We start from the raw sequence: 57,671 nt of genomic DNA on the forward strand, positions 1-57,671 counted from the left end.
GGAGACGTCGAGCAAAGACGGTGGTATTCCGAAAACAACAAACCCCGGCTAAATAACCGGGGTTTGTCAGCAGTCTGAGGCGCTGTCCTCACGGGCAGCGCCTTTTTTATTGGCGTGCAAGCGGCAGCGAGCGGACTCCCTGCCAACAAGCGCGCTTACTTCACGTCGTAGCGGTCCGCGGTCATCACCTTGGTCCAGGCGGCGACGAAGTCCTCGACGAACTTCTCCTTGCTGTCGTTCTCTGCATAGAACTCAGAGACGGCGCGCAGCTCGGAGTTGGAGCCAAAGATCAGGTCTACCGGCGTGGCGCTCCACTTGGCCTTGCCTGAGTCGCGGTCCTTGCCGACATAGACGCCGTCGATGGTCTCCGACTTGCTCCACACCGTCGACATGTCGATCAGGTTGACGAAGAAGTCGTTGCTCAGGGTCCCGGGTTTGTCGGTGAAGACGCCGTGCTCACTGCCGTCGGCATTGGCACCGAGTACCCGCAGGCCACCCACCAGGGCAGTCATTTCAGGCACCGTCAGGTCCAGCAGGGCGGCGCGCTCGACCAGGGCTTCAGCCGGCGGGCGGGGGAAGTCCGCTGCCACGTAGTTGCGGAAACCGTCTGCCTTGGGCTCCAGTACCGCGAAGGAGCGTGCGTCCGTCATCTCCTGGGTGGCGTCAGTCCGACCCGGTACGAAGGGTACTTCGACCTTGTGGCCGCCTTGCTTCGCGGCTTCCTCGATGGCAGCTGCACCGCCCAGAACAATCACGTCAGCCAGGGAGACTTGGGTCTTGCCGGCTTTCTTGTTGAAGTCCTGCTGGACTTTCTCCAGCTTGGCCAGGGCAGACGCCAGTTCCGCCGGGTTGTTTACAGCCCAGTCCTTCTGCGGTGCCAGGCGAATGCGGGCACCGTTGGCACCACCGCGCATGTCAGTGGCGCGGAAGGAAGCTGCAGATGCCCAGGCGGTTTTCACCAGATCAGAGGTGCTGAGGCCACTGTCCAGAATCGCCTTCTTCAGCTTCTTGATGTCACGGTCACTGACCTGCTTGTAGTCCGCCTCGGGTACCGGGTCCTGCCAGCTCCAGGTGACTTCCGGCACGGAGTCGCCCAGGTAGCGGGAGGTCGGGCCCATGTCGCGGTGGATGAGCTTGAACCAGGCGCGGGCGTAGGCGTCCTCGAACTCTTCCGGATTGTTCAGCCAGCGCTCGGTAATCTTGCGGTAGGCCGGGTCTTCCTTCAGGGCGAGGTCAGTGGTGAACATCATCGGCGCGTGGCGCTTGTTCGGGTCGTGGGCGTCCGGCACCATGCCCTCACCCTTGCCGTCTTTCGGTTTCCACTGCTTGGCGCCACCGGGGCTCCTGGTCAGTTCATACTCAAAGCCGTACAGGTTCTGCAGGTAGTTGTGAGTCCACTGGGCCGGGCTCACCGTCCAGGCGCCTTCCAGGCCGCTGGTCACTGTGTCCGCACCCTTACCGGTGCCGCACTTGTTCTTCCAGCCCAGGCCCTGTTCTTCCAGGGGAGCCGCTTCCGGCTCGGGGCCGACGCAGTCCGAGGCCTTGTGGGCACCGTGGGCCTTGCCGAAGGTGTGGCCACCGGCGATCAGGGCGGCGGTTTCTTCGTCATTCATGGCCATACGGCCGAAGGCGTCACGGATGGCGGCGGCGGCCAGCAGCGGATCCGGGTTCTGGTGAGGGCCTTCCGGGTTGACGTAGATCAGGCCCATTTCGGTGGCGCCGAAGGGACCCTCGATGCGGCCTTCATCGTTTCGGCGCTGGTCGGTGAGCCACTGGCCTTCCGGGCCCCAGTTCACGTCTTCCGGCTCCCACTCATCGGCGCGGCCATAGGCGAAGCCCGCGGTCTTGAAGCCCATGTCTTCCATGGCCAGGTTGCCGGCCAGCACGATCAGGTCGGCCCAGGACACGGCGCTGCCGTATTTTTCCTTGATTGGCCAGAGCAGGCGGCGGGCCTTGTCGAGGCTGGCGTTGTCCGGCCAGCTGTTCAGGGGAGCAAAGCGCTGCATGCCGCCGTCGGAGCCACCGCGGCCGTCGATGGTGCGGTAGGTGCCCGCGGCGTGCCAGGACATGCGGATAAAGAAGGGACCGTAGTGACCGAAGTCAGCGGGCCACCAATCCTGGGAGGTGGTCATCAGCTTGCGCAGGTCTTTTTCCAGGGCTTTCTGGTCGAGTTCCTTGAAGGCTTCCGTGTAATTGAAGCCAGACCCCATGGGGTCAGAGGAGGCGGAGGAGTCGCGCAGCGGCTCCAGGCTCAGGCGGTTGGGCCACCAGTAGTCATTGTCGGGCATGTCCGCCGCGCTGGCGCCGATCGATGTGGCACCGATCGCACACAATGTGGCAACTGATAGTGCTTTTCTTAGGAATCTGGGTTTGCTCATCCTGGGTCTCTCTCACGGGTTGCGAAATGGGTAAAGCAGTCGCTAGCGGGCGTAAGGTACTTATTCCTCGCGCGGAGGGGTATCGGGCCTTACTGACCGGTAACCCTTTGAGTATAGGCAAGGGTTGGAGATTCTCTCCAATTTGAAAAGGTGAAGGTGGTGTTCGGTTTTTTGGATACATGGCTGTCGTGTAAACAGGCCATCGAAGCAATGATCGCACAACCTATCGGTGTGAGCCGTGTCGGGAGTAGTGGACGTAGAGCTTGACGTTTGCGTTGATTCCGCACTACTTTCGATGAGTGCTTTAGCTCTCTCCGGTGGAGACCCAGCTCGGTATGCTTGCAAATACGCTTCAGGACTTCGACGAGACGACGTTTGAAAAACGTCTGAAAGAGGCTTTGCTGGCTGAGAACGCCGTGAAAGAGTCGGACTTCGCCCGCATACACCGGATGCGTGCCGACCAGGCAGGGGATGAATCTCTGGTATCCCTGTTACAACGGTTGGGGATGGTTCAGGAACGGGATCTCGCAGAGGCGTTGTCCCGTCTGCTATCGCTTCGCCTGATTGCCGAAAATGATTTTCCTGTTGTTCCTGTGGATTGTGACCGCCTGTCGGAGCGATTCTTGGTAGACCAGGCCATAGTGCCCCTGGAATTGGATGAGGAACGCTTGCTGCTGGCGATGTCAGATCCGACAGCCAAGTTCGCCATCGAGTCGATGGAAAAGGTATTTGAGCGGAATGTCGAACCCTGCGTGGCGATGAAATCGGATATCCACGGGGCCCTGCAACAGCTTTATACCAATCCGGCGGGCGCAGGGCAACCTTCCGGATCCGGTGTCGATTCCACCGATCCCGATGTTGAACAGTTGCGGGATATGGCCAGTGAGGCACCCGTCATTCGGCTTGTAAACGAGTTGATCCAGAGAGCCGTAGAATATCGCGCCTCGGATATCCACATCGAACCGTTTGAGAACCAGTTGAAGGTCCGCAGTCGGATCGACGGGGTTCTGTGCGACCTGTCCGCGCCTGCCAAGGCGATGGCGCCGGCGATTATCTCGCGGATCAAGATTATGTCCGGCCTGGATATCGCGGAGCGGCGTTTGCCACAGGACGGCCGGATCAATCTCCATGTCCGTGGTGAAAACCTGGATATTCGAGTTTCCACCATGCCTACGATGTATGGTGAAAGCGTCGTCATGCGGTTGTTGCGTCGGGAGGCGGTGTCACTGGATTTCGATACCCTGGGATTCAGTGAGGAACAGAAATTCCTGATATCCCGGGCCTTGGACATGCCACATGGGATGGTGATTGTGACAGGGCCTACCGGCAGCGGGAAGACAACGACGCTGTACACCGCGCTGCACGCGCTCAATACCGAGGAGCGAAAAGTCATCACAGTGGAGGATCCGGTTGAATACAATCTGGAAGGAATTAACCAGATTCAGGTGAATCCGGCGGTTGGTCTCACCTTTTCAGGGGCGCTGCGCTCAATCGTCCGACAGGACCCTGACGTCATAATGGTGGGTGAGATGCGGGATCTGGAAACTGCGAGGATATGCATCCAGTCGGCGTTAACCGGCCACCTGGTACTGTCTACGCTCCACACCAACGATGCATCAAGTAGTATTACGCGGCTCGTCGAAATGGGTGTGGATGAGTACCTGATAAATTCGACCGTGAACCTGGCGGTAGCCCAGCGGCTCGTACGTTTACTCTGCCACGAGTGTCGCGAACCTTATACGCCGAGCGAGGCGCTTGTCGAGGAGTTTGCCCTCGAACGTTTTGCCGGGCGCACATCATTACAGCTGTACAGGCCCCGTGGTTGCGAGGCCTGTGGCGGTACGGGTTACCGCGGTCGTATTGCAATCCTCGAGATGCTCCGGTTAAGCGAAGGAATTCGCGATCTTGTACTGCAGAAAGCAAGCGCGGGGCAACTTGCCCGTGCTGCAATGGCTGAAGGGATGAATACCATGCTTGAGGACGGCTGTCGCAAGGCTGTGCAGGGGCTGACCACCATCGAGGAGGTTGTTCGGGTTACGCAGGAGGCCTGACATGGCCGTGTTCACCTATCAGGCCATTACTACTGGAGGAGAAACGCGGCGCGGCGACGTGTACGCCGCATCTGAGCAGGAGGCGGTCGATAAGATTCAGATGATGGGTCTTATCGTGCTTGATATTGGCAGTGACGATCGCCCGCGGCAGGTAACTGCCGGCCCCTTGCGCCTGATGACACGGCAAGGCCTTGGACACAGGGACATAGTCGATTTTACTCGCCAGGTTTCGACGTTGGTAGCGGCTGGTCTGCCGCTTGATCGGGCACTGGACATCATTCGCAGCGTGGCTTCATTACCCCCGCTGGTATCCCTGGTGGAGAAACTGCAGGAAAAAATTCGCAGTGGTGATTCTTTCTCTACCGCTCTTCGCGGTTTCCCACAGTATTTCTCCGATTTTTACGTCAGTCTGGTGCGCTCGGCGGAGCTGTCGGGAAACCTGGGCGAGTGCATGTCGGATCTTTCCCGCTATCTCGACAGGGCCAAGGCCCTGCGTGACCAACTGACATCCGCGCTGATTTACCCGTTAATTCTGGTTGTTGTCACCGTGATTTCTCTGGCTGTCATCTTTACCTATGTGCTTCCCGAGTTTGCCCAGATGTTCGAAGACATGAATGCCGAGCTCCCTGCATCGGCAGCATTCGTACTTGGAACGGCTGATTTTTTTAACCAGTACGGATGGGTGCTACTTCTCGTCCTGATTGTTGGCTACTTTTACCTGCGACAACTGCATCGCGATGAGCAAAGGCGCCTTGCCTGGGATTCCCGCCTGCTAACACTTCCCCTTGTTGGAGGTCTGGTTGGCAAGATCGAAATGGCGCGGTTCAGTCGCAGTCTGGGCACCTTGTTGAAGGGTGGCGTGCCCTTGATGGCCGCGCTGGAAATTGCCAGTGAGAGTTTGCGGAACCGATTGATGACACGCAGGCTCCTTGAGGCAGCGGCGGATATCGGCGAGGGCACCGGCCTGGCGGCCTCTCTTATGGATAGTGGTGTGTTCCCGGAGTTTGCGCTGCAAATGATTCAGGTGGGCGAGGAAACAGGCGAGCTGGACTCGATGCTGCTCCAGGTGGCGGAGATCTATGATGAGGAGGTGGGCACCGCTACCACTCGAATGCTGTCGATTGTAGAGCCGGTGATGATTGTCGGCCTGGCGGTGGTGATTGGCGGGATCGTGATTTCCATCCTGTCGGCGATCCTGAGTATCAATGAAATACCGGTGTGAGTGGCGGACGAGTGCCCCTCCGGTGTGCTCGAGAGGATTTACACTACTGGAACTCGTACTTGTCATGGCAATCCTGGTTATGGTGATGAGTATCGTCTCGGTACGACTTGTCAGTTCAGAAGCGGGAGACCTGCGCACAGAAAGCCAGAAGCTGGCGAGCCAGTTGCGCTATTTGCGCGCCAGGGCTCTGGCCGATGGCAGGATATATGACCTGTCCATCGCGGCCGATGGCAGAGCGTACCGGCTCGACCCCAATCAACCGTTAGTGGAGCTGCCCGACGCAGTGCAGATGACCCTGAATCCGTCGCGGCATGGACAAGTAAACACACCTGGTACGGTCTCATTCTATCCTGACGGTTCCTCAAGTGGGGCGCGGATTTCCCTTGCCGGAGCAACAGCAGAAGTTCATCTGGATGTAAGCTGGATTACTGGCGAGGTCTCCATTGAAAAGGGCGATTAAGTCGCCAGGGGGTTTTACCCTATTGGAGGTGGTCGTGGCACTCGCTGTGGTGAGTGTGTCTTTGACGATGATTTATCGGGCAATTTCGTCTTCAGCGCGGAATACCGGCACTACAGATGATTATTATCGCGCCCTGCAAATTGCAGAGTCGCGAATGAGTCTGTTATCAGCCCAGTCGCGAACAGCGCCGTTCGACAGCGGGCTTGTCGGTGATCGATTTCGCTGGGAGACCCGGATTCAGGAGTATCTGAGTCCCCTGGACAGCTCACTGGCTTCGGGCAATCGAAACCTGCTCGAGACGAGTGGCGTTCGCCCTTACCTGTTGAGCGTATCAGTGAGTTGGGGAGATTTTGGCAGACGGAAAGTCAGCTTGGCCACAGTCCGACTCCTGGAGGATCGATGATCGGGCATTGCAGCTGTTATCTGCTTCCGAAGGCTCACAGAGGGTGTGGGTTTACCCTTGTCGAGTTGCTCGTGGCTCTGGTCCTGATGTCGTTTATCACTGTGCTTATGGCCAGTGGACTGCGGGCGACCGGCCAGGGATGGGAGAAAATTACCGATCGGCAGAACGAGAACGAACACCGCTTCCAGGTCGACCAGTTCTTGCGGCGACATATCAACAGTGCACGGTTTCCACGGATTCGCGACGAGGAAGGTGTCGGTATGGTGGGCTTCTTCGGTACTGCATCTTCGCTGCACTTCCTGGCGCCCATGCCGGTCTACGAGAATAACGGCGTCCTCTACTGGTGGAATCTGAAAATTATCACCGACGACAAGACGCGGGAGCAGGTCCTGGAACTTCAGTATCTCCCCTATCGAGACGGTGAGCCTGTGCGCTATGACCAGGTGGCCGGACTGTCGATGGAAGGTGTATCGCTGCGGCAGATTGAAGTGGCGAGACAGGTTCGTATCAGCAGTATTCGATACTACGGAGCGACTGGCCGCGGAGGAGGCGGAGAGAGCTGGCTGACCGAATGGCCCGCGGGCAGCGACCTGGCGCCACGGGTAATCCGCCTGCAGATCGAAGAACTGAATCGGCAGGGGGAGTACGAAGCCTGGCAGGAAATCGCGGTGGCGCCGCGTTTCAGGGACCAGGAGATTGGAGGTGGCCACGGTGATTGAGGCCCGGAGAAGGGGTTCAGGGGGGGCGATATTGTTATCGGCGCTCTGGTTGTTAGTACTCATGTCGCTCATGGTGACTGCCCTGACCTGGTCGACACGCTATTCCATACGGGCGGTGTCAGTCATTCGGGACACAATAGAGGCACGCTACCTTGCCGAGGGTGCCTTCCAGGTGGTGTACGGCAACCTGATGCAGCGCCGGCCCGATGATCGCCTGCTGGGGGACGGTGAAGTGCTGGATATTCCCATCGGTGAGGGGCATGCGCTGGTGCGGGTCAACGATGAACACGGCAAGGTTGATATAAACTACGCCGGTCAGGCCTTGTTGGCGCGCTTGTTTTATAGCCTCGACGTGGAGATGAGCCGGGCGGACTCGCTGGCCGCGGCTATCCTTGATTATCGCGATGAGGATCACCTGAATTTGCTCAACGGAGCCGAGGACGACGATTACCAGAAGCGTGGGCTTGCTTGGGAGGCCAAGGACGCCCCTTTTACCAGTATAGAGGAGTTGCGCCAGGTGCTCGGTATGGAGCCGGAAATATTCGAGGCGCTCAGGCCCCTGGTAACGGTTCACACCCTGAGCCGCGGGGTCAATCCGGAAGTGGCGTCGTTACCTGTTTTGATGGCGATTTCCAACGACAGTGAGGCGACCCTGGTGAACTACGTTGCCCAGCGTCGATCCAGCCGCAGCGCGGGCTTGCCCGCTCCTCGTCCCCCATCGGTCGACCGGCGATTTCTCACGCGAGTACGGGGCGTCATCTATACTTTATCGGCTGTCGGTATAACCGGGCAGGGTGAGCGCTCGGGCTTGTCAACGACAATCCGCCTTCGTCGGTCGAGCCATGATGCGACTATCACCACACTGGAATGGCGGCCGTATTTGCACAGCGATGTGGAGCTGGAACAAGTGTCTGTCAACGAATATTCGAGGATGTCACCATCCCCTTCATTATCGGGGGAACAGGATGCAGGTTGAGGGCCTGGCGCGTCTCGGAGAGTTCTGGGATTGGTGGCTTGGGGAGTTGAAGCCGCTGGTACCGGACTGGGTACGGCGAGCCTTTGCTGTCGACTCTGCCCGCTTGCTGGTCAGAATCCAGGGTGGCGATGTGATCGTCACACTGGAGGAAGAAAGCGGCCTCCGGGAGCTGGGCAGTACCAATGTCCTGGAGTTGGATGAGGCAGGTGTCCACCGGTTCCATGAGGAGTTGGAATCCGGAGTTCCTGACAACGTCCATGTCGTGGTTGTTCTTTCGCTGCACGATCTACTGTCACGGGATGTTTTTCTGCCTCTGGCTGCCGAGCAAAACCTTGCAACGGCCATACGGTTTGAACTGGACCGGCTCATGCCCTACAGGAAGGGGATCACGGTGTTTGGCTACAGCGAGCCGCAGCGTCTTGAGGCTCGTGAACAGTTGAAGGTAAACCTGTTTTGCATGGAGCGGGCGCGGCTGGCTCGTTTGCTGGAGAAATTGCGTGCACTGGGCCTGGCTCCCGGCGCAGTAGTACCGGAGACTGATGATTGGGAGGGCGTTCCTACACTGAATATGTTGGAAGCCAGCGACAGGCAACCCGAACGGACGCTATGGGATGCGCCGCTTCGGAAGGCAGGCCTGATCTGTCTGTCGCTTGTGCTGGCCGCACTTATTTTCCCTGCTTGGCAATTTCACCGTCAGTCGGCAAACTTGACGGCCGCGATCGCGGAGAATCGTGATCGGGCGGAGTTGATTGCCGCCAAGCGGAATGCACTGCGAAGTCGACAGACAGCCCAGGAGGTCATTCTCTCGAGGTTGCGCACAGACCCTGGAAAACTTGAATTACTGTCCGAGATTACCCGGCTGCTCCCGGACGATACCTGGGTCGCTCGCTTCGATATAGACGAGGCACGGGTATTCCTACAGGGTGAATCAAGCAAAGCATCCGATCTGGTGGAAATTCTGGAGGAATCCCCCTACCTGGAGAACGTACAGTTCCGTTCGCCGGTTATCCGTAACCAGCGAACCGGAATGGAGCAGTACGAGTTGGATATGACTTTGTCGAGCGAGGGCGTGTGAAGAATCTGTCGCCGGGGGTACAGAGGCTGGTAGCCATCGCGCTTCTCGCTGTGTTGTTGCTGGTTTTCGTCCAGTACGTAGCAATGCCACTTTGGACATACTATGCGTCTCGCGCTGCAGATTTCGTGTTCCAGCGACGCCAGGCTCACCGGTTTGAGTACCTCCTGGCTCATGAGGAAGCGATTGATGTCGCGTCGCAGCGCCTGGCGCTGGAAAATGACGGCGGAGAGCTCTTTCTTCCTGGCAGCAAACCAGCGATTGCTTCGGCGAACTTGCGCGAGTTTGTGACCGATGCGGTTGAGCGCAGCGGTGCGCAACTGGTTAGCACCCAGGAATATGAGGCCGGGGCAGTCCCGTCGGTGACCGCGATTGGTTTGCAGGTGAATGTAAACGGAGAGATTCGGCACTTGGTGGACCTTTTACACGATATTGAAAATTCCCGGCCTGTGGTCCTTATCGACCAACTGAACATCGTTAGCTCCAGCCCTATCAAGGGGGCGGTACAGACGCGCTCGCCTGGTACCGTGGGCCAGGAACATTTCAGCCTGGGTATTCGAATCAATCTTGTGGCGTACCTGCTGGGAGAATCGTCAGATGAAACCTAGTGGGAATCCTCTGGTAAAGATGTTTTGGGGGATAAACACCGCTCTAATCGCATTGCTTGTGTACGAAGCAGTTTATTTTATGTTTTTGGGGTCTGTAGAGGCGGAGGTTTCGAGTGACTATCCGGGTGACTCGGCAGCCCTCGCCCGAATTGGTAGCCAGGCTGGCCCACTGGAGGACTATCAGGAAGCTGTGGACAGATCACTGTTTAACTGGCAGCGCGAGCCACTGGGCGCTACGGACGAGATGGTAGACGCAACATTTAGCGACGGCGTCTGGGAATTGATAGGGCTTGTAGACACAGGTGTTTCAACCTACGCTCTGTTTAATGACTCTCGCGGCGAGCGCCAGTTCAAACTGGAGCAGGGGACGGAAGTGGATGGTTGGGAAATTTCCAGGATTACTCCGGAGGAAGTTACTTTGGTTAACGGTGTTGAGGAGAAGGTGTTTCGCCTGAGCCTCGAGAATATACCTCCAAAGCACAACAATCGACAGAGTTCGGCCCATCGCGACTAGGCCGAATTCATTAACCAGGGAGCCGTATGCACGGGCCACGGGGTGATCACTGATGATATCTTTGGCTAAAGCGCTGCTTCCGGGCTTTATAATGTTGCCTCTACTGACATCATGTGTCGCTACGAGTCATAATCCAGCTGGCTCGGAAAACCTGGCAGCAGTTCCCGAGCCAGTTGTCTCTCCTGAAACATCGCAAGATACATTTGCTACGAATGAAGTGGCAGTTGAGGAAACTGCCTCCCCTCCCTTGCAGGAAATTCACAGCGGCAGCGGCCGGTTTATCGCGCCCCTTCCGACAGGTGTGCACGATGCCCCGGATGCCGAGGGTGATGTGATTCTGAACTTCCAGAACTCTCCTATCGCGGAGGTGGTGAAGTCAGTCCTTGGTGACACCCTGAAAGTGAACTATACCGTGGACCCAGGTGTTACCGGTACAGTCTCCATGCGCACCACCCAGCCTATACATCGCGAATCGCTGGTTGGTGTGCTGGACAGCCTTTTGCGTATGAATGGGGCGGCGATACTTAAGACCCGTGATCTCTATGAAGTCCTGCCTATCACCGACGGTGTGCCGCCAGCCCTGTCCGCCAGCACTCGCATCAGTGCCGATCAGGGTTACCAGGTGCTTATCGTGCCCCTCCAATATATCTCGGCAAAGGAAATGGCCAAGCTACTGGAGCCTGTTAAATCCGAGAAGGCGGTGGTAGAGGCGGACGAGTACCGAAACCTGCTTATTCTGGCGGGAACCCAGGGAGAACTGTTCAATTTACGCGAGAGCATCTCGATTTTTGATGTCGATCAGTTGCAGGGGATGTCGGTTGGCATATTTCGTTTACAGAACGTAGATGCCAATGTCGTACTGTCCGAACTGGAACAGATATTTGGCGACCAGGCTGAGGGACCACTGGCTGGCCTGGTTCGGTTTACAGTGATCGAACGCATCAATGCCCTGATGGTTATCACGCCGCAGGATAAATACCTGAAGGATGTTTCGACCTGGGTGGCCAGGCTGGATCAGGCGCAGGGTTCCAACGGCGTCAATATGTACGTCTACTACGTGCAGAATGGCAAGGCAGAAAAGCTGGCTGAATTGCTGCGAGAAATGTTCGAGGAGAAGCGGCGCAATGCCGCTGCCGCCAGGGAGAGCAACGCCACCGCGACGCCAGTTGCGGATGAGGGCGGCAGTGCCAGGCAGAATCAGCGCGTGTCCAGTATTGAAACTGGCGATATCTCCATTATGTCCTATCCGGAAACCAACGCACTCCTGATCTCAGCCTCACCCACCGATTATCAGGAAGTGGAAAAGGCCATCGAAAAACTCGACGTACTGCCCATGCAGGTTCTGATAGAGGCATCGATTGTCGAGGTGACGCTGGGCGACAATCTGCAGTACGGCATGCAATGGTTTTTTACCAACTCAGTGGGCAGTGACTACAGTGGCCGGGGTGGTCTCAATATACCGGCTAGCGGAAATGTTAGTGGAGAGAATGCGCTTGCAGGAGCGCTGAAGGACCCAGTGAACTTCACCTATGCGTTATTTGATGCCACGGAAACCAAGGCTGTTCTCAATATGATAGCCGGTGATTCCAGACTTAATGTGCTGTCTGCGCCTTCGCTAATGGTGCTGGACAATCATACGGCCGTCATCAAGGTTGGCGACCAGGTCCCCATACGAACAACAGAGACCACCAATACGAGCAGTTCTGTCGCGAATCCCAACGGAGTAGTGGGAAGCAATATCACTTCCGAAATCGAGTATCGCGATACTGGCGTTACCCTGGAGGTTACTCCACGGGTCAATTCGGGTGGTATGGTGATGCTCGATATCACTCAGCGAGTCGACGATGTAACAGAAACAACGTCCTCCAATATTGACTCGCCCACAATTTTGCAGCGCGAAATTACCACCAGCGTCGCGGTACAAAGTCGGGAAACCTTGGTTCTTGGCGGCCTTATAAGGGATAGCAAGGAAGAAGAGGACAGCGGAATTCCCCTGCTGAAGGACATTCCCTATCTTGGTGCGCTCTTTGGCACGACCCGCGTTACAGAGTCCAAAACTGAACTGGTAGTACTTATTACACCAAGTGCAGTAGCAAACTCTTCGGACGCACGGCGAGTAACGGATGAATACAAAGCAAAACTCAAGGGAGTCGATTTGTCCGGATTGCGTTGAAGCCGTCCAGATGTGTCGACATTGTTACCGTATTGTTACAAGTGGCGGCTGTACGGCCACTGGCTTTCAGCAAGCGATCTAGAATTTATTACTATAGCTGCCGCTAGCATTATATCTACATCACATAAAAACTGTGACATTCCTGCTGATTTTCTCGAGCAGAGGCGCATTCTATTGCTTTGATAAGTGTGAAGAATCAACCGCTTAGAAGGTCCTTCTTATCTAACGTTTCATACTTCTCCATTGTGCTGCCAATAACTAGCTTCTCAATCCAAAGTTTTGAACTGGTTCACTTGTGGCATTCTGCATATGAACTATACCTGTACATGTCTTTGATGACCGACTGCTTCGAAAGGGCACGGATTGTCCGCCTTGATCTTCTGGAATTTTCCGCGGCTGACGATTCACGCAAAGCCACAGGCCTGTGACTCCACAGGTGGCTGGACTACCGAAAAGCATCGCGCAACGTGATCGATTACGGGTAGTCCGGCTTACTCCAACACGGAGGTGTTCCCGTTCTTATTGCGTTGCAGGCTTCGCTTGAGGAGTTTGCGTGTGAAGAAGTTCGGCTGCGTCACCGCCAAACAGCATAGATTTCGCGCTCAGGTTCGGTACCCGAAAGGGTGCCGGGTAGATAGTCGTTTGTCCGGCCTGCAGTTACCGGAAGGATCGTCGTTATGAAACGTGTAAAGGGATTTGTACATCGTCATTTGGTCGCAATGCTCGTGACATTGGGCGTGCTACTCAGTTCGGGATTGGCCTACGCTATTTTTAACAATGGCGTCTTTGAAATTGTGGAGGGTGATCTCTGCAATCCCTTGGCCGGCGACGTGCCTGGCGATGAATGTGACTCGTCTAACCCGTGGGATGAGGATTTTACAATCCTGGGTCTGCCGCAGTATGACGGAGAAGATTGGGAGACCATTTGGAATGTCGTAAAAAATGGCGCACCGTCTACCGATACCGCAGCCGAAGCCTACCTCTGGATGACAGACAGTGATACAGAGGCGTTGCCGCAATGTCCCCCCGAGGGCTTCTACTCTACATCCGAGGACTTCGCCAATATCTTTTTCGGCGGCCAGACCAACAAGGATTTCGACGATATACCCGGTTGGACATGGAACACCAAGACCCCGAATGATAAAAACGACCTCACTAATGTGATGGCCGCGCTCTATCGCGCAGAGGTAGACGCCGCTCATGACGGCCCTGAGAATGTATTGTATTTTGCCGCTGACAGGCTTGCCACTGAAGGGTCTGCATATACCGGTTTCTGGATTCTCAAGGAGAAAATTGGCCTTCGCTGCGGTGACCGGTTTGGAGAGTTCCTGGGTATCCACAGACCCGGCGATCTGCTGTTACTTACCAACTACAGCCAAGGTGGTGCCGTGGGTACCATCAATATTTTCAAGTGGCGTAATGCCTGTGATCCCGAGGTGACTCCAGCGTGTGACACCGGTGCTCCAGACGACACTCTGGGCAATTCCGATCAGCATCCCAATCTTGATTTGATTGCCATTCAGCAAGATTGTGATTTCCCCAACTTAAGCACTAATTTCGTTGGATGTGGCAGCTCTAACACGCTCGATAAGGCAGACGGCGCTACAGAAACCGCACCGTGGCCTTATCAGGCAAAGCAGACAGGTAATCCAAAATATGGCCCCGGTGAATATCCGCCATTGGCCTTTATCGAAGGTGGAATCAACCTTGACGCTCAACTAGTGCAGCTAAGCGGCTGTTTTCAGGGCTTTTTGGCAGAATCGCGCAATTCACCATCACTCAGTGCTTCCCGCGAAGATTTGGCTTTAGGTGATTTTGAGACCTGCGGCTTTACCATTGAAAAGACCGGTGACACGCTTGCCAAAGTTGGAGACGAGGTTACTTACACTTTTACGATTACCAATACCGGTATTGAAGATCTTTACATCCAAAGCGTCGAGGACGACGTGATTGGCAATATCACCGGTGACGCTACCACAGCCTGCGGTGCCTTCGTGGCAGCCGATGATGGCGCCGACAATGACAACAATGTTTGCACCTTCGATGTCACGTACACAATTCAAGACGGTGACGTGGTCAATGACGAGGTCGTCAACACCGTAACGGTAACACTGAACGAGAATTCAGGCCTTGACGGCCTTGAGTTCGTCAACATGGACGATCACACCCTCGACATATTCACACTCGACATCGAGTTCACCAAATCCGGCCCGACCCTGGCCAAAACCGGTGACGATATCACCTACACCTACACCCTGACCGATAACAGCTCCGACAATGCTCCGGCACTGACCTGTACGGTGAGTGATCCCGATCTCGGGCTGGACGGTGAACCGATATCCTTCTCGGATACCCTAGTGGCTCTTGGCAGCCAAGAGGCGCCGGATGCTGCCGATGTCACCAACACCGCAACGGTCACCTGTATGGCGGACGGCTATGACAACGAGGTTGAAGACAGCGACAGCCACACCGTCGATCTGTTCCAGCCGAGTATCGATTTCACCAAGTCCGGGCCGACCTTGGCTAAGACGGGTGACACGATCAACTACACCTACACCCTGACCAATACCAGCTCTGATAATACGCCAGCGCTGAGTTGTACGGTCAGTGATCCAGACCTCGGTCTGGATGGCCCGATAGCATTCTCTGATACCGGGGTGGCGCTGGGTAGTCAGACAGCTCCGGACGAAACGAGTGTGACTAATACGGCGACGGTGACCTGTTCCATCGACGGCTTTCCCAACGAGGTGGATGACACTGACAGCCACACAGTCAACCTGTTCGAGGTATCCGTCGAATTCACGAAGTCAGGGCCGGATTTAGTCAAAACCGGTGACGATATCGACTACACCTACACCCTGACCAATACCAGCTCAGACAATGCGCCTGCGCTGAGTTGTACAGTCAGTGATCCAGACCTCGGTCTGGACGGCGATTCGATCGTCTTCTCGGATACCCCGACGGCGCTGGGTAAGCAGACGGCGCCTGGCGGAGATGAGGTAACCAACACGGCGATAGTGACCTGTTCCGTCGATGGATACGCAAACGTGGTGACGGATTCCGCCAGTTATACTGTCGATCTGTTCCAGCCGAGCGTTGACTTCACCAAGTCTGGGCCGGGCCTGACCAAGTCGGGTGACACGATCAACTACACCTACACCCTGATCAATACCAGCTCTGATAATACGCCTGCGCTGAGTTGTACGGTCAGTGACCCGGACCTTGGTGTGGGTGGAGCGATTGCCTTCTCGGATACCCCGGCGGCGCTGGGTAACCGGACGGCGCCGGTCAGTGACGAGGTGACCAACACAGCGACGGTGAGCTGTACAATTGCTGGCTTCCAGAATGTGGTGGGGGACAGTGACAGTCACACGGTGCCGCTGTTCCAGCCGAGCGTTGACTTCACCAAGTCTGGGCCGGGCCTGACCAAGTCGGGTGACACGATCAACTACACCTACACCCTGATCAATACCAGCTCTGATAATACGCCTGCGCTGAGTTGTACGGTCAGTGACCCGGACCTCGGTCTGGGCGGTGCGATCGCCTTCTCGGATACCCCGGCGGCGCTGGGTAACCGGACGGCGCCGGTCAGTGACGAGGTGACCAACACAGCGACGGTGAGCTGTACAATTGCTGGCTTCCAGAATGTGGTGGGGGACAGTGACAGTCACACGGTGCCGCTGTTCCAGCCGGCCATTGATGTAGTGAAATCCGGCGATGACTACACCAAGGTGGGTGATACCATCAACTACAGCGCCACGCTGACCAACAACAGCTCCACCAATACTCCGGCGCTGGTCATTGACAGCATCAGCGACTCGCTGGCAGGTGACTTGGTGGCTGGCCCCAATGTGGTGAGTTCCGACTGCGGTGCTTCGCTGGGTAACGGAGCGAGCTGTACGGTGGAATTCTCCTACATCACGCAGGAGGCCGATGACGACGGTACGCTCAACAACACCGTCACTGTCCAGACTTCGGTGACTGATTTCCCCAATGACATCGACGATACGGACGATCACGAGGCCACCATCCTGCACCCGGACTACCTGCTCGACAAGAGCTGTCAGGCCGAGCCGGCTGACCTGGGTGCTGCGATCAGCTTCTTCGTGACCCTGGAGAACCACGGTGACGTCGAAGTGGATGTCCTGCTGACCGATCCCGACCTGGCCGGCAGCCCGCTGAACATCACCCTGGGTGTCTCCGACGGCTCCTGTGACGAGACCGAGCTGGACAATGGTGACCCGAGTGACGGCTGTCACCGCATCGAGGGCTCCATCACCGCTGACACGGTGGGTACCCAGCAGCTGAGGACTGCGACCGGCCTCGGAACGATCAGCGCTGTACCCGGCTTGCCCAACCAGATCGAGCGGATGGATGACACCACCTGCGAGGTCACTGATATCGGTGCTACCCGCACCCTGGGCTTCTGGAAGTCACATATCAGTGACGGAGACCTGTTCGGCGAACCGGAATGGAGCGGCAGTGTGCAGTACGGCTATACCTGCCACGTATTCACCGAGCATATGGGCAGCTCCATGGACCTCGGCTGGAAGCAGGTGAGCACCTGTGAAGAGCTGTTCGGCATCTTCTGGTCACACCCGTCCAGAGAATCCGATGGCGGCAAACGCAGCAAGTCCTGTGCCGCACAGATCGGGTCTTCGGACATCCTGGCTGCGGCGCTGCTGAACATGGCGCTGGATAATGGGGCCTCTATCGATCCGCAGTTGATCGCTGATCTGCAGAATGCCTTGGCGTCAGGCAACTTTAAGGCCATCAAGGCTGCTGCGGGACCGGTGAATGCCTACAACGAGTCCGGTGATGATCAGGCCATCATAGACAATGACGGCACCTTCATCCCCCATGCTGATCCGAAGGGAGGCAAGTCCATCGCCAACTACAGCTTCGGCGACTGCAACTAGCAGCGGCTACTGAGGACGACACCCCGGCCGGTTCAACCGGCCGGGGTTGTTTTTTTTCCGGGCGATGTGGCGGGGCGCGTGACAATGTCCGCCGTTATTAATCGCACTCCAGCGTTATATTGACTGTGCTGAGCAGTTCGCTCGCGGTACACAGGGACGAGTTTTCCTTTGCCTGCAGGGTAATGCCGCCGGTGCCGGAGGCGTCGAGGGTGATGGCCGTAGTGATTGACGGCAGATCGCCGTTCAGGGTGAGGGTGGTTTTTTCAGCAAAAATTTTGTCGTCAAAGGTGATGACCGGGAAGCGAAAGTCATTGTTTGCCAGCAGCATGGCGCCTCGCAGAGAGCAGTCGTTCTTGAATACCACGCACCAGCGATAATCCACATCTTCAGCAGTGTCAACGATCACCTTGTTCTGGGCCTGGGTTTCAAAAGCGCCAATATCCACTACGCCCGCAGCGTCCCGGGGGTCCCCGTTTCCGCGCTGGTCCCAGCGGAGTGGCTGGCCGTATTCGTTGACAGAGGCATCCCGGGCACCGTAGTTGGTGGCCGGGCTGCGCATGCCCAGATTAATGGTGCGCGTAGGACCATTGAAGTAGTCCGGATTCCCCAGCACCGGGTCCTCGCGGGAGTAGGGTTCGCCGCAGCCTGAGTCGGATTCAATGATGTTGTGTAGAGAGGCCTCAAGAGGCCTGCTGGAAAAACAATCGCTACCCACCAGGCTGTTGGCCAGAATGGAATTTCCCATGCCCAGGCTCGCCTCGTTCAGGACCGCCGCGCCGCGCGGGGCGCTGTTATTGGTAAAGGTCGCATGGGTAACGCGGGCCTGACCGCTGGTCAGCGCAAGCGCGCCGCCGCCCTGATCGGCGGAGTTGTCGTAGAACGTGCTGTTGATGACGAAGGTCAGCAGGCCAGAAGCGTATATCGCACCGCCTTGGTCCGTCGCACGGTTGTTATCAAAGGTACTGCTTTCGACAACCAGGTCTCCTTCGCTGAAAATGGCCCCGCCCCTGTCTGCGTTGCCATGACTCAGGGTGAGATAGCGCAGTTTTACCAAGGTGTTTGCGGAAACCTGCAATATCGCGTGCTGTCCTGATGCATCGATAGTCACGCCACTGGCTTTCCACAGCATGTCCTCGATATAGCCGTCGATGACCAGGTCGTCGGTGACGGTGGGAAGAGGGGACTCGAGGCTGATCGTCTGTGGCGACGAGTACAGGCCGTCGTCGCTCTCGAATACTATCTGGTCCGGACCAGGGGATGCATTGGCGGCCAGGATCGCCGCCCGCAGGGAGCCTTCACCACTGTCGGTCAGCGCCGTTACGCGAAAGGTTGCTTGAATCTCCCCCGGGCGATCTTCCGGCAGCGTCAACGGCGGTTTGGTGATGGGTAGCGCAACCGGTGGCAGTGGCGGCTGCCCCGGTGACTTGTTGACGGCCAGCAGTCCGGCTGTGGCGCAGGCAATCGCCGCACCGGCGGCGACAATGACGCCCCTGTTCTTGTCCATAACCATACGCCCTGGATCGGAAGTGATTGGCGGTGGACACCGCAGCTACAGTGTGCGGCGAACCCGCGGCGCGGGCAAGCCATCTACCATTAGCCGCCCAAACCCACCAACAGCCCCTAGAACACCACCACCGCCTCATTGGAGCAAATCGGCGCAGGGGCGGAAGACTGACAGACCTGATAGCGGTAGCTGCCCCCGCCCCGCTGGTCGATGGCGTCGGTGTAGGTGGTGCCCGATACGGGGTCCAAATTGATCGGCACGTCATCGCGATAAATCTCGACTTCTCCAGCCGGACTCCATTCCAGGTCCACACGCTGTAGGCCTTTCACCTTGTACCCGTTGGCGTTGAGCGAGATATCCGGCGGTGGGTTGCCGGGCAGTGTCGTCGCTGACTCGCTCACCCAGGCGGTGACCTCCGTGTCGCGGTAGGCCTGAATCCGGTAGGAGTAGGTCGTTACGGCCTCCAGCCCGCTGTCCTGATGGCTGGTGATATAGGGCGCGAAGGGCGATCCGGGCACGGGGCTCCAGGTACTCGTCGGGGAAGAGCGCTCAATGTGGAAGCCGTCCGCGCCGGAGGAGCCGGTCCAGTTGAGGGTTACAGAATCGCTAGCGGGATCCAGTGACATCCAGACGGGCGGCGTCAGCGGCAGTGGGTCGGGGCCGCCACCGTCCGATTCGGTGCGCACGTAAATCTGGTCGATGTAGGCCGTGTCCAGCGCGTTGTTGCCGGGGCTCTGGTCGCTGTCGGTCAGCTGGATGCGGTACTGGCCGCTGACCCCGGCCGGCAGGGCCAGGCTGTACTGTGATGGTGAGGTACCGAGCGTTATCGTGTCGGTGCTCGGGTTCGAGGACCCCGGGGTCAGGTAGCGGATCTCCATCGCGTCGTTGTCACTGCTGCTGTCCTGGTAGCCGTGGATCACCAGGGTCACGGTATCCCCGGCGTTGACGTCCACCGTCCAGTAGTGTTCGAGATAGCTGTAGCGGTCGCGCTTTTTACCGCCGGATTCGCGCTCGCGGATCGACTGGTATTCGGTGTCGAGGAAGCGGGTATCCGCGTAGGAGCCGCTCACGGTGCCAGCAGCGGGTTGGTCCCCGGTGGCGAACTGGTCGTATACCGCGGGCAGGGTAACCGTTACCGTTGTCACGTCCGGTGAGCTGCTGGCGCCGAGGTTATCGGTGACCGTGAGGGATGCATTGAACACGCCCTGACTCTGGTATTCGTGCGTCGGCGCCGCCTCACTGGACTGCGCGCCGTCGCCAAACTGCCAGAGGTAGCTGCTGATGCTGCCGTCGGGGTCGTTGGACAGGGAGGCATCGAACTGGACGGTATGCGGGGTCTCGCCCTCCAGCACGTCCGCGCTGATGCTGGCCACCGGTGCCTGATTGATGATGTCGACCTGCAGCGTGTCGGTATCGCTCAAATTATCACTGTCGGTCACGGTCAGGGTGACGGTATGGGTGCCTGATAGCGTGTATTGATGGCTGGTCGTTGCACCGCTGCCGGTATTGCCATCGCCGAAATCCCAGTCCCAGGCCAGGTCGCCCACGTTGCCATCGGGGTCGCTGGACTGCTCACCGCTAAAGCCCACAGTGACGGGTGCAGTGGTGATGCTGTAGGGCGGGCTGAAGGCGGCGACCGCGACTGGCGGAGCGAGGCCTGACGCGTCGGGCACAGTGCCGCTAACGCTGTAGCGGCCCAGGCTGCCGTAGTCGCTGTAGTCCGTATCCGGGCTCCCTTTGCCGGTGCCGTCTACGTGGAGGTAATACTCCCCCGCGGCCAGTGCGCCGGCGAGGCTGGCTTCCAGAAAATCCGCCGGGTTGGAGGACGCGACCAGTGAGCCTGAGCTGTCGTAAAGGGCGGCCAGGATATCCAGGTTCGGCGCAAAGGCAGCGGGGTCGACGGCAATGCTGTAGTTGCCGCTGCCACTCACAAAGCGGAACACATCGACATCCTCGCGCCGGTGGATGAGGCCGCTGGCGGACAGGGTCGCCACGCTGCCGTCGGTGCTGATGTCCATGGCACTGGCCGCTGCGTTACTGTCGCCATGGTCGTCGGCGACCATGGGCGCGCCGTTGTTCTGGATGATCTGCAGGTCGTCCTGCTGGTTGTTGGCACCGCTGTATTCACCCTGGCTCCACTGCACCAGGGGCTGGTAGTAACCGACGCCCATGATGGGCGCCCAGCCGGTGGCGCCACTGCCGTGCCCCTCGTAATAACCCACGCCGCCACTGGCGCCGTCGTGAGACAGGCCCAGGTTATGGCCGGCCTCGTGGCTGATGGCTTCCCCGGCGCCCACCAGGCTGGTGTTGAAGACGAAGGCGGGTTTGTTATAACTGCCAATGTTGTCAAAAACGCCGACGTAGGCGAAGCCGCCGCAGCCGCAGTTGTCAAAATTGTCCTCGGTGATTACCACGCGCGTACCGAAATCGGCATCGCCGGAACTGCTGCGTATGATGGCGGCACTGCCGGGGTCCTCGGTGGTCACGTCCACGTCGAAGGGGGCGTAGTCCTCCGCCACCTGGCGCCACATATCCTGGATGTATTCCAGTTCGAGGGTGGAGAACGCGGGGTCACTGTCCCGGCTGTAGGGGGGTGAAATAATGGGGTCTACCCCCGAGGAGAGGTTCCAGGCCGTGCCGCTGGTCTGGTGGCCGTCGAAGTCCAGGTAGAGCACCCGGGCAGCTCCCGGCTTGCTGTGCAGGGTGAAGGTGTCCTCCAGCGGGAAGGGGGCAGCGGCGGGTGCGAGGGGCTGCTCGCCTCCTTCAACACGCTCATCAATGAACAGCAGTCGGCCCCGCAGGTCGATCCAGGCGGTGTCGTCTTCCCGCAGCATGCGGGTAAATTCAGCGGGATGCAGGCCGTACCAGGCCGCCACCTCGGGCAGGTTTGCTCCCAGCCGGCCGATGGCCCGCTGACCGCGGGAGCGGTCGGGGAACGACAAGACCGGGAACGCTGGCTTGGCCGCGGGCCCAACCTGCGCGACGGCGGGTGCTAAAGGCAGGATGATGGCAGTGAAGAATCCGGCGGCGGCAAGCCAGTGCCGGCGACGCGTTTGGCAGCGTACCTGGTGGCGTGAAACGGGCATGGTAAGCCCTCCCCCTGCGGTGGTTTTTTAACCAGTTTGCGCAGGGGACATGGCCCACGGCCAGCGGAAAAGGGAGAAAACCCCAGTTAAACGCCGAAAAAAGTGAAGTAGGTCACGTTGTAGCGAATACGTGACCGGCCAGCGGCAAACTCAGCTTTTCGCTTCGAGGCTCCGGTTGATGCGCAGCGCCAGCAACGTCACCACCACCGCCGACAGCAGGTACCCACTCACGGCCACCAGCCCGAACTCCACCGACAGCCCCAGGGCCACCAGCGGGGCGAAGGCCGCGCCGAACAGCCAGGCGAAGTCGGAGGTCAGGGCGGCGCCGGTGTAGCGGTAGCGGCGCTGGAAGTTGGCGGTCACGGTGCCGTTGGCCTGGCCGTAGGACAGGCCCAGCAGGGCGAAACCGATCAGGATGAAGGCGTTCTGCTGGGCGGGGCTGCCGTCCATCAGCATGGGGGCGAACAGGGCGAATACACCGATAGCTGCGGCCATCAGGCCCAGGGTGGTGCGCTTGCCGATGCGGTCGGCGATCATGCCAGAGGCCATGGTGCCGAGGATGCCGGCGCAGGCGCCCCACACCTGGATGCTCAGCACCTTGTCGATCACCTGGGACTTGTTCAGGGCGATCCACGACAGGGGGAAGATGGTCACGATGTGGAACAGGGCGTAGCTTGCCAGGGCGGCAAAGGCGCCGAGGAAGATATTGCGGCCCTGCTCGCGCAGCATTTCACGGGTGCTGATGGGCTCCAGTTCGCTCTCTTCCAGGGCGAAGGTGTATTCCTCGGTGAGCACCAGTCGCAGGCGGGCAAACAGGGCCACCACGTTGATGGCGAAGGCCACGAAGAAGGGGTAGCGCCAGGCCCAGCTGAGGAAGTCCTCGGTGCTGACGGCGACGATCAGGTATAAAAAGAGGGCATTGGCCAGCAGGAAGCCCAGCGGGGCGCCGAGTTGGCCCAGCATGGCGTACCAGTTGCGCCGGTTGGAGGGCGCGTTCAGCACCAGCAGGGAGGGCAGGCCGTCCCAGGCGCCGCCGGTGGCGAAGCCCTGCAGGGCGCGGAAAAAGGCCAGAAACACCACGGCTGCTGTGCCGAGGGTTTCGTAGGTCGGCAGGAAGGCGATGCCCGCCGTGGCGGTGCCCAGCAGGAATAGCGACGCGGTGAGCTTCACACTGCGCCCCCAGCGGCGCTGGATGGTCATGAACAGGGCGGTGCCGAAGGGGCGCGCCACAAAGGCCAGGGCGAAGATCCAGAAGGAGTAGATAACCCCCTCGATCTGGCTGGCGCCGGGGAAGAACACCGAGGGGAAGACCAGCACACAGGCGATACCGAACACGAAGAAGTCAAAGTATTCGGAAGCGCGCCCGATGATCACGCCTACCGCGATTTCGCCGGGGGCTACTGGCGAATGGCCGGCAGGGGTGGCGTTGTCGGCAGTGAAAGCGGGGGAGGGGGTTCCAGTCGCGTTGGCCATGGTGCTTTTTTCCGGGGTACAGGCTGGTGATATAGGGCACAGGCTACTCGCTTTGTTCGCCTCTCACCATAGGACAAATTGTCCAATTCAATCGCCGCGGCAATTGCCGTAGAGTGCGCGCCATCCTCCCTGTAACCCGGATTTGCGAGCGGCAATGGCAAACCCTACTAGATTTCCTTCGGCCAGGACGGTCGGCAAGACACTCCTGGCAACCGCGCTGGCCCTTTCCCTGGCCGGCTGTAACTGGGTGGTCATGGCCCCCTCCGGCGATATCGCTGCCCAGCAGGCGGACCTGATCCTGTGGTCAACCTACCTGATGCTGATCATCATCGTGCCGGTGATCGTGCTGACCCTGATGTTCGCCTGGCGCTACCGCTCGTCCAACAAGAATGCCACCTACAAGCCCGACTGGGACCACTCCACCAACCTGGAACTGGTGATCTGGGCCGCGCCGCTGGCCATTATCATCGCCCTGGGTGCCCTGACCTGGGTGAGCACCCACAAGCTGGACCCCTATCGCCCGCTGGACCGTATCGACGCTGGCAAGCCGGTTCCGGAGGACATGGAACCGCTGGTCGTGGAAGTCGTTGCGATGGACTGGAAGTGGCTGTTTTTCTACCCCGAGCAGGGCATCGCCACGGTCAATGAACTGGCGGCCCCGGTGGACCGGCCGATCAAGTTCAAGATCACCGCCACCACCATGATGAACTCCTTCTACGTGCCGGCCCTGGCGGGCATGATCTACGCCATGGGCGGTATGGAAACCCAGCTCCACGCGGTGATCAACGAGGAAGGCAGCTACGAAGGCTTCTCGGCCAACTACTCCGGCGCCGGCTTCAACAAGATGCGCTTTGAGTTCCTCGGCCAGTCCGAGGCGGACTTCGCCCAGTGGGTCGCCGATGTGAAGGCCCAGGGCTCACCGTTGAGCCGCCCGGCCTACAAGACACTGGAGAAGCCCAGCATCGATGACCCGGTGCGCTACTACAGCGAGGTCATGCCGGGACTGTACGACGCCATTCTCAACCGCTGCGTCGACCCGGGCCAGGTCTGCATGAAAGACCTGATGAAGAGCCACCACGCACATCACGGTGAAGGCGCGGCCGAGTAAGCCAGGCGGGCACGCCACCTTCACAAAACCTGTTTCGGCCGCCCCGGCGGCCCAGTTGTAAAACCCAAGGGCGCCACAACTATGTCGTCAGCAGTACAGACCTACTCCGACACCACGTCCGCCGTCTTCGGCCGGTTGACCTGGGACTCGTTCCCCTTCCACGACCCGATCATCCTCGGCACCTTCGCCGTGGTCGCGCTTGGCGGCCTGGCCCTGGTGGCGGCCCTGACCAGGTACAAGGTCTGGGGCTACCTGTGGACGGAGTGGTTCACCAGCATCGATCACAAGCGCATCGGCGTGATGTACATGATCCTCGGCATCATCATGCTGCTGCGCGGCTTCGCCGACGCCATCATGATGCGCCTGCACCAGGCCATGGCCTTCGGCGACGCCACCGGCTACCTGCCACCCCATCACTACGACCAGATCTTCACCGCCCACGGCGTGATCATGATCTTCTTTGTAGCGATGCCCTTTGTGGTGGGCCTGATGAACTACATCGTGCCGCTGCAGATCGGCGCCCGCGACGTGGCCTTCCCCTTCCTCAATAACTTCAGCTTCTGGATGACCGCCTCCGGCGCCATCCTGATCATGCTGTCGCTGTTTGTGGGGGAATTCGCCAAATCTGGCTGGCTCGCCTATCCACCGCTAACGGGGATATTACAAAGCCCCGGGGTCGGGGTGGATTACTACATCTGGTCGCTGCAGATCGCCGGCGTGGGTACGCTGCTGTCCGGGGTCAACTTCGTGGTGACCATCGTCAAGATGCGCGCCCCCGGCATGACCATGATGAAAATGCCGGTCTTCACCTGGACCGCCCTGTGCACCAACATCCTGATCGTGGCGGCCTTCCCGATCCTGACCGCGGTCCTGGCCCTGCTGTCCCTCGATCGCTACATGGACTTCAACTTCTTCACCAACGACCTTGGCGGCAACGCCATGATGTACGTGAACCTGATCTGGATCTGGGGCCACCCGGAAGTGTACATCCTGATCCTGCCGATCTTCGGGGTGTTCTCCGAGATCGTGTCCACCTACAGCGGCAAGCGCCTGTTCGGTTACTCCTCCATGGTCTACGCCACCGTGGTAATCACCGTGCTGTCGTACCTGGTGTGGTTGCACCACTTCTTTACCATGGGCTCCGGCGCCACGGTGAACAGTTTCTTCGGTATCACCACGATGATCATCTCGATCCCCACGGGCGCGAAGATCTTCAACTGGCTGTTTACCATGTACCGCGGCCGCATCCAGTTTGAGGTGCCGATGCTGTGGACCGTGGGCTTCATGGTCACCTTCGTCATCGGCGGTATGACCGGCGTACTGCTGGCCGTACCCCCGGCTGACTTCGTGCTGCACAACAGCCTGTTCCTGATCGCCCACTTCCACAACGTGATCATTGGTGGCGTGGTGTTCGGTGTGTTCGCCGCCATCACCTACTGGTACCCGAAGGTCACCGGCTACAAGCTGGATCCGTTCTGGGGCAAGTGCTCCTTCTGGTTCTGGCTGATCGGTTTCTACGCCGCCTTCATGCCGCTGTATGTGCTGGGCCTGATGGGCGTGACCCGCCGCATGAGCCACTTCGAGGACATGTCCCTGCAGATCTGGTTCCAGGTTGCCGCCGTGGGCGCCTTCCTGATCGGCCTCGGCATCCTCTGCTTCCTGATCCAGCTCTACGTGAGCTTCAAGAAGCGCGAGTCCCTGCGCGACGAGTCCGGTGACCCCTGGAATGGCCGTACCCTGGAGTGGTCCACCACTTCGCCGCCGCCCCAGTACAACTTTGCCTTCACCCCGCAGGTGCACGAGAACGATGCCTGGTGGCAGATGAAGCAGCAGGGCTTCCAGCCGCCGAAGGAGGGCTTCCTGCCCATCCACATGCCCAAGAACACCGCGGCGGGCATGGTGCTGGCGGGCCTGGCCACCGTGTTCGGTTTTGCCATGATCTGGTACGTCTGGTGGCTGGCGGCAGCGAGCTTTGGCGCGCTGATCCTGGGCGCCATCATCCATACCTTCAACTACAAGCGTGACTACTACATTCCCGCCGAGGACGTAGCCACGGTGGAGAATCAGCGCGGGGAGGTGCTGGCCTGATGAGCAATGCAGTAGCAACACCCGCCGCAGAGGGCGGCAAGCTGGAGTTCCTGGTCAAGGGTGATCACCACCCTGCCCAGGGCACCCTGCTGGGGTTCTGGATCTACCTGATGAGCGACTGTCTCATCTTCGCATCCCTGTTCGCCACCTACGGCGTCCTCAGCATGAACTTTGCCGGCGGGCCTTCCGGCGCAGACCTGTTCGACCTGGAACTGGTGGCCCTGAACACCGCCTTCCTGCTGATCTCTTCGATCACTTACGGCTTTGCCGTACTGAAGATGCAGCAGAACAGCGTGCGCGGCACCATGGGCTGGCTGGCGGTCACCGGCGTATTCGGCCTGTGCTTCCTGGGCGTGGAACTCTATGAGTTCTACCACATGATCCACATCGGCGCCGGGCCCCAGCGCAGCGGCTTCCTGTCCGCCTTCTTCACCCTGGTGGGCACCCACGGCCTGCACGTAACCTTCGGCTGTATCTGGCTGGTGACCCTGCTGCTGCAACTGCGCAAGCACGGCCTGATCCAGGAGAACAAGCGCCGGGTCTACTGTCTGTCCATGTTCTGGCACTTCCTGGACGTTATCTGGATTGGTGTCTTTACCTACGTCTACCTGATGGGATCCATGGTATGAGCGATCATCACGAGCATCACGGCCATCACGAACATGCCGAAGAGGCGCCGCACAGTTCCTTCAAAGGCTACATGATCGGCTTCGTCGCCTCGGTCATCCTCACTGCCATTCCCTTCTGGATGGTCATGTCTGATGTGCTGGATTCACGCAATGCCACCATCCTGATCATCCTCGGCTTTGCCGTGGTGCAGATCGTGGTGCACATGATTTACTTCCTGCACATGGACTTCCAGTCCCAGGGCGGCTGGACCATGCTATCGCTGATCTTTACCGTGGTGCTGTTGTTCATCACCCTGTTCGGTTCCCTGTGGGTGATGTATCACATGAACGTCAACATGATGCCCTCCATGATGGGGGGCGCTGACGGGATGCCGTGAGCGCCCCTTCGCGTTCACGACAAATGGCCAACGCCGCGCTCGCCCTGTGCGCGGTGCTGGCCTTCTCCGGTTTTGTCGCCCTCGGCAACTGGCAGGTGGAGCGCCGGGCCTGGAAGCTCGACCTGATCGAGCGGGTCAACGGGCGGGTGCACGCGCCCGCCGTGGCCGCCCCCGCGCGTAACGCGTGGCCGGCGGTATCCCGGGACAGCGACGAATATCGCCATGTCTCGGTCCGCGGTACCTTCCTCTCCGATCTCGATACCCGGGTGGCGGCCGCTACCGAACTGGGTACCGGTTACTGGATTCTCAGCCCGCTACAGCGATTCGATGGCAGTGTCGTAATGATCAACCGGGGCTTCGTAGCCCAGGGCGACCCCGTTGCTTCTGTGCCCGCGGGCGAGGTTATCGTGACCGGCCTCATACGCCTGAGCGAACCTGGGGGTGGAGTCCTGCGCGACAACCTCCCCGCGGAAGATCGCTGGTACTCACGGGATATCGAGGCAATCGCCGCCGCCCGGAACCTGGCGGCGGTGGCGCCGTACTTCGTCGACGCCGCCGCCGATGCCCCCGGCAGCCCCGGCGGTGCGGGGCCTGTGGGCGGGCTTACGGTCATCCGCTTTCACAACAGTCATCTCATCTATGCCATCACCTGGTACGGGCTGGCGCTGATGGTGGTGGGCGCTGCGGTGCTTGTTTGTCGTGAGGGGCGGCGAGAAGGGCGGAGCGAGGGGCGGCGCGAGGCGAAAAGGCGCTGAATCGGGATGCCCTTGCGCTCAGTGGTCGGTGCCTCGCGCGGCAGCGTATACTCCCCGCCCGAGGAGAAGCGACCCATGACTGATTCAGCGGCGGCGAGCAAGCCGCGCCTTCTGACCCAAAACGCAGCAGATACCGACGACACGGCCAGCAAGAACATGCGGCAGCTTATCCAGTTGCGCTGGATGGCTGTGCTCGGCCAGCTGTTAACTATTCTGGTGACCCACTACGGCTTTGGCGTGGAACTGCCGCTCAGGCAGATGCTCTCTGTGCTGGCGGGCCTGCTGGTCTTCAATGCCCTCAGCCTGCTGAGCCTCGCCTTCCGTCGGCCTGTGTATCGGGGGGAGTTGTTCGTGGCCCTGCTGGTCGACATGGGAACCCTGACCTACCAGCTCTACCTCAGCGGTGGCGCGACCAACCCCTTTGTCTTTCTCTATTTGCTGCAGGTGGGGCTGGCAGCGGTGTTGCTGGCGGGGCGCTGGGCCTGGACCCTGCTCGTGGTCGCCACCGGGTGTTTTCTCTGGCTGGCGGTGGCGGGGCATCCCCTGGCCCTGCCGCAGGACCTTCACCTCGGGCTCGGCAGTGTCTATGTCCAGGGGATGCTGATCTGCTTCATTCTCAACGCGGTACTCCTGCTGGTTTTCCTCAACCGTATCACCCGGACGCGCCGGGAGCGCGACGCCCACCTGGCGGAGTTGCGCCAGCGCGCCGCGGAAGAAGAGCATATTGTGCGTATGGGCCTGCTGGCGTCCGGGGCGGCCCATGAACTGGGCACGCCGCTTTCCACCATCGCGGTCATTCTCGGCGACTGGCGTTACATGCCGGCCTTTACCTCGGACCCCGACCTCTATCAGGAAATCCAGGAGATGCAGGCCCAGGTACAGCGCTGTAAATCGATTGTCAGTGACATCCTGCTGAGTGCCGGTGAAACCCGTGGGGAGTCTTCCGGTGAGACCACGGTGTGTGAGTTTCTCGACGAACTGGTGGCCGAGTGGCAGGCCGGTCGGCCGGTCAAACACCTGAACTACGACAATCATTTTGGCGAAGACCTGGATATCGCCTCGGACTCGGTGTTGAAGCAGACCCTCTATAACCTCCTGGATAATGCCCTGGAGGCTTCACCTGACTGGGTGGGGCTTGAGGCCGGGCGTGAGGGCGATACACTCAGGATCACCGTGCGCGACCGCGGTCCGGGCTTCTCCCAGGAAATTTTCGATCGTCTCGGGCGCCCCTACCAGTCCACCAAGGGGCGTGCCGGTGGCGGCCTGGGCCTGTTCCTGGTGATGAACGTGGCGCGTACACTGGGTGGTGACGTACAGGCGAGCAACAACCCCGGCGGGGGCGCCGAGGTTACCCTGAGTTTGCCGCTGGACGCGTTGGCACTGAAAGAAGACTGAAGACGCTCAAACAATAACAAGGAGAGCTGCGTGGCTGATGTTTCGCCCGACCATAATGACCGCACCCTGATTCTCGTCGAGGACGACGCTGCCTTTGCCCGCACCCTGGGCCGGTCCTTCGAGCGCAGGGGCTACACGGTGCTCACCGCGAGCAGCCTGGAAGCCGCATTGCCACAGGTAGAGGAGCACCACCCCGGCTACGCGGTGGTCGACCTCAAACTCGATGGTGAGGCTTCGGGCCTGGCCTGCGTACAGGCTTTGCACCGGCACGACCCGGAAATGCTGATCGTCGTACTCACCGGCTATGCCAGCATTGCCACGGCGGTGGAGGCGGTCAAGCTCGGTGCCTGCCACTACCTCGCCAAACCCTCGAATACCGACGACATTGAAGCGGCCTTCAACAGCGCGGAGGGCAATACCGAGGTGGCGATTACCGGCCGTTCGACTTCGATCAAGACTTTGGAGTGGGAGCGTATCCACCAGACTCTGGCGGAAACCGACTTCAATATATCGGAGACTGCCCGGCGCCTGGGGATGCACCGACGTACTTTGGCGCGCAAGTTGGCCAAGCAGCAGGTGAAATAGAAGAACCTCGGGGCTCAGGTGATAATAGCCAATAAAAAGAATCATTCTCATTTACATCTGCATTACGTTTCATTACAGTTGTCCGCCTCTGTTCAACAACAACAGGCATATCGGACATGCAAAAGAAAACTTTTCTGAACCCGCAGGGGGTCCCGGGGGAGGGGCTGAAAACCACCGCATTGGGCGCCAGCGCCCTGATGCTCGCCTTCGCCGCCAGCGCGGCCACGGCTCAGGACGCCGCCGAGTGTGACGCCAGGGACGCCAGCGAGCAGTGCAAGGTGGCCAGCGAGGGCGACACCGAAGCCGCCCGCGCCAAGGCCGGCTCGATCGAAATTGTCGAGGTGTACGGCATGTCCGGCACCGCCTACCGCGCCAGCCGTTCCGGCGACCTGCGCCAGCTCTCCGACCTGGCCACTACTCCGCAGACCATGAACATCCTCACCCAGACCCAGATCCTCGATTCGGGCAAGACCGACCTGAAGGAAATCCTCAGCTCCCAGGCCGGTGTGACCCTGGGCACCGGTGAGAACGGCAACGCCTTTGGCGACCGCTACGTAATTCGTGGCCACGAAGCCCGCAGCGATGTGTTTGTCGACGGTATCCGCGACCCGGGCATGACCACCCGTGAAAGCTTTGCCGCCGAGCAGATTGAAATCACCAAGGGCCCCAGCTCTACCTTTGCCGGCCGTGGTTCCTCCGGTGGTGCGGTGAACACGATTACCAAGGCCGCCACGCCGACGGAAGACTTCAGCATTGTCGATGCGTCCGTGGGAACCGACGACTATTACCGCGTCACCTTCGACAGCAACGTGAAGGTCGGCGAGGACATGGCCCTGCGCTTCAATGGCCTGACCGCTTCCGAAGACATTCCCAATCGCGATGGCCTGGAGCGCGAGCGCAACGGCTTCCTGCTGTCGGGCTACACCAATCTGGGCGATCGCTGGAATGCCATCGCTGACGTCTACTACCTTGAGGCAGACGATATCCCTGATCTTGGTTCCTATTTTGACCGGGACAAGCGCAAGCCGGTGAAGGATATTCCGGTGTACGCGCAGGATGAGGATTTCCTGGAAACCGAAGCCCTGGCCACCACCCTGCGCCTGAACGGTGAGCTGAACCAGCAGTGGCGCGCGTCCGCCTCCCTGCGCTACGGCACCACCGACAATGGTTACATTACCACCGGCATCCGCGGCAGTACGCGCGACGCCAGCGACCCCGAGGCTCCAGGCGCCGAGACCATGTCCCTCAGCACCCACCAGGGCTGGCAGGAAATCGAGTATGGCGTGGCCCAGGGTAACCTGTTCTGGGATACCGCTTTCGCGGGCCATGACAGCCGCTTTGTCTTTGGCCTGGAGTACACCACCGAAGCGGTGGACAACGGCGTGTATGACTACGAAGCCACCGGCGAGAGCAACTGCATCGTGGGCGGGCGTCGTGGCGCCAGTCCCTCCTATTGCATCATCGGCGCCGATGGCAGCGTAGTCGACGATCCGCGCGGCCTGATGCAGCGGACCTACACCCGGGGCGACATCGATGCCCAGTACAACATCGATACCGTGTCCGCCTATATCATGAATACCACCCAGCTGGGCGAAAACTGGGAAGTATTCCTGGGCTTGCGCCAGGATTGGTACGACTACAGCAACGACGTGGTTGGTCGCGAGGGTGAGCTGGACTACGCCTTCTCCGACAGCCTCACCAACGGCCACATTGGCCTGGTGCGTAAGCTGGGTGAGGAAGGTAATGTCTACCTGACCTACAGCACCGCGGCGAATATCAACGGCGGCGAATCCGATGTCGGCGGCAACTGTGGATACGGTGGTCTTTGTGGTGACCCGGACCAGGCGGCCCAGGCTGATCCTGAGCATGTGGAAAATATCGAGCTCGGCACCAAGTGGGAGCTGTTCGACGATCGTCTGCTGGCCACTGCCGCCGTATTCCAGATTACCAAAAGCGATGTGATGGAAAGCGTGGGTGACAGCTATAGCCAGCTGGGTACCCTGAACACCGGCAAGAACCGCGTAGAAGGTGTCGAAATCTCCCTGACCGGTTCCATCACCGATACCCTCAGCATCCAGCTCAGTGCAGCGATCATGGACTCTGAGGTTCTGGAGTCTTTCAACTCCGATACCGAGGGCCTGGCCCTGAGTAATTTCGCCGATGACAGTCTGTACGCCCTGTTGCGCTGGGAGCCGAACGACGCCTGGGCCTTCGGTGGCGCCTACACCTACCAGAGCGAAATGTACGGCGGCCAGCCGGACACCGCGGCGGGCTACGACGACGAGATTGGCGACTACTCCATTGTGGTTCCGAGCTACGGTGTGTTCGACCTGTTCGTGAACTACAACTACTCGGAGAAACTGAACTTCCGCTTCAACCTGAACAACGTGACCGACAGAGAGTACTGGACGGCGGCCTACCGTTCGGGCAGCTTTATGTACCTCGGCGATGTGCGCAATGCGCGCCTGTCAGTGGTCTACGAGTTCTGACACAGGTGGAAAGCGGATGGTGAATGCATGGTAGTTATCGAAGAGATGCTGAGTGCCGGGGAGGTGCGGGAGTTCCGCGCCGCCCTCGACTCGGCGCCCTGGCTGGACGGCGGCAACACGGCCGCCGGCATGGCCGCCGACGTCAAGCGCAACGGCCAGGCCGATGCAGCTGATGATACCGTGCGCTCCCTTGCCAATTCACTGCTGGCCCGCCTGGGCCAGCATCCCCAGTTTACCGCGGCGGCCCTGCCGCACCGGATCTTTCCCCCCTGTTTCAATCGCTACGGGGTGAGTGAGACCTACGGATTCCACGTGGACGCCGCTGTCATGCGCATACCCGGCACGCCGGATGTGCTGCGCAGTGACGTTTCCGCCACCCTGTTCCTCAGTGATCCCTCGGAATACGACGGGGGTGAACTGGTCATCCAGACCGACTACGGCGAACAGGCCCACAAGTTGCCCGCGGGCAGCATGGTGGTGTACCCCTCCAGCAGCCTGCACCGGGTGACACCGGTGACCCGGGGAGTGCGTGTGGCCGCCATTACCTGGTTACAGAGCCTGGTGCCCTGCAATCACACCCGCGCCACGTTGTACGAGCTGGACCGGGCGATACAGTCCCTCATGAGTTCGGGGGGGGCTGGCAGAGAGCAGCTCGATGCCCTGCACAATGTCTACCACAACCTGGTGCGGCAGCACGCCCAGGTGTGACCAGCCGCGTTGGCACTGGCCCGACGCGCTGCCAATTCTTCCGCTTAACTGACCGCTTTCAGCTGGGCCTCGCGCCGGCGTGACCAGATCATGCACAGCAGGCTGACAGCCGCGCAGGCGGCAATGCAGGCGACCACACTCGTCAGCCCTTCCGGCAGCAGGTTGCTCAGGGCTGACGCGCCGCCCCCGAGGCCGAACTGTGCGGTACCGATAACCGCCGCGGCTGAGGCGGCACTGCGGGGGAAAGATTCCAGGTAGCAGGCCTGGATGTTCGGGCTGATGGCGCCGAGGCTACCCGCATACAGCATCATCGCCGGCAGGAAACCCCAGACGGACCAGTCGAGCAGGGCCGCCAGCAGCAGGAATACCGCTGCGACACCCTGGACGCAGGTGGCGGCAAACATGATAGGGCGAGGATGCAGGCGGTTCAGCAGGATGCGGTTCAGCAGCACCGCCGCGAACATGGCGAAAATATTGCACGCGAATAACAGGGTGAACATGCCGCGAGACTGTTCGAAGTGGTCCTGGTAGATGTACGAAGCGTAGGTTACGAACATGATCAGGCCGCCGAAGGAGGCGGTCTGCCAGAGTATATAGGGTGGTGCGCTGGGTGTTTTGATCACGCTGATGTAGCGCGCAACAAAGCCGATTCCATCGTGGGTGGGGCGCGGTTTTCGCGGCCCTCTGAATACCGTGACCATCAGGGCCGGGAGCAGTGCAAGGGCATAGGCGCCGAGGCAGACGAAAATCAGGCCCCAGCTGCCCACTTCCAATAGTGCGGCCCCGATGGCGGGCGCGATGGCGGGAGCGACGATGGAGACCATGCCGATCATGGAAAACAGTTTCGCGGCCTGAACGCCGTGCACCTGGTCACGCACGATGGCCGGTATGGACACCCCGATCCAGCCGCCGCCGATGGATTGCACAAAGCGCCCGGCCAGTAACTCGCTCATGGTATCTACCTGGGCCAGGTAAAATGCTGCAAACGCAAACGTCCAAAGGCCCGCTACGAGTACCCTGCGCCTGCCGTAGCGGTCAGAGAATGCGCCGCCGGTCAGTTGGCCCACGGCAAAGCCCAGCATGTAAATGGATATGCTCAGGGAAACCTGGTGGATAGTGACGCCCAGCGTGTCGGCAATCAGCGGAAAGGCCGGCAGGTAGGTGTCGATGGCGAAGGGGCCCAGCATCATGGTGAAACCCAGCACGAAGACAACGGACAGAGGGAATGTAGAGTTGTCTTGCATGTCGTGCGGAGTCCTGTAGCGAGTGACGTCAGAGCAGCCCATTGTACCGGCTGTCGCCCGCTGAGCTGAGCAGACTTCGGTTGTATAAATCACATGTTGGAAATTCGAGGCGGGAGGCGGTGGCTCCGCACCTCCGCTCCCGGTTGGAGTCTGTGACGTTGGACAGACAACGCTACAGAGGGGGCCCCTGCAGCGTCGCCTGTTCGGCAGTGAGGCTTTAACCCGTCAGGTCGAAGCGGTCTGCATTCATCACCTTGGTCCAGGCGGCGACGAAGTCCTCGACAAATTTCTGCTGGCTGTCGTCCTGGGCATAGACCTCGGCATAGGCCCGGAGGATCGCGTTGGAGCCAAATACCAGGTCGAGGCGTGTAGCAGTCCACTTCACCTCGCCAGTAGCACGGTCGCAGATCTCGTAGAGGCCTTCAGTGGACGGCTTCCAGCTATTCGCCATGTCGGTCAGGTTGACGAAGAAGTCATTGCTCAGCACACCTTCGCGGTCGGTCAGCACACCGTGGCGGGTGCCGCCGTGGTTGGTGCCGAGTACCCGCATGCCGCCCACCAGTACCGTCATTTCAGGGGCGGTGAGGCCCATCAGCTGGGTTCGGTCCAGCATCAGTTCTTCGGGTTTCACGGCGTAGTCCTGCTTCAGCCAGTTGCGATAGCCGTCGTGGATAGGCTCCAGCACGTCGAAGGAGTCCGCGTCGGTCATGGCGTCTGTGGCGTCGCCGCGGCCAGGCGCAAACGGTACAGTGACCTCGCAACCTGCGGCTTTTGCCGCCTGCTCGATCCCGACGTTGCCTGCCAGCACGATCACGTCAGCCACCGAGGCGCCGGTGTCAGCAGCAATGCCTTCCAGCACGCCCAGCACTTTGGCCAGACGTTCGGGCTCATTACCCTCCCAGTCCTTCTGTGGTGCCAGGCGAATGCGGGCGCCGTTGGCGCCGCCGCGCATGTCGGAACCCCGGTAGGTGCGGGCGCTGTCCCAGGCGGTGCAGACCATCTCGGCAAGGGAGAGGCCGCTGGCGGCGACCTTCGCCTTGACCGCGTCGACATCGTAGCCGGTGCTACCTGCGGGGACCGGGTCCTGCCAGATCAGGTCTTCCTGAGGTACTTCCGGGCCGACGTAACGGACCTTCGGCCCCATGTCGCGGTGGGTCAGTTTGAACCAGGCCCGGGCGAAGGTTTCCGAGAAGTAGTCCTGGTCGGCGGCAAAGCGCTCGGAAATTTTGCGGTAGGCTGGGTCTTCCTTCATCGCCATGTCGGCGTCGGTCATGATCGGCATGCAGCGGATTGAAGGGTCCTCCACGTCGACCGGCATGTCCTCCTCCCGGATGTCGATGGGCTGCCACTGCCAGGCGCCAGCCGGGCTCTTCTTCAGCTCCCAGTCGTAGCCCAGCAGGAGTTTGAAGTAACCGTTGTCCCATTGGGTGGGGTGGGTGGTCCAGGCGCCCTCGATGCCACTGGTGATGGCATCGCGGCCTACCCCCTTGCCGGTGGGGTTACGCCATCCCATGCCCTGTTCCGTGACGTCGGCCGCCTCCGGTGAGGCGCCCAGCAGCTCGGCGTCGCCATTGCCGTGGGCCTTGCCGATGGTGTGGCCGCCGGCGGTGAGCGCTACGGTTTCCTCGTCGTCCATCGCCATGCGGGCGAAGGTGTCGCGCACGTCGTGGGCGGTCTTGAGCGGATCGGGGTTGCCGTCCACACCTTCGGGATTCACGTAGATCAGCCCCATCATGACCGCGGCCAGGGGGTTCTCCAGCTCCCGGTCACCGGAATAGCGGCTGTTGGGGTTGTTCGTGGGGGCGAGCCAGTCCTTCTCGGCACCCCAGTAGGTGTCCTTCTCCGGGTGCCAGATGTCTTCGCGGCCGAAACCGAAACCAAAGGTCTTCAGGCCTACAGATTCATAGGCGATATTGCCGGCGAGGATGATCAGGTCTGCCCAGCTGATTTTGTTGCCGTACTTTTTCTTGATCGGCCACAGCAGGCGGCGGGCCTTGTCGAGGCTGACGTTGTCGGGCCAGGAGTTGAGCGGGGCAAAGCGCTGGTTGCCGGTGCCACCGCCACCACGGCCGTCGGCGAGGCGATAACTGCCCGCCGCGTGCCAGGCCATGCGTACCATGAGGCCGGCGTAGGTGCCCCAGTCAGCTGGCCACCAGTCCTGGCTGGTGTGCATCAGCGTGTGCAGGTCTGTTTTCAGTGCTTGCACATCGAGGGACTTCAGCGCTTCGCGGTAGTCGAAGTCCTGGCCGAGGGGGTCGGTTTTGCTGTCGTGCTGGTGCAGGATGTCGAGATTCAGGGTTTCGGGCCACCAGTCGGTGTTGGACTGGGCGGTGGAGGTCATCGAGCCGTGCATTACCGGGCATTTGCCGGTGGATCCGGTGTTCGTGTTTTCCATAGTCATCTCCTGTTTGCATTGCGACCAGGGGCTTGGGAAGCAAGCTGCGTCCGGGCGTGTACCTACTATAGGCACGGAACGATGACAGGGAAAATGGATAATTGTGAAGTTCGCAATCGATTTGCCCGATCCGGTTTGCCGTTGCCTCAGGGGCCCTCTTGCGGGGTGGCAAACAGTTTTTTGTGCAGTTGCGGAGCAAATACCACTGAGTGCTCGAGATACGGCAACGCTGCCTCCTCTTCTGCCAGCCAGTAGACGATATCGGCGATGGCTTCTGGCGCTGTGGGGTTGAAGCGGGCGGCGATCCTGTCATCAAACCCGTTCGCCTTCATCACCTCGGTGAGCACAAACCCGGGCTCCACCGAAAAGAAGCGCACCCCGCTGTCTTTATGTTCCACCCTCAGAGCCGGCATCATGCGAATGAGGGCGGCCTTGGAGGAGGGATAGACAAAGCCCCAGCCGCCCTCGTCCGCCGGAGCGGGCGGGTCATTGAGGGCGGAACCGGACACCATGTTGATCACGGCGCCGCTCCCGCGTTCGAGCATCCCGGGCAACAGTTTCTGCACCAGCGCCAGCGGCGTCAGGACATTTCCGCGGTAGACCCTTTCGGCCTGTTCGAGCTCCACCTCCAGCACCCGCTGCATATTGCCCGGCCCCTGGTAGCAGGCGTTATTGAGCAGCACATCGACCGCACCGAAATGGGCCAGGGCCCGCTCGGCAGCAGCGAGCACGGATGAGGTGTCGAGAATGTCAGAGCGCACCAGAAGGACCTCTGCGCCGTGCTGGCGGGCGAGTTCGGCGGTGGACTCCAGGGAGCCGGGCAGGGGGCGGCTGTAGGGCTCCCAGCTGCCGTGCTCATGCTGCTCGCCTTCCTGCAGGGTGCGTGCGGTGAGCGCGAGGTCGTAACCCCGGCGGGCAAATTCGAGCGCGGTGGCGGCACCGATGCCCCGGCTGGCGCCGGTGATGAATGCAACTTTTCTGCTCATGACTCCAATCCCTTTTTCTTATAGTGCTGACGCGCCGCTGCAGTGGTTATCAGGACGGCTGCCTCGATGCTGGTGTGCGATCAGAACGCTGTCAATCGAGTGGTCCATCTCGGTATCGGCCGGATCAGAATAGCAGTATCTTCAGCCCGATCAGGATGAGCACAATGCCGCCCAGCAACTCTGCCTTGCTTTCCAGCCACACGCCACTCCGTGCACCCACAAACACGCCGGCGAAGCTGAACAGGAACGTAGTGACGCCGATGATCACGCAGGACAGGAAGGGATTCACTTCCAGCACCGTCAGGGTAAAGCCGGCGGCCATGGCGTCGATGCTGGTGGCGATGGCCAGCAACAGCATGACCCGCTGGGTGATCCTGGCGATATCTTCCTCGATACCCTCTGACAGTGATTCGTAGATCATTTTTCCGCCAATCAGGGCCAGCAGGCCAAAGGCAATCCCGTTCGCGTAGCCCTCGATCCAGCCGAGTACGCCACGGCCGCCCAGATAGCCGATCAGGGGCATCAGTCCCTGGAACAGGCCGAAATACACCGCGCACATCAATGCCAGTGATCGGGTCCGGGTGGCGTGTTTGGAGCCGAGGCCAATGGAAACCGCGAAAGCGTCCATGCTCAGGGCCAGGGCCAGAATGACAACTTCAATCAATCGCTGATCTCACTTTCAGGTACAGGTTTGTCGCGGGTATGTGCGGGGCCGAGGCCCGCTGCATGTGTTGCGCGCGCTAGTTTATACTGCCTCGATCCGTTTCCGTAGTGACCCGCTTTATGCGTATCCTGACCCTTTGCCTGCTACTGATACTGCCCTTGGGGGCCGTTGCCGCAGACTTCGCCACCGAAATGACCGTCGCCAGCGATGGGTCGGGGGATTTCACCCGCCTGCAGGACGCGATTGATGCAAGCAAATCGTTTCCGCTGCTGCCGATTACCATCCATGTGAAAAACGGGGTCTACCAGGAGAAGGTCGATGTACACGCCTGGAATACGCAGCTGTCGCTGATTGGCGAGAGCCGGGAGGGCACCATCATTCGCTTTGGTGACCACTTCGAGCGGGTCGACCGCGGCCGCAACAGTACCTTCATGACCTACACCCTGCGTGTTGCCGGCAACGACTTTCACGCGCAGAACCTCACCATCGAGAACACCGCGGGGCCGGTGGGGCAGGCGGTTGCCCTGCACGTCGAGGCCGACAGGGCCGCCTTTGTAAACGTCAGTATCAAGGGCTACCAGGACACGGTGTACCTGGCGGGAGAGGGCTTTCGTTCCTGGTTCAGTGACTGTTACATCGAAGGAACCATTGATTTCATTTTCGGCCAGGGCACCGCCCTGTTTGAAAACTGTGAACTGCGATCACTGGCCGACGGCTACGTAACCGCAGCTTCGACACCGGCGCAGGAGGCCCATGGGCTGGTTTTCAGTGAGTGCCGCCTTACGGCCGCACCCGGTGTGGACGCGGTTTATCTGGGCAGGCCCTGGCGTCCCTTCGCCAATGCGGTGTTCATGGATTCAGAAATCGGCTCACACATTCTGCCGGCAGGCTGGCACAACTGGGACGATGAGGTGAACGAGGAGACAGCCCGGTTTGCCGAGTATCGCAATCGGGGCCCCGGCGCGGAGCGTTCCAGGCGGGTTCCCTGGGCGCGGCAACTGAAAGAGCCGGAGGCTGCCGCCTATCGCGCAGAACGACTATTCAGAGGCTGGCAGCCCCCCGGTCGCTGAACACGGCTCTCGGTTGCGCCAGGTTCGCATCCCCTATGGCCTGGCTGCGCGCGTCCTCCACCAGGGTGGCGATATTGCTCCCCGTCAGGCTTTCCAGAAAGGCTACCAGCGCTGCTTTTTCTGCCTCCTCCAGGTCCAGTGGTCGAATGCGTGGATCCTGGCCCTGATGGGGAACACCGCCGGCGTCGTAGTAATCAATCACCGCACGAAGATTCGGTAGCGAGCCGTCGTGCATGTACGGCGGCGTGATGGCGACATTGCGCAACGTGGGTACCCGGAACTGCCAGCGCTCGCTGCTCCTGCCAGTGGCTTCGTAACGGCCGAGGTCATTTCCCGGTGGGCGCTCGAACTTCACCGTCGGGGTGATTTCGACACCCGGTGCAATGCGCACGGTAGTTGGCTGCAGCCCAATACCCATGCTGCGGGCATAGCCAATACCGGTGTCGTAGAAGGCGTCATTGGTAAAATGAGCGTGATGCTGCTCAACGCTGTGGCAGTCGCTGCAGCCCAGGCTGCGGAACAGTTCCCAGCCCTGCCGGGCTTGCTCGCTCAGGGCATTTTCATTGCCGCCAAAGTACCAGCGATCGAAGGGTGAATCGGCTGCAATCAGGCCGCGCTGATAACTCGCCAGCGCCATGCCCACGGTTTCCATGGTCAGTCCCTGGTCGAAAGCCGCTTCGAACAGGCCTTGGTAGTCCGGCGCGTTGCGCAGGGTGGCCAGCACGAAACCGATACTCGGGTTGGCCATTTCGTTGGCTTTCAGCAGCGGTTGCCACACCTGGTTTTCCAGTGTGGATTCGCGGCCGTCGTGGAACAGCGCAGCACGGTAGCCGACGTTGAGCAGCGTTGGAGCATTGCGTCCAATGAAGCGCCCCTCGGCCCCGACCGGAGTTTTCACTTCGTACTGGGTGAAACCCTGTTCAGGAACATGGCACATGGCGCAGGACAGGGTGCGGTTAAACGACAGGCGGCGGTCGAAGAACAGTTTCCGGCCCAGGTCGATTCGCGCTGGCGTGGCCGGGTTGCGCTCGGGTATGGGCAGGGCGGGAAGGCCTTTGGGTGGTTCCGCGATATTCGCGAACAATGGCGCTCGGTTTCCGTCGGTAGCCTCAATCGCGCGGGAATTTTCGTAGTTCTGGGCGCTAACCGTGACGGCTGGGGTTAGCACGCACCAGGCGCAAAGCCGGCTTGCGAACAGGCTGATCTTGGCTAAGCTTCGTCCTGCATAATAAAACTTATTATAGGAGGTTCTCATGAACATCCTGCGCTCGCTTGTTGTTCTCGCTGTTACCGGTTTGCTGTCAGTAGCAAGTTACGCCGACGAAACCTGCATGTCACCCTATATGGCCAAGATCCAGGGCCAGGAGGACTTCGTCTATGTCTGGACCCTTGGGGTGCCAGGGGTGGGCGACGAACAGGACAAACTGGTTACGGTAGACGTCAATCCAGAGTCCGCCAATTACGGCAAGGTGATCGCCAGCCTGTCGGTGGGGGGGCGCAACGAAGCCCATCACACCGGGCTAACTGATGACCGCCGCTACCTCTGGGCCTCGGGTCTCGACACCAGCAAGATCTTTATCTTCGACGTGCATACGGATCCCGCAAAACCCAGCCTGCACAAAACCATTACCGACTTCGTCGCCAAAAGTGGCGGTGTTGTCGGCCCCCATACCAACTATGCCCTGCCCGGGCGCATGATGCTGACGGGGCTCTCCAACAATCGCGACCACGGCGGTCGCACTGCGCTGGTGGAGTACACCAATGCGGGTGAGTACGTGGCAACACACTGGATGCCGACAGGCGACAACCTGCAAGGTGCAGAGAAGTCCGGCCAGTATGCCGATGGCTACGGCTACGATGTCCGGGTATTGCCCCGCAAGAACCTCATGTTGACCTCGTCCTTTACCGGGTGGAACAACTACATGATGAATATGGGCGCCATGATGGCGGACCCGGAAGCCATGAAGGCCTTTGGCAACACCATGGTGGTGTGGGACATGCACGCTCGCCAGCCGCGCAAGATACTGGATGTGCCGGGCTCGCCGCTGGAGATTCGCTGCGCCTGGAGCCCCGAGCACGATTACTGCTTCACCTCCACCGCCCTGACCTCGAAGGTGTGGCTGGTCTACCTGGACGAGGAGGGGCAGTGGCAGGCCAAGGCTGTGGGAGATATTGGCGATGCGGCCAAAATCCCGCTGCCGGTGGATATTTCCATCGCCAACGACGATACGCGGCTGTGGGTCAACACCTGGAACGACGGCATGACCCGGTTGTTCGATATCAGTGATCCCCATAACGCCCGGCAGATTTACGAGAAGAAAATCGGCACGCAAGTGAACATGGTCAGCCAGAGTTGGGACGGCAAGCGGGTGTACTACACCTCCTCGCTGTTGGCCAACTGGGACAAGACCGAGCCGGCCGGCCCTGATCTCCAGTACATCAAGGTGTACGACTGGGATGGCAAGGCGCTGCAGCCCGCGTTTGCCATCGACTTCCTCGCCGAGAAGCTGGGCGCGCCACACCAGATGCGCTTTGGCGCCCACTCCCTGTACGGCAGCAAGGCAGACATCGCCAGCCGATGACAAACGTTGGCGCTGCGCTTCTGGGGATGCTGCTGTTGGTTGCTGGAGCGCATGCCAGCACAGGCGCAACCGTACTGGCGCCGGGCTACGGCCAACTCGCCTTCACTCCTCCCGCCGCGGGCAGTTATTCGCTGCCCGCCCTGGGCGATGCGGTGGATGGACGGGTGCTCGATCGCGACGCCCGTCAGTGGCACCTGCACGATGTCCTGGACGGCAAACTGGTGCTGATGGGCTTCATTTACACGCATTGCCCCGACGTCAACGGCTGCCCCCTCGCCAGTTACGTGATGAAGCAGGTGCAGGAGCGCCTGGTGAACGATGCGCAACTGCGGGATCAGGTCCGTTTGATCAGCCTGAGTTTTGACCCCGACCTGGACACGCCGGAAGCGATGAAGGCCTACTCACGGCACTTCAGGCGCGAGGATTTTGACTGGCGCTTCCTGACCACGAATTCTGAAACCGATTTGCTGCCAATCCTGCAGGGATATGGCCAGTTCCGACAAAAGGTCTATGACGAGGACGGTAGCTACGCGGGCAGCATGTCCCACCTGCTGCGTGTCTACCTGATCGACCGGGACAAGCAAATTCGCAATATTTACAGTGCCGGCTTCCTGCATGCGGATACGGTTGTCAACGACCTGAGAACACTGCTGCTAACCCAGGATTGACTGACCCTCGGTGGCGGTAACGTCCCCGATTTATCCCTGCGCTACTGAGGCGTCAGGAAGATAACTCTACCGGGCGCTGGTTGAACCGTATTTTTGGCTCCTTGTGCGTCAGCAGCCATTTACGGAAATTGGAAATGGCATACTCGTCGCGCCGGTCCGAGTTGTACACCAGGTAGTAAGCCCCGTCGATCTGGTGTTCCAGTTCGCAGGCCAGGGCGAGATTCCCTTCGACAATATCCTTTTCCACCAGGTACTTCGGTAGTACAGACACCCCCAGACCGTGTTTGACAGCCTCCAGCAGCAGGGAAAAGTGCTCGAACTGCCCGCCCTCAATCTGTGAGATCTGCTTGTCGGTCTTGCCCGCCGCCTTGAGCCAGGAACCGGTGGAGGAAATCGGGTGGTTGTGATGCAGGAAGGGCAGGCCGATGATGCCATCGAGGTCCTTGGCCGCGGGCCTTCTGCCCAGCACCTTTCGTGTCGCCACTGCGACCAGGTTGTCGTAGCGGAGAAATTCGGCTTCGCAGCCGGGCCAGTTGCCGTGCCCGAACAGGATGGCCGCGTCGCACTTGCGCACGTTGCGCTCGACCGACAGAAAGTCGGTGTGCAGGTGTACCTTCACGTCCGGGTAGCTGGCGCCGAACTCCCTGAGGCGGGGGACCAGCCAGTGCATCGCAATGGTGGGTTCGGTCACGACCTTCAGGTCAAAACTGCCACTGACGTGGCCATCCACGGAAACCATGTCGGTGATGTCGGCCAGGCGGCTCAGCAGCACCTTCACCTCGCTGGCGTATTGCTCCCCGACAGGGGTCAGGCTCAATCGCCCATCCTGCCGGTAGAACAGATTGCGCCCCAGCTGCTGCTCCAGCGCTTTGATCTGCTTGCTGATGGCGCTCTGCGTCATGTGCAGGCTCTGGGCTGCATAGGTCATGCTCAGGTGCTGCGCCACAGCATCAAAGCATTGCAAGGTGGTGATTTTGGGGAGATTCCTGCGCATGGCACCGATCTGGGGGGTATTCCATTTCGGAATAGTGCCCTGCATTTCCTGAAGTGTCTACCGGCCTGGCATGGGGATAGTATCCCTCAAGACACCACAGACTTCTGGCAGCAACACAGCAGGCAAGGTACCCATGTTCAAACCCAAGGCACTTCACACCGCTATCTGTTCGACATTGATGACGATCCCTTCCGTGGCGCTGTCGCAATCGCTGATGGAGGAAATCACCGTTACGGCGACCCGCCGGGCGACCAGTGTCCAGGATGTTCCCTACAACATCTCAGCGCTGGATGGTTCCAAACTTGCCGACGAGGGGATCACTGATTTTTCCAAGATTGCCCGCAGCATCCCCGGCCTCACGCTGTCCGACAGCGGGCGCAGCAAGAATGGCATCAATAACGGCATAGTGATGCGTGGCCTCAACGTGTCCGGCTCAGGCAACGAGGACTTTCCCAGCCTGACGGACCCGGTCGTGTCCATCTACCTGAACGAGACACCGCTGTTTGCCAACCTGGAGCTGCGCGATATGGAGCGCGTCGAAGTGCTGCGGGGCCCCCAGGCGACACTGTACGGTTCGGGTTCCCTGGCGGGTACCATGAAATATATTCCCGCCGAGCCGGACATGCAGGCGTTTTCCGGATCGGTCAAGGGCAGGGCTTCTGCCACCGACGAGTCTGATGACTTCAATACCGACCTGGAAGCGACCGTCAATATCCCGCTTTCCGACAAGCTGGCCTTCCGTGGAACCATCGCCAACCTGGACAATGCCGGGTATATCGATTCCGACTACATTGAGGAGCTCGACAGCAACGGCCAGCCTACCGGCCGGGCGATTTCCAAAGAGGATATCAACGATGAGTCCGTGCAGATGGTGCGGGGCACCCTGCTGTTTACGCCGTCGGACGCAACCGATATCACCCTCATGTACAACTACCAGAAGGACGACATCGGTGGCTCTTCAGCGACCGCCGCGGGGCTCAAGGGTTACAACTCGGGCACCAAGGTCCTGGAGGAGTTCGAACGGGAGGTTTCCCTTGGCTCCCTCGTCATCAAGCACGACATGGGCTTCGCGGAACTGACATCGGCCACGTCGTTCACCAGGAACGACGCCGACAGCATCCACGACCAGAGCTACAACTACGGCTACTCCGGTTTCTGGAGCTACTATGCCGGCGTGCCGCGCGAAGTGGTCACGGGCGAGAAGCACTACCAGGGTACCTCCAAAACGCAGGAACTGCGGCTCGCCTCCAACTCGGAAGGCAGTGTCGACTGGCTGCTTGGCCTGTACTACAACGATGTCGAGCACGACGCGCAGAGCTATGACTTTATCGCGGGAGTAGATGAGCTCTACGCCATGGTCAATCCCCAGGCGCCGGACCTGGGCTACAGCAACCTGCTGTCCACCGAGTTCAAGGACCGGGCCGTCTTTGGCGAAGTCACCTACCACCTGTCGGATATCTGGCAGGTCACCGTAGGTGCACGTTACTTCGACCAGTCCTTCTCCGCGGCGCAAAGCATCACCCTGCCACCCTGCGGCATCTATTGTGGCGAGGGACCGACAGGCCTGAGTGAGGCCTCCGGCAAGGAGGATTTCACCGACACCCTGTTCAAGTTCAACACGTCCTACGACATCAACGACGGCAACAAGGTGTACTTCACCGTGGCTGAGGGTTTCCGCCACGGTGGGGCGAACGGTGTCCCGGTGGATAACCTGTCTACCCCGATTGTCGAAGGTGGCGTATTTGCGGAACACCCGGATTACCTGTTCTTCGATCCCGACAAATCCCTCAACTATGAGGTGGGCTTCAAGGGCTATCCAAACGATGTCCTGCGTTACTCCGCCGCGCTGTTCTACGTCGACTGGAGCGATCCGATCCTGATTGTACAGACGCCAAACGGTGGCTTCCCCGTGATGTTCAACGGTGACGAGGCGGAGAGTAAGGGTGTCGAGCTCGAGCTGGGCCTGCGCCTGTCCGAGGCCCTGGAGCTCAACATCGGCTACACCTATACCGATGCACAGTTGACCAAGGACTTCTTCATTCCCAATGTCAGCGGCGGTGCCGAATCCTCTACCCTGGGTGGCCGGAAGGGCGACAAGCTGCCGGGTATTCCCAAGCACACGGCCAACGCGTCGCTGACCTACAGCCAGTCGCTGGATATGGGGGCCGACCTGGTCGCCTATCTGGGCGTCTCCTACAAGGATGACTTTGTCACAGGGTTCCCTGACCCCTCGTCCCTGGCCCTGAACAGCTACGACGAAATCGACAGCTCACTGCTGGCTGATGCCTACATCGCCCTGGATTTCTCCAGCTGGCGTGTGTCGCTGTTCGCGGACAACCTGACCAACGCTGACGACATCACCACCAGTGACGGCAACGGTAAGTACATCGGCAGCAAGCCGGGCTTGCAGTACGACGTCAACCTGGGTGACCAGGAGTATCGAGTGCGCCCTCGTACCGTCGGTATCAGCGCCAGCTATAGTTTCTGATAACCTGCTCACAACCCGCCCGGAACAAGGGAACGGCCTGGCCGCCACCTTGCCGGGCACTATCCTTTCACACTGCTTGCACGCCGCGTCCGTTATGACCCAAGACAGCGATACCGAGAACGCGACCAGTTTCGCCCGGCAGGCCGAGCAGGCGCAGCATCTCCTGGATGCCGGGCAGTTTGACGAGGCGGCGGTGGCCTGCGTCACGCTCGCCAGAGGCTACCCCGGAGAGGGCATCAGCTGGCATCTGCTGTCGACCGTCAGCCTGGCGTTGCAGCGGTTGCCGATGGCGGTGGACGCGGCTCTGAAAAGCGTCCAGCTGGATGCGGGCAATGCGCGTTATTTCATGCAACTGGCGCGCTGTTACCTTGTCGCCCAGGAATGGCTGCAGGCGCGAAAGGCGCTGGGCTATGCCGAGGGCGGCAATATCGGTAATGACGCAGATGCACTGAGTCAGCTCGGTACCCTGTGGTTCGAGGCGAACTGCCTGGATCAGGCGCTGGCCTGTTACAACCGGGCGCTGGCCCTGGACAGTGCCCACACTGCCGGCCGCTTCAATCGTGCCGCCACGTTGCGTTTCCAGGGTGATGCGCGCCGCGCCGAGGAGGATTATCGCTACCTGCTACAGCAGCATCCTGCAGACTTTGAAGCCTGTCATAACCTGCTGCAGCTACGGCGCTTCTCGTGTGATGAGAATGTGCTCCCGCTGATCGACCATTGTAGCGATCTCAACAAAGGCCAGTGGCGTGCGCAGGTGCAGCTCGGCTACGCCAGGGGCAAGTACCTGGAGGATGTGGAGGCATTTGAGCAGGCTTTCGACGCTTACACCCGGGCAGCAGACCTGAAGCGGCAGCATACACCCTACTCGGTGGAGAAGGATCTGGCCTTGATGTCCGGCCTGCCGCGGTTGTTCGAGACCGGCCCGCTCGCGGACCTGGTGGCGTCCGGTGGCGACGAAAGCGCGCCACAGCCGATTTTCGTCGTGGGCTTGCCCCGTACCGGCACAACATTGGTGGAGCGCATCATCGGCAGCCATTCACAGGTGGTCAGCGGGGGTGAGCTCAACAGCCTGCCACTGGCTCTGCTGGAAGCCATGGGCCAGAACTGCTTCGCCGATCCTTTCAGGATTTCATTGCCGGACGGTGAATCGATCGGGCCGGAACAACTGCCCGGGATTCGCCAACGCTACCTGCAGTTGAGTCGCGACCGCTTGACTGGCCCGGCTACTTCTGGCCGCCTGGTGGACAAGCTGCCCTTCAACGCACTTTACGTGGGCTATATCCTGGCGGCCTTCCCCAAGGCCAGTGTGGTCCATGTCAGCCGGGACCCGATGGATGCAGCGCTGAGCAATTTCAAGATGCTGTTCGCCCACGGTTACGACTATTCCTACAACCTGGACGACCTGGCGGCGTATCTCGTCGAACACCGCCAGATGATGCAGGCCTGGCAACGCATTTTCCCCGGCAAACTCCATGAGATCCGTTACGAGCAACTGGTCGCCGACCCGCAGGGACACATTCAGGGCTTGCTCGACTATTGCGCGCTGCCGGTAGAGCAGGCCTGTTTCGACTTTCATACGAACCCGGAGGCCAGCCAGACAGCCAGTGCCAGCCAGGTTCGCCAGCCCATTCACCAGCGTTCGGTGGGACATTGGCGCAACTTCGGGGCGCAGCTTGCGTCCCTTGAAAAAAAGTTCGCCGATGCAGGCATGCAACGCACACTCTGATCAATTGGTGCCAGAATCACTATGACACAACTCAGAATTTTTCAGTCCATGTGGGGTATGGAGTTCGACCGCCCCGATGGCTTCCAGTGGTCGCTGGAACAGAAATTCAAGATGATTGCCGAGGCGGGGTTTGATGGCGTCAGCTTCGACGTGCCGCACCATAACCGGGACTTTGTGCAACGGGCTCAACCCTACTTGCAGGAGTACGGACTGCACTGCGTCTTCAATGCCTTTGTCGACAGCTCCGACAGCTATCGCGATATGCTCGAGTGGACTTGCCAGCTGGACGTCCCGCCGGAGTTCGTTGGGCTGATCGGACAGGTCCAGCCCTGGCACATCCACGAGGTCGCCGGACAGACCCGGGCCTGGCTGGAGCTGGGGTCGGCAGCCGGTATTCCCACCCACGTGGAAGTGCATCGCAATTGCATGACCAACGACTTCCTGTTCACCCTGCAGCTGATGGAGGCGGTACCCGAGCTGATGATGGTGGCAGACCTGTCCCATGTCCTGCTCAACCAGGAGTGGTACCTGCCGCTCTCCCCGGAGGCCGGCCAATTGATGAGCCGCTTTCTCCAGCGTACCCAGGCCTTTCACGGGCGGGTTGGCACCCGTGAACAGGCCCAGGTCTCGCCGGGCTTTCCCCAGCACCGCGGCTGGTTCGAGCTGTTTCAGAGCTGGTGGCTGGAAGGTTTCCAGCTGTGGCAGCAGCGGCAGGAAGCGGGGGCCGATAGCGCCTGCGTCTTCGTCTGTGAGCTGGGGCCGCCGCCCTATGCGATTACCGACGCCAGCGGGAGTGAGCTCAGCGATCGCTGGCAGGATGCGGTGCTGTTGAAGCGCACCGCTGAAGACCTGTGGGCCCGCGCGAAGCGGGTACACTCTCTGCCTGAACTACAGGAGTCCTGAGCATGCACAATTGCGGAACCCTGCTACCCAGGTTGTTGGCGAAGTACGGTGTGGAAATAGTGTTTGGCATTCCCGGTGTACATAGCGTGGAGCTGTATCGGGGGCTGGAGCAGAGTGGCCTGCGCCACGTCACGCCGCGACATGAACAGGGTGCCGGTTTCATGGCGGACGGCTATGCCCGCGCCACTGGCAAGCCCGGGGTGTGCTTCATCATCACGGGGCCCGGCATGACCAACATCGTCACCGCTATGGGCCAGGCCTTGCAGGATTCCATTCCCATGCTGGTGATCTCGGCGGTCAACCGACGGGCAGATCTGGCGATGGGGGAGGGGCGGCTGCATGAGTTGCCCAATCAGGGGGCGCTTGTCTCCGGGGTCTGCCGGTTCAGCCACACACTGATGGATGTCCGGAACCTGCCGAAAGTGCTCGCCCGGGCATTCGCCGTGTTTACCAGCCAGCGCCCGGGGCCAGTACATATCGAAATACCGCTGGATGTGATGGTCCAGGACGCCAGTGGCATCGACGACAGTGCCTGGCCTCTGCCGTCGCCTCCGGCTGCCGCCTCACGGGACATAGAGCAGGCTGCCAAACTGTTGGGTGAGGCGCGCCGCCCGTTGCTGGTGCTCGGTGGCGGTGCCATCGGGGCGGCAAAGCCGCTGACCGCGCTGGCGGAAAAGCTCGGCATGCCGGTGATCAACACCAACAACGCCAAGGGCGTGGTGCCGGGTTCCCATCCCCTGGCGGTGGGCGGTTCCCCGTCGCTGAAGCATCTGCGCCAGGAACTGGAGCAACAGGCCGATGTGGTTCTTGCTGTCGGAACTGAGTTTGGCGAAACCGACTATGACTTTTTCTTTCTCGGTGACGTCGACATCCGCGGCAAGCTGATTCGCATCGACATCGACGCCGCCCAGCTTTGCCGCAACGTGAAGGCCGACATCCCCTTGCTTGGCGACGCTGGTGAGACCTGCGTCGCACTGGAGCAACAGGTCACAGCTGCGGATGTCGAGCAGCAGCGGGCCGGCCGGCAGCGCGCCGCAGAACTGCGTCAGCAGGAGGAGGCCTTGCGCCACGAGGGCTACCAGGCGTTCTTCGCTACCATTGGTGAGGTCGTGCCGGAGGCGATCATCGTCGGCGATTCCACACAACCGGCCTATTTTGCCCAGGTGCACCACAACTGCGAGTTGCCGCGGCGCTACTTCCATTCGGCAACGGGCTTCGGCACCCTGGGCTACGCCTTTCCGGCGGCCGTAGGCGCCAAACTGGGCTGTCCTGAGTTGCCGGTGATCTGCCTGACCGGTGATGGCGGTGGCCAGTTCACCCTCAACGAACTGAGTAGCGCGGCTGAAGTGGGGGAACAGGTCATCTTCCTGGTATGGAACAACCAGGGGCACGGTGAAATCCGCCGCTTTATGGATGAGCGTGACATCGCGCAGATCGGAGTCAACCTGCACACACCGGACTATGCCGCATTGGCTGAAGCCTGCGGTATGAAGGGCTACAGGGCCAGTGACCCGGCGGAGTTCGAGCGCTGCCTGCGTGCAGCGGTCGCCCACAGCGGTCCCAGCCTGATCGATGTCTCGGAAGCCGGCCTTGCGTCCGGCTACCCCTGGTAAGCCCACAGGATCCTCACGTACATGAAAGCTTTTCTGACCCGCGAAACCTACGACACGCCCTTGCTGGCGGAGAAACTCTCCGTTGCAGGTATCGACCTGGAGGTGCGAACTGACTCCTCCGTGTGCCCTCGAGAGGTGCTCGAACAACAGGTGAGCCGGGTAGACGCACTCCTCACCCACACTGAAGACGAGATCGACGCCGACCTGCTCAGCCGCGCTGCGCCGCAACTCAGAGTGGTTGCCAACATGGGTATCGGCTTTTCCAATATTGATGTGGCTGCGGCTCGGGCGCGCGGAGTGATTGTCACCAATACCCCGACCGAGGAGGCGTTTGAAGCCACTGCGGAAGCGACCGTGGCCATACTCCTGTCGGTGGCAAGGCGCATACCCGCGCTGCACGTGGAGCGCCGTGCGCTGACCTGTGATCCCGACCCCTCCTTTCTTCGCGCCACTGCCACGTCCGTGCGTGGCAAAACGCTGGGTATTGTTGGCATGGGGCGCATTGGCTCGCGCGTGGCGAGGATCATGCATGGGGGTTTTGGCAACCGGATCCAGTATTTCGACCTGGTTGCCAAGCCGGAACTGGAGGAGGCCCTGGGGGCGAGGCGGGTCGATTTGCCTACGCTGATGCGTTCCAGCGATCTCATTGCCGTCAACATGCCCCTGAGCCAGCAGACGCGTAACCTCATCAGCGCTGAGATGATTGACCTCATGCAGGATCACGCCACTTTCGTGAACACCGCGCGCGGTGAGCTGGTGGACGAACCGGCCCTGGTGGCGCGCCTGAACGCCGGGAAGTTGCACGGTGCCGGCCTGGATGTCTACGGCCCTGCGGTCGATGACATCCAGTTCGACAATATCGCCCTGACCTCCCATTTCGCCAATTTCGAGGATCAGGCCTACACCGCCATGACGACCCTGGTGGCCGACAACGTGGTGTCGGCACTGACCACCGGCCAGGCGCTGACGCCCGTGAAGGAGTGACCCGACTGCCATGAGTTCCACCGCGATAGACAGACCGACTTCGAGTATGCCGCGCGTCGTATTGAGCAAGCTTTTCCTGTGCTCGCTGCTGGGGATCGTGTTCTTCCTGGTCCCGATGCACTACGACGACAAGTGGACCATCCTGATGGGGATCATCACTGACCTGATCAGTGCCGGCATTGGGGACAACATGGCGCTGTTCACGCTGCCACTGTTTATCGTCAGTGCCGGGATCTCCCTGGTGTACTATCTGCTCCCGCATCGGCTGGCCATGCGCTTGCCCTACGCCAGGCACCTGATCGCCTCCCATTGGTCCTGGGTGGTGCTGTCCACCATTGGCGGCCTGGTAGCAACCTTGCTGGCCCTGGGTGTCGGGCCCGACTGGATCATCGGCAAGGATACGGGGGTCACCGCCTATATTGATGTGGCCGGGGCGATCTACCTGATCATCGGGCTCGGCTGTCTGTTTCTGCCGTTCCTGACCGACTACGGGTTACTGGATTTTGTCGGCACCCTGATGCGGCCCTACTATCGCCGCCTGTTCAACCTGCCGGGCCGTTCCACCGTGGACACGCTGGCATCCTGGGTGGGGTCCTCCAGCATCGCCGTCCTGATGACCAGCTATCAGTACGAGCGCGGTTATTACACCGCCAGGGAATCCGCTGTGCTGGCCACCAGTTTTTCCGTGGTCTCCCTGCCGTTTGTACTGTTGACCTCCCAGGTGGCCGGCCTGCCGAACCATTTTTTCCAGCTCTACGGCGCGATGGTGTTCATCTGCATACTGTGCGCCATCGTTGTGCCGAAGCTGCCGCCTCTCAAGCACATTCCCGACGAGTACTATCCGCCGGCTGGCAAGCAACTGTTTGAAGAGGCCGAGGGCGATCACTCCCCCCTGACCTGGGCGTGCAAGAAATCCTACGAGGTCGCCAGCCATTCACCGAGCCCCATGCTGGCGTTTAAAAAGGGATTCGGGTCGATGCTGGACATCTTCATCATGATGATGCCTGCCGCCATGACCATCGAGTTCCTGGCCCTGGTGGTCTATTACCATACACCGGTGTTCCAGATACTGAGCTACCCGTTCATCTTCGCTCTCGAGGCCATGCAGGTGCCGGAGGCCCGGGCGGCGGCGCCGGGGATGATTATTGGCCTGCTGGATCAGTTCGTACCCGCGATTATTGCCGGAAGCCGGGATTCACAATTGACGCGTTTCGTACTGGCGGGCCTGTCGGTCACCCAGCTGATCTTCTTTGCGGAAACCGCCCTGCTGATCATGCGCTCGAAGATTCCACTGAGCGTCAAGCAACTGGTTGCCATCTTTTTCATCAGAACGCTGATCGCGCTGCCCATCCTGGTGGCCATTGCGCACTGGCTGTTCTGATCGCGTACCACCCGGAGAATCCCCATGAAAATTGATGTTAAACAGATCGATGCCGGTGCAACCCAACAGCGCGGCCTGCCACCCGCCGTGTTCAAGTCTCCCGATGTGTTCGACCAGGAGTGCGACGCAGTTTTCCGCAGTGGCTGGGTCAGCCTGGCGAGTGCGCAGCAGTTGCCCAACGTGGGTGACATGCTGCCGGTAAAGATCGGTGATGCCAGTCTGCTGGTCATTCGCAACGCCGAGGAAGAGATCGGCGTGTTCCACAATATCTGCCGGCACAAGGCGGCCCCGCTGGTGGACAGCGCCTGCAGCAAGCGGGTGCTGGTCTGTCCCTACCACCGCTGGGCCTACAGCCTCGACGGCAGCCTGCGAGCAGCGCCGAAGTACTACGGCAACAGCGATGAGCACATGTCGGCTGAGGACAAGCAGGACAAGGGCCTGCTGCCCGTTCGCAGTGTGGTGTGGTGGGATACCATTTTTGTGAACCTGTCGGGCGATGCGGAACCGTTTGAGGAATTCATTCGCCCGCTGGAGCAACAACTCGAGGGCTATGACCCCGCTGGCCTGAGCCTGGTCAGCAGCACGGAGTATCAGTCGGCCGCCAACTGGAAGCTGGCGGTAGACAACTTCCTCGACGGCTACCACGTGCCCTTCGTACACTCACAGGCGGTAACGGTGGATTCGATCCTCAATCAGGATGACCTGTTCCTGTCCGATGAAATCATTGGCCTGCGCCTGCCGACGGGGGCCAGCGACAAACCCGCCAAAACCGACAAGCCGCTACCTCACTTTGCTCATCTCACTGAGGAGAACACCGGCACGCAGCAGTGGTTCGGCATTTTCCCGAACACCCTGCTGTTTGTTGACCCGGTATGGGTGCAGCTGATTATCGTGCGCCCGGAAGCGCCCGACTTTGCCACGGAAACGCTCACGATCTACGCCGCCAACCCCGACGCAATGGCCGATGAATTCGCCATGCAACGGCAGGTATTGAGTGACACCCTGAACGAGGTGAACCGGCAGGATATCGAGCTGCTGGACAAGCTGCAGTTCACCCGCACCGCCCCCGAGGCCCGCCACAGTCACCTGGTGCCCGCCTGGGACCAGGTCAATGTGCGGTTTCATCAGATCTGGCTGCAGAAAATGCAGCGGGCGGCGGGTTGATACCGCCGCACTAAGGAAAGGAAAAGGGAAAGGGAGAAGGAGCTGCTGCTTCAGTAGCTCCTGAAGCAGCGCTCGATACGCCGGCAGGCTTCCTCCAGCACTGCCAGTTCACAGATCAGCCCCAGCCGGATGTGACCCGCGGCACTGGGGCCAAAAGCTTCACCTGACAGCACCGAGACGCCGAAGTCGTCCAGCAGCCGGGTGGCGAACTCGCCGGCGCTGCAGCCCGCTTGGCGGATGTCCACCATCATGAACATGCCCGCCGCCGGCTGGTGCACATGCAGCCCGGGGACCTGGCCCAACACGCGGTGTACCAGGTCCCGTCGCGCCTGATACTGATGTTTCATTGATTCCACGTCCGCCTGCCCGTCACCCAGCGCCTTCGCCGCCGCCAACTGGGAGAAGGTCGGGCACCCGTAGAGCATGGCGGTACTCATGTTGGCAAGGTGATGGCTCAGTTCCCTCGGGCCAATGGTCCAGCCGATGCGCCAGCCGGTCATGGCGTGTGACTTGGACACGCTGTTGACCACGATGGTGCGCTCCTGCATGCCGGGCAGGCCGGCGATACTGTGGTGGGCGTGGTCGAATATCAGCGAAGCGTAGACCTCGTCGGATACCACCCACAGGTCGTGTTCAATCGCGATCTCGGCGATCGCCTGCAGGTCCCGCGGACTGATGACAGTCCCGGTGGGGTTGTGCGGTGAGTTGAGCAGCAGGGCGCGCGTCCTGTCGGTGACGGCACTGCGAATGGACTCGGGGCGCAGGCGGAAGCCTTCCTCCGGCAACATGGCAACGCTGACTTTGTCGGCCCCGGTTGCTGCGACAACGGCTTCATAGGTGACGTAGGTGGGCTCGGGCACGATGACCTCGTCACCTTCTTCCACGATACAGTGCAGGGCGCAATAGAGCGCACATTGCGCCCCGGACAGGATCACCACATTGTCTGCATCGACGTCACAACCCGACGACTGGGCGTGTTGTTCGGCGATCACCTGCCGCAGAGCGACCTCACCGGTAAAACCGGTGTAATGGGTGTGCCCTGATCGCATGGCTTCTACCGCCGCCTCCACGATCGCGGGCGGCGTGTCGAAGTCGGGGTCACCTATCGAGAGCAGGATCACATCGGCGCCGGTTCCGGCCATTGCCACGGCGCGGTTGTGAATGTCCCAGGCTTCGGCGCCTTCGCCACCAATTTTGCGGGTGAATGATGAGTACTTCATGGACAGGTTTTCGTAGCCTTGCGACGGTTCGCTGCGAGTATAAACATCTGGCGCCCAAACTCACCCCTGGTTTGTGTTCCTGCCATGACGAAACCGACTGGCGGTTTTACCCCGGGGAATAGCCAGCAAGGCTCTCGATGAGCCGCGCCTTGCGCTTGGCTCCGGGCTGCTAAACTTGGGGGAAACCCGGTGTAGGGGTAACACCTCATTTTACAGCCAACGGAGATGTATCGATGAAACTGGGTATTCTCTCTTGCAGTCCCGGCGCTTACAGTACCCGTAGATTCAGGGAGGCCGCGCAACAACGCGGTCACGATGTGAAGGTGCTGAATACCCTGAAGTTCGCGATCGACCTCGAGCGGGGGGCGCCTGACCTCTACTACCGGCAGGAACAGCTGGCCGACTACGACGCGGTCCTGCCCCGGATCGGCGCCTCCATTACCTATTACGGAACTGCCGTGGTTCGGCAGTTCCAGGAGATGGATGTGTTCTGCGCCAATACCGCCCACGGCATCAATAACTCCCGCGACAAACTGCGCAGCCTGCAGATACTCAGCCGTCACGGGGTCGGGATTCCCCGCACGACCTTCGTGCGCGATAAAAAAGACGTGCTGCCCGCCATCGATCGGGTGGGGGGCGCACCGGTCATTATCAAGCTGATCGAGGGTACCCAGGGCATCGGAGTGCTGCTGGCGGAAACAGTAAACGCTGCCGAGTCGATCATCGAACTCCTGCAGAGCCAGAAACAGAATGTGCTGATCCAGAAGTTTGTCGCCGAGAGCAAGGGACGCGACATCCGCGCGTTTGTGGTGGGGGACCGGGTTGTCGCGGCGATGCGACGGGTCGCCCAGGGGCAGGAATTTCGCAGTAATGTGCATCGTGGGGGTGTCGCCGAGCCTGTCGAACTCGACGATGCCTACGTGGATACCGCGGTGCGCTGCACCCAGATCATGGGTTTGCGGGTTGCCGGGGTCGACATGCTCGAGGGAGCGAGTGGGCCCCAGGTCATGGAGGTGAACTCCTCGCCCGGGCTTGAGGGAATTGAAACCGCCACCGGCCTCGACGTGGCCGGCGCGGTTATCGACTATATCGCGGCACAGGTCGATTTTCCCGAGATCGACGTACGCCAGCGTCTGACCGTCAGCAAGGGCTACGGTGTCAGTGAAATTTACATGCCCGAGGGGTCCCGCTACGTTGGCCAGAGCATCGAGAAGACCGGCCTGCTGGAGCGGGATATCAATGTCCTGACGCTCTACCGGGGCTCGAAAGTCATCCCCAATCCCCGGCGGGACCGGGAACTGGAAGCCGGCGACAAGTTGCTCTGTTTCGGTAAGCTGGAGGCGATGCGGGAGATGGTGCCGGCCCGCACCCGGCGCCTGCGTCAGCCCTCGGTGGAGCAACTCGAAATCGCTCCCGAGTAGCTCGGGCGCAGGCCCGCCCAAACCGGGTCCGGCTTTGCCTTACCCCAGGGGGGGCGTTACCCCCAGTTCTTCCAGGTAGCGATACAGCTCTTCCTGGAACAGGCGCGCCCGGACATTGCTGTCCCGCGCCACGATCAGGTAGATGCTGGCGTCCAGGGGCATCGACTCATCCAGCAGGCGCACCAGCGAGCCGCGCCGCAGGTCGGCCGCTACTTCCAGCTGGTCCGCGAGTACCACTCCCAGCCCCCGGCGGGCCGCCTCGATGGACTGAAAGCCGTAGTCACAGTGGAGGTTGCGAGTGGCCTTCGCGTCTTGCAGGCCGTGGTGCGCCAGCCAGCGCTCCCAGTGCTGGTAGCGTTCGTGCACCAGAGGGTAGTGAAGCAGGTCGGCGGGTTCCTGGACCGGCGCGTCGGGGCGCAGAAGTGCCGGCGCGCACATGGGTTGATAGTGCTCCTGGTACAGGTTCAGGACCCTTC

At 60.3% G+C, this 57,671-nt stretch carries 43 protein-coding genes and 1 pseudogene (1 of these 44 running past the window's edge); 32 read left to right on the forward strand and 12 right to left on the reverse strand.

Annotation, left to right across the window (positions count from 1 at the left end; translation table 11 throughout):
* Positions 1-155: 155 nt before the first annotated feature.
* Positions 156-2,378 carry a catalase/peroxidase HPI gene (gene katG, locus FV139_RS15820; protein WP_148069448.1) on the reverse strand — a complete coding sequence of 741 codons (2,223 nt, stop codon included), beginning with the start codon at positions 2,376-2,378 and terminating at the stop codon, positions 156-158.
* Between the two features lie 335 nt (positions 2,379-2,713).
* On the opposite strand from katG (FV139_RS15820), the gene FV139_RS15825 reads away from it, so the two are divergent.
* The 11 genes from FV139_RS15825 to FV139_RS15875 all read left to right on the forward strand — a co-directional run bounded on the left by FV139_RS15825 (position 2,714) and on the right by FV139_RS15875 (position 17,495).
* Positions 2,714-4,429 carry a GspE/PulE family protein gene (locus FV139_RS15825; protein ID WP_187276586.1) on the forward strand — a complete coding sequence of 572 codons (1,716 nt, stop codon included), beginning with the start codon at positions 2,714-2,716 and terminating at the stop codon, positions 4,427-4,429.
* Position 4,430: 1 nt separating this feature from the next.
* Positions 4,431-5,651 (forward strand): type II secretion system F family protein, encoded by a 1,221-nt coding sequence (locus tag FV139_RS15830; RefSeq protein ID WP_148069449.1) that lies wholly within the window; start codon positions 4,431-4,433, stop codon positions 5,649-5,651.
* Positions 5,635-6,111: a GspH/FimT family pseudopilin gene (locus FV139_RS15835; protein ID WP_148069450.1), complete on the forward strand. Its 477-nt coding sequence runs from the start codon at positions 5,635-5,637 to the stop codon at positions 6,109-6,111. Before FV139_RS15830 ends, FV139_RS15835 begins: the two co-directional genes overlap by 17 nt.
* Positions 6,095-6,514 (forward strand): prepilin-type N-terminal cleavage/methylation domain-containing protein, encoded by a 420-nt coding sequence (locus FV139_RS21400; RefSeq protein WP_407946826.1) that lies wholly within the window; start codon positions 6,095-6,097, stop codon positions 6,512-6,514. Before FV139_RS15835 ends, FV139_RS21400 begins: the two co-directional genes overlap by 17 nt.
* Complete coding sequence (locus tag FV139_RS15845) at positions 6,511-7,233, forward strand: prepilin-type N-terminal cleavage/methylation domain-containing protein (protein ID WP_148069451.1); 723 nt, start codon at positions 6,511-6,513, stop codon at positions 7,231-7,233. Before FV139_RS21400 ends, FV139_RS15845 begins: the two co-directional genes overlap by 4 nt.
* Positions 7,217-8,209: a type II secretion system minor pseudopilin gene (locus FV139_RS15850; protein WP_148069452.1), complete on the forward strand. Its 993-nt coding sequence runs from the start codon at positions 7,217-7,219 to the stop codon at positions 8,207-8,209. The genes FV139_RS15845 and FV139_RS15850 overlap by 17 nt, the downstream gene beginning before the upstream one ends.
* Positions 8,199-9,284, forward strand: a complete 1,086-nt coding sequence (locus FV139_RS15855; RefSeq protein ID WP_187276589.1) for a PilN domain-containing protein — start codon at positions 8,199-8,201, stop codon at positions 9,282-9,284. Before FV139_RS15850 ends, FV139_RS15855 begins: the two co-directional genes overlap by 11 nt.
* Positions 9,281-9,889: a type II secretion system protein GspM gene (gene gspM / locus FV139_RS15860; RefSeq protein ID WP_148069454.1), complete on the forward strand. Its 609-nt coding sequence runs from the start codon at positions 9,281-9,283 to the stop codon at positions 9,887-9,889. The genes FV139_RS15855 and gspM overlap by 4 nt, the downstream gene beginning before the upstream one ends.
* Positions 9,879-10,403, forward strand: coding sequence for a hypothetical protein (locus FV139_RS15865; protein ID WP_148069455.1), 525 nt, complete (start codon positions 9,879-9,881; stop codon positions 10,401-10,403). The genes gspM and FV139_RS15865 overlap by 11 nt, the downstream gene beginning before the upstream one ends.
* Positions 10,404-10,464: 61 nt before the next feature.
* Entirely contained in the window at positions 10,465-12,576 is a 2,112-nt protein-coding gene (gene gspD, locus FV139_RS15870) for a type II secretion system secretin GspD (RefSeq protein ID WP_187276590.1), read from the forward strand.
* A 677-nt stretch (positions 12,577-13,253) separates the two neighbouring features.
* Positions 13,254-17,495: a DUF7507 domain-containing protein gene (locus tag FV139_RS15875; RefSeq protein ID WP_148069456.1), complete on the forward strand. Its 4,242-nt coding sequence runs from the start codon at positions 13,254-13,256 to the stop codon at positions 17,493-17,495.
* Between the two features lie 97 nt (positions 17,496-17,592).
* Here the strand turns inward: FV139_RS15875 and FV139_RS15880 are convergent, their stop codons facing one another.
* The 3 genes from FV139_RS15880 to FV139_RS15890 all read right to left on the reverse strand — a co-directional run bounded on the left by FV139_RS15880 (position 17,593) and on the right by FV139_RS15890 (position 23,558).
* Entirely contained in the window at positions 17,593-18,999 is a 1,407-nt protein-coding gene (locus FV139_RS15880; RefSeq protein ID WP_187276591.1) for a choice-of-anchor Q domain-containing protein, read from the reverse strand.
* A 116-nt stretch (positions 19,000-19,115) separates the two neighbouring features.
* Complete coding sequence (locus FV139_RS15885; protein WP_148069458.1) at positions 19,116-22,085, reverse strand: PKD domain-containing protein; 2,970 nt, start codon at positions 22,083-22,085, stop codon at positions 19,116-19,118.
* Between the two features lie 150 nt (positions 22,086-22,235).
* Positions 22,236-23,558: an MFS transporter gene (locus tag FV139_RS15890; RefSeq protein ID WP_148069459.1), complete on the reverse strand. Its 1,323-nt coding sequence runs from the start codon at positions 23,556-23,558 to the stop codon at positions 22,236-22,238.
* A 154-nt stretch (positions 23,559-23,712) separates the two neighbouring features.
* Here FV139_RS15890 and cyoA point away from each other — a divergent pair, with 154 nt between their 5' ends.
* The 9 genes from cyoA (at position 23,713) to FV139_RS15935 (ending at position 33,692) form a co-directional block, all read left to right on the forward strand.
* Positions 23,713-24,666, forward strand: a complete 954-nt coding sequence (gene cyoA, locus FV139_RS15895) for a ubiquinol oxidase subunit II (protein WP_148069460.1) — start codon at positions 23,713-23,715, stop codon at positions 24,664-24,666.
* Positions 24,667-24,747: 81 nt separating this feature from the next.
* Positions 24,748-26,754 (forward strand): cytochrome o ubiquinol oxidase subunit I, encoded by a 2,007-nt coding sequence (gene cyoB, locus FV139_RS15900; RefSeq protein ID WP_148069461.1) that lies wholly within the window; start codon positions 24,748-24,750, stop codon positions 26,752-26,754.
* On the forward strand, positions 26,754-27,383 hold the full coding sequence (gene cyoC / locus FV139_RS15905) for a cytochrome o ubiquinol oxidase subunit III (protein WP_148069462.1): 630 nt from the start codon (positions 26,754-26,756) through the stop codon (positions 27,381-27,383). Before cyoB ends, cyoC begins: the two co-directional genes overlap by 1 nt.
* Complete coding sequence (cyoD, locus tag FV139_RS15910) at positions 27,380-27,760, forward strand: cytochrome o ubiquinol oxidase subunit IV (protein WP_148069463.1); 381 nt, start codon at positions 27,380-27,382, stop codon at positions 27,758-27,760. The genes cyoC and cyoD overlap by 4 nt, the downstream gene beginning before the upstream one ends.
* Entirely contained in the window at positions 27,757-28,515 is a 759-nt protein-coding gene (locus tag FV139_RS15915) for an SURF1 family protein (RefSeq protein WP_235898680.1), read from the forward strand. The genes cyoD and FV139_RS15915 overlap by 4 nt, the downstream gene beginning before the upstream one ends.
* Before the next feature lie 75 nt (positions 28,516-28,590).
* Positions 28,591-29,910: an ATP-binding protein gene (locus FV139_RS15920; protein WP_148069464.1), complete on the forward strand. Its 1,320-nt coding sequence runs from the start codon at positions 28,591-28,593 to the stop codon at positions 29,908-29,910.
* A 30-nt stretch (positions 29,911-29,940) separates the two neighbouring features.
* A complete protein-coding gene (locus FV139_RS15925; protein ID WP_148069465.1) occupies positions 29,941-30,495 on the forward strand; it encodes a response regulator transcription factor in 555 nt (184 codons plus the stop codon).
* Positions 30,496-30,611: 116 nt separating this feature from the next.
* Positions 30,612-32,984, forward strand: a complete 2,373-nt coding sequence (locus FV139_RS15930; protein WP_213004140.1) for a TonB-dependent receptor — start codon at positions 30,612-30,614, stop codon at positions 32,982-32,984.
* Between the two features lie 27 nt (positions 32,985-33,011).
* A complete protein-coding gene (locus FV139_RS15935; protein WP_148069466.1) occupies positions 33,012-33,692 on the forward strand; it encodes a Fe2+-dependent dioxygenase in 681 nt (226 codons plus the stop codon).
* 44 nt (positions 33,693-33,736) lie between these two features.
* Here the strand turns inward: FV139_RS15935 and FV139_RS15940 are convergent, their stop codons facing one another.
* The 4 genes from FV139_RS15940 to FV139_RS15955 all read right to left on the reverse strand — a co-directional run bounded on the left by FV139_RS15940 (position 33,737) and on the right by FV139_RS15955 (position 38,981).
* Positions 33,737-34,936 (reverse strand): Bcr/CflA family efflux MFS transporter, encoded by a 1,200-nt coding sequence (locus FV139_RS15940; RefSeq protein WP_148069467.1) that lies wholly within the window; start codon positions 34,934-34,936, stop codon positions 33,737-33,739.
* Positions 34,937-35,153: 217 nt separating this feature from the next.
* Positions 35,154-37,331 (reverse strand): catalase/peroxidase HPI, encoded by a 2,178-nt coding sequence (gene katG, locus FV139_RS15945; protein ID WP_148069468.1) that lies wholly within the window; start codon positions 37,329-37,331, stop codon positions 35,154-35,156.
* A 146-nt stretch (positions 37,332-37,477) separates the two neighbouring features.
* Complete coding sequence (locus tag FV139_RS15950) at positions 37,478-38,317, reverse strand: SDR family NAD(P)-dependent oxidoreductase (RefSeq protein WP_148069469.1); 840 nt, start codon at positions 38,315-38,317, stop codon at positions 37,478-37,480.
* 124 nt (positions 38,318-38,441) lie between these two features.
* Complete coding sequence (locus FV139_RS15955) at positions 38,442-38,981, reverse strand: manganese efflux pump MntP (RefSeq protein ID WP_148069470.1); 540 nt, start codon at positions 38,979-38,981, stop codon at positions 38,442-38,444.
* 119 nt (positions 38,982-39,100) lie between these two features.
* Here FV139_RS15955 and FV139_RS15960 point away from each other — a divergent pair, with 119 nt between their 5' ends.
* On the forward strand, positions 39,101-40,051 hold the full coding sequence (locus FV139_RS15960) for a pectinesterase family protein (protein ID WP_148069471.1): 951 nt from the start codon (positions 39,101-39,103) through the stop codon (positions 40,049-40,051).
* On the opposite strand, the gene FV139_RS15965 is transcribed toward FV139_RS15960, so the two are convergent.
* Positions 40,023-41,135, reverse strand: a complete 1,113-nt coding sequence (locus FV139_RS15965; RefSeq protein WP_235898681.1) for a cytochrome-c peroxidase — start codon at positions 41,133-41,135, stop codon at positions 40,023-40,025. The genes FV139_RS15960 and FV139_RS15965 overlap by 29 nt on opposite strands.
* 169 nt (positions 41,136-41,304) lie before the next feature.
* Here FV139_RS15965 and mtoX point away from each other — a divergent pair, with 169 nt between their 5' ends.
* Positions 41,305-42,633, forward strand: a complete 1,329-nt coding sequence (mtoX, locus tag FV139_RS15970; RefSeq protein WP_148069473.1) for a methanethiol oxidase — start codon at positions 41,305-41,307, stop codon at positions 42,631-42,633.
* Positions 42,630-43,301: an SCO family protein gene (locus tag FV139_RS15975; protein WP_148069474.1), complete on the forward strand. Its 672-nt coding sequence runs from the start codon at positions 42,630-42,632 to the stop codon at positions 43,299-43,301. Before mtoX ends, FV139_RS15975 begins: the two co-directional genes overlap by 4 nt.
* Positions 43,302-43,353: 52 nt before the next feature.
* Here the strand turns inward: FV139_RS15975 and FV139_RS15980 are convergent, their stop codons facing one another.
* The gene (locus FV139_RS15980; RefSeq protein WP_187276592.1) at positions 43,354-44,295 is read right to left on the reverse strand and encodes a LysR substrate-binding domain-containing protein; all 942 of its coding nucleotides are present in this window, start codon (positions 44,293-44,295) and stop codon (positions 43,354-43,356) included.
* 133 nt (positions 44,296-44,428) lie between these two features.
* On the opposite strand from FV139_RS15980, the gene FV139_RS15985 reads away from it, so the two are divergent.
* The 7 genes from FV139_RS15985 (at position 44,429) to FV139_RS16015 (ending at position 54,554) form a co-directional block, all read left to right on the forward strand.
* Positions 44,429-46,783: a TonB-dependent receptor gene (locus FV139_RS15985; protein WP_187276593.1), complete on the forward strand. Its 2,355-nt coding sequence runs from the start codon at positions 44,429-44,431 to the stop codon at positions 46,781-46,783.
* A gap of 94 nt (positions 46,784-46,877) precedes the next feature.
* Positions 46,878-48,509 carry a tetratricopeptide repeat-containing sulfotransferase family protein gene (locus FV139_RS15990; protein ID WP_148069477.1) on the forward strand — a complete coding sequence of 544 codons (1,632 nt, stop codon included), beginning with the start codon at positions 46,878-46,880 and terminating at the stop codon, positions 48,507-48,509.
* Positions 48,510-48,530: 21 nt separating this feature from the next.
* Entirely contained in the window at positions 48,531-49,412 is an 882-nt protein-coding gene (locus tag FV139_RS15995; protein WP_148069478.1) for a sugar phosphate isomerase/epimerase family protein, read from the forward strand.
* Positions 49,413-49,414: 2 nt separating this feature from the next.
* A complete protein-coding gene (locus FV139_RS16000; protein ID WP_148069479.1) occupies positions 49,415-51,025 on the forward strand; it encodes a 5-guanidino-2-oxopentanoate decarboxylase in 1,611 nt (536 codons plus the stop codon).
* A 21-nt stretch (positions 51,026-51,046) separates the two neighbouring features.
* The gene (locus FV139_RS16005; protein WP_148069480.1) at positions 51,047-52,009 is read left to right on the forward strand and encodes a 2-hydroxyacid dehydrogenase; all 963 of its coding nucleotides are present in this window, start codon (positions 51,047-51,049) and stop codon (positions 52,007-52,009) included.
* A gap of 61 nt (positions 52,010-52,070) precedes the next feature.
* The gene (locus FV139_RS16010) at positions 52,071-53,390 is read left to right on the forward strand and encodes a YjiH family protein (protein WP_213004141.1); all 1,320 of its coding nucleotides are present in this window, start codon (positions 52,071-52,073) and stop codon (positions 53,388-53,390) included.
* A 24-nt stretch (positions 53,391-53,414) separates the two neighbouring features.
* Complete coding sequence (locus FV139_RS16015) at positions 53,415-54,554, forward strand: aromatic ring-hydroxylating oxygenase subunit alpha (protein ID WP_148069482.1); 1,140 nt, start codon at positions 53,415-53,417, stop codon at positions 54,552-54,554.
* A gap of 50 nt (positions 54,555-54,604) precedes the next feature.
* Here FV139_RS16015 and FV139_RS16020 read toward each other — a convergent pair whose 3' ends face one another.
* Positions 54,605-55,774, reverse strand: coding sequence for a pyridoxal phosphate-dependent aminotransferase (locus FV139_RS16020; protein WP_148069483.1), 1,170 nt, complete (start codon positions 55,772-55,774; stop codon positions 54,605-54,607).
* 233 nt (positions 55,775-56,007) lie between these two features.
* Between FV139_RS16020 and FV139_RS16025 the strand changes: the two are divergent.
* Both FV139_RS16025 and FV139_RS21250 read left to right on the forward strand, forming a co-directional pair.
* Positions 56,008-56,931, forward strand: a pseudogene (locus tag FV139_RS16025) (ATP-grasp domain-containing protein); the annotation flags it as partial.
* Between the two features lie 15 nt (positions 56,932-56,946).
* Positions 56,947-57,195 (forward strand): cation:proton antiporter regulatory subunit, encoded by a 249-nt coding sequence (locus FV139_RS21250; RefSeq protein ID WP_235898699.1) that lies wholly within the window; start codon positions 56,947-56,949, stop codon positions 57,193-57,195.
* A gap of 39 nt (positions 57,196-57,234) precedes the next feature.
* Here the strand turns inward: FV139_RS21250 and FV139_RS16030 are convergent, their stop codons facing one another.
* Positions 57,235-57,671, reverse strand: partial view of a LysR substrate-binding domain-containing protein gene (locus FV139_RS16030; RefSeq protein WP_148069485.1) — the final stretch only. It continues 448 nt past the right edge of the window; the window shows 437 of its 885 coding nt (coding positions 449-885); its start codon lies beyond the right edge, outside the window; the stop codon is at positions 57,235-57,237.

The organism is Parahaliea maris (assembly GCF_008064665.1).
In the GTDB taxonomy this organism is placed as follows: domain Bacteria; phylum Pseudomonadota; class Gammaproteobacteria; order Pseudomonadales; family Halieaceae; genus Parahaliea; species Parahaliea maris.

Bases quoted from the DNA above. Each gene is read 5' to 3' on its own strand.
- FV139_RS16000 (WP_148069479.1), top strand. From the start codon at position 49,415: ATGCACAATTGCGGAACCCTGCTACCCAGGTTGTTGGCGAAGTACGGT.
- FV139_RS21250 (WP_235898699.1), top strand. From the start codon at position 56,947: ATGCCCGAGGGGTCCCGCTACGTTGGCCAGAGCATCGAGAAGACCGGC.
- FV139_RS15930 (WP_213004140.1), top strand. From the start codon at position 30,612: ATGCAAAAGAAAACTTTTCTGAACCCGCAGGGGGTCCCGGGGGAGGGG.
- FV139_RS15990 (WP_148069477.1), top strand. From the start codon at position 46,878: ATGACCCAAGACAGCGATACCGAGAACGCGACCAGTTTCGCCCGGCAG.
- cyoB (WP_148069461.1), top strand. From the start codon at position 24,748: ATGTCGTCAGCAGTACAGACCTACTCCGACACCACGTCCGCCGTCTTC.
- FV139_RS15995 (WP_148069478.1), top strand. From the start codon at position 48,531: ATGACACAACTCAGAATTTTTCAGTCCATGTGGGGTATGGAGTTCGAC.
- cyoD (WP_148069463.1), top strand. From the start codon at position 27,380: ATGAGCGATCATCACGAGCATCACGGCCATCACGAACATGCCGAAGAG.
- FV139_RS15880 (WP_187276591.1), bottom strand. From the start codon at position 18,999: ATGGACAAGAACAGGGGCGTCATTGTCGCCGCCGGTGCGGCGATTGCC.
- cyoC (WP_148069462.1), top strand. From the start codon at position 26,754: ATGAGCAATGCAGTAGCAACACCCGCCGCAGAGGGCGGCAAGCTGGAG.
- katG (WP_148069448.1), bottom strand. From the start codon at position 2,378: ATGAGCAAACCCAGATTCCTAAGAAAAGCACTATCAGTTGCCACATTG.
- FV139_RS15890 (WP_148069459.1), bottom strand. From the start codon at position 23,558: ATGGCCAACGCGACTGGAACCCCCTCCCCCGCTTTCACTGCCGACAAC.
- FV139_RS15835 (WP_148069450.1), top strand. From the start codon at position 5,635: ATGAAATACCGGTGTGAGTGGCGGACGAGTGCCCCTCCGGTGTGCTCG.
- FV139_RS15830 (WP_148069449.1), top strand. From the start codon at position 4,431: ATGGCCGTGTTCACCTATCAGGCCATTACTACTGGAGGAGAAACGCGG.
- FV139_RS15935 (WP_148069466.1), top strand. From the start codon at position 33,012: ATGGTAGTTATCGAAGAGATGCTGAGTGCCGGGGAGGTGCGGGAGTTC.
- FV139_RS15875 (WP_148069456.1), top strand. From the start codon at position 13,254: ATGAAACGTGTAAAGGGATTTGTACATCGTCATTTGGTCGCAATGCTC.
- FV139_RS15985 (WP_187276593.1), top strand. From the start codon at position 44,429: ATGTTCAAACCCAAGGCACTTCACACCGCTATCTGTTCGACATTGATG.
- FV139_RS15825 (WP_187276586.1), top strand. From the start codon at position 2,714: ATGCTTGCAAATACGCTTCAGGACTTCGACGAGACGACGTTTGAAAAA.
- FV139_RS15885 (WP_148069458.1), bottom strand. From the start codon at position 22,085: ATGCCCGTTTCACGCCACCAGGTACGCTGCCAAACGCGTCGCCGGCAC.
- FV139_RS16020 (WP_148069483.1), bottom strand. From the start codon at position 55,774: ATGAAGTACTCATCATTCACCCGCAAAATTGGTGGCGAAGGCGCCGAA.
- FV139_RS15940 (WP_148069467.1), bottom strand. From the start codon at position 34,936: ATGCAAGACAACTCTACATTCCCTCTGTCCGTTGTCTTCGTGCTGGGT.
- FV139_RS15975 (WP_148069474.1), top strand. From the start codon at position 42,630: ATGACAAACGTTGGCGCTGCGCTTCTGGGGATGCTGCTGTTGGTTGCT.
- FV139_RS16015 (WP_148069482.1), top strand. From the start codon at position 53,415: ATGAAAATTGATGTTAAACAGATCGATGCCGGTGCAACCCAACAGCGC.
- FV139_RS15950 (WP_148069469.1), bottom strand. From the start codon at position 38,317: ATGAGCAGAAAAGTTGCATTCATCACCGGCGCCAGCCGGGGCATCGGT.
- FV139_RS15920 (WP_148069464.1), top strand. From the start codon at position 28,591: ATGACTGATTCAGCGGCGGCGAGCAAGCCGCGCCTTCTGACCCAAAAC.
- FV139_RS15845 (WP_148069451.1), top strand. From the start codon at position 6,511: ATGATCGGGCATTGCAGCTGTTATCTGCTTCCGAAGGCTCACAGAGGG.
- FV139_RS15980 (WP_187276592.1), bottom strand. From the start codon at position 44,295: ATGCGCAGGAATCTCCCCAAAATCACCACCTTGCAATGCTTTGATGCT.
- FV139_RS15865 (WP_148069455.1), top strand. From the start codon at position 9,879: ATGAAACCTAGTGGGAATCCTCTGGTAAAGATGTTTTGGGGGATAAAC.
- mtoX (WP_148069473.1), top strand. From the start codon at position 41,305: ATGAACATCCTGCGCTCGCTTGTTGTTCTCGCTGTTACCGGTTTGCTG.
- FV139_RS16005 (WP_148069480.1), top strand. From the start codon at position 51,047: ATGAAAGCTTTTCTGACCCGCGAAACCTACGACACGCCCTTGCTGGCG.
- FV139_RS15855 (WP_187276589.1), top strand. From the start codon at position 8,199: ATGCAGGTTGAGGGCCTGGCGCGTCTCGGAGAGTTCTGGGATTGGTGG.
- FV139_RS15960 (WP_148069471.1), top strand. From the start codon at position 39,101: ATGCGTATCCTGACCCTTTGCCTGCTACTGATACTGCCCTTGGGGGCC.
- katG (WP_148069468.1), bottom strand. From the start codon at position 37,331: ATGGAAAACACGAACACCGGATCCACCGGCAAATGCCCGGTAATGCAC.
- cyoA (WP_148069460.1), top strand. From the start codon at position 23,713: ATGGCAAACCCTACTAGATTTCCTTCGGCCAGGACGGTCGGCAAGACA.